Origin of the sequence: Saccharothrix sp. CCNWYY140 (genome assembly GCF_037401995.1) — a bacterium.
In the GTDB taxonomy this organism is placed as follows: domain Bacteria; phylum Actinomycetota; class Actinomycetes; order Mycobacteriales; family Pseudonocardiaceae; genus Actinosynnema.
The window spans coordinates 1-57671 of sequence record NZ_JBBEGC010000023.1; the positions used below are offsets into that span (position 1 = coordinate 1).

At 70.6% G+C, this 57671-nt stretch carries 51 protein-coding genes (1 of these 51 running past the window's edge); 28 read left to right on the top strand and 23 right to left on the bottom strand.

Translation table 11 applies throughout. The features are described 5' to 3' along the window. Nucleotides 1–120 precede the first annotated feature (120 nt). Nucleotides 121–1137, bottom strand: a complete 1017-nt coding sequence (locus WBN91_RS13900; RefSeq protein WP_337725606.1) for a medium chain dehydrogenase/reductase family protein — start codon at nucleotides 1135–1137, stop codon at nucleotides 121–123. 86 nt (nucleotides 1138–1223) lie between these two features. After that, nucleotides 1224–1736 carry a DoxX family protein gene (locus tag WBN91_RS13905; RefSeq protein WP_337725605.1) on the bottom strand — a complete coding sequence of 171 codons (513 nt, stop codon included), beginning with the start codon at nucleotides 1734–1736 and terminating at the stop codon, nucleotides 1224–1226. A gap of 78 nt (nucleotides 1737–1814) precedes the next feature. Between WBN91_RS13905 and WBN91_RS13910 the strand changes: the two genes are divergently transcribed. Beyond that, nucleotides 1815–2417: a TetR/AcrR family transcriptional regulator gene (locus WBN91_RS13910; RefSeq protein WP_443217720.1), complete on the top strand. Its 603-nt coding sequence runs from the start codon at nucleotides 1815–1817 to the stop codon at nucleotides 2415–2417. An 18-nt stretch (nucleotides 2418–2435) separates the two neighbouring features. On the opposite strand, the gene WBN91_RS13915 is transcribed toward WBN91_RS13910, so the two are convergent. Then, nucleotides 2436–4814, bottom strand: a complete 2379-nt coding sequence (locus WBN91_RS13915) for an excinuclease ABC subunit UvrA (protein ID WP_337725603.1) — start codon at nucleotides 4812–4814, stop codon at nucleotides 2436–2438. 88 nt (nucleotides 4815–4902) lie between these two features. Beyond that, nucleotides 4903–5928 carry an LLM class flavin-dependent oxidoreductase gene (locus WBN91_RS13920; RefSeq protein ID WP_337725609.1) on the bottom strand — a complete coding sequence of 342 codons (1026 nt, stop codon included), beginning with the start codon at nucleotides 5926–5928 and terminating at the stop codon, nucleotides 4903–4905. A gap of 119 nt (nucleotides 5929–6047) precedes the next feature. On the opposite strand from WBN91_RS13920, the gene WBN91_RS13925 reads away from it, so the two are divergent. Then, the gene (locus tag WBN91_RS13925; protein WP_337725602.1) at nucleotides 6048–6464 is read left to right on the top strand and encodes a DUF3995 domain-containing protein; all 417 of its coding nucleotides are present in this window, start codon (nucleotides 6048–6050) and stop codon (nucleotides 6462–6464) included. A gap of 331 nt (nucleotides 6465–6795) precedes the next feature. Beyond that, nucleotides 6796–7293, top strand: a complete 498-nt coding sequence (locus WBN91_RS13930; protein ID WP_337725601.1) for a GNAT family N-acetyltransferase — start codon at nucleotides 6796–6798, stop codon at nucleotides 7291–7293. On the opposite strand, the gene WBN91_RS13935 is transcribed toward WBN91_RS13930, so the two are convergent. Together WBN91_RS13935 and WBN91_RS13940 are read right to left on the bottom strand one after the other, a co-directional pair. After that, on the bottom strand, nucleotides 7239–8093 hold the full coding sequence (locus WBN91_RS13935) for a class I SAM-dependent methyltransferase (protein WP_337725600.1): 855 nt from the start codon (nucleotides 8091–8093) through the stop codon (nucleotides 7239–7241). The two genes, WBN91_RS13930 and WBN91_RS13935, sit on opposite strands and share 55 nt — an antisense overlap. A gap of 24 nt (nucleotides 8094–8117) precedes the next feature. After that, nucleotides 8118–11165, bottom strand: coding sequence for a discoidin domain-containing protein (locus WBN91_RS13940; RefSeq protein WP_337725598.1), 3048 nt, complete (start codon nucleotides 11163–11165; stop codon nucleotides 8118–8120). 386 nt (nucleotides 11166–11551) lie between these two features. Between WBN91_RS13940 and WBN91_RS13945 the strand changes: the two genes are divergently transcribed. Beyond that, the gene (locus WBN91_RS13945; RefSeq protein WP_337725597.1) at nucleotides 11552–14803 is read left to right on the top strand and encodes a DUF4082 domain-containing protein; all 3252 of its coding nucleotides are present in this window, start codon (nucleotides 11552–11554) and stop codon (nucleotides 14801–14803) included. Here WBN91_RS13945 and WBN91_RS13950 read toward each other — a convergent pair. Continuing rightward, nucleotides 14790–16100, bottom strand: a complete 1311-nt coding sequence (locus WBN91_RS13950; protein WP_337725596.1) for an MFS transporter — start codon at nucleotides 16098–16100, stop codon at nucleotides 14790–14792. The genes WBN91_RS13945 and WBN91_RS13950 overlap by 14 nt on opposite strands. A gap of 190 nt (nucleotides 16101–16290) precedes the next feature. Here WBN91_RS13950 and WBN91_RS13955 point away from each other — a divergent pair, with 190 nt between their 5' ends. Next, nucleotides 16291–17835: a hypothetical protein gene (locus tag WBN91_RS13955; protein WP_337725595.1), complete on the top strand. Its 1545-nt coding sequence runs from the start codon at nucleotides 16291–16293 to the stop codon at nucleotides 17833–17835. Between the two features lie 13 nt (nucleotides 17836–17848). Here WBN91_RS13955 and WBN91_RS13960 read toward each other — a convergent pair whose 3' ends face one another. Continuing rightward, nucleotides 17849–18295 (bottom strand): DinB family protein, encoded by a 447-nt coding sequence (locus tag WBN91_RS13960; RefSeq protein WP_337725594.1) that lies wholly within the window; start codon nucleotides 18293–18295, stop codon nucleotides 17849–17851. 685 nt (nucleotides 18296–18980) lie between these two features. On the opposite strand from WBN91_RS13960, the gene WBN91_RS13965 reads away from it, so the two are divergent. Beyond that, entirely contained in the window at nucleotides 18981–19178 is a 198-nt protein-coding gene (locus tag WBN91_RS13965; RefSeq protein WP_337725593.1) for a hypothetical protein, read from the top strand. Between the two features lie 428 nt (nucleotides 19179–19606). On the opposite strand, the gene WBN91_RS13970 is transcribed toward WBN91_RS13965, so the two are convergent. Genes WBN91_RS13970 through WBN91_RS13985 form a run of 4 tightly spaced genes read right to left on the bottom strand, consistent with a single transcriptional unit; the run spans nucleotide 19607 to nucleotide 24896 of the window. After that, nucleotides 19607–21280 carry an ABC transporter ATP-binding protein gene (locus tag WBN91_RS13970; RefSeq protein ID WP_337725592.1) on the bottom strand — a complete coding sequence of 558 codons (1674 nt, stop codon included), beginning with the start codon at nucleotides 21278–21280 and terminating at the stop codon, nucleotides 19607–19609. After that, nucleotides 21277–22947 (bottom strand): ABC transporter substrate-binding protein, encoded by a 1671-nt coding sequence (locus tag WBN91_RS13975; protein WP_337725591.1) that lies wholly within the window; start codon nucleotides 22945–22947, stop codon nucleotides 21277–21279. Before WBN91_RS13975 ends, WBN91_RS13970 begins: the two co-directional genes overlap by 4 nt. Nucleotides 22948–22974: 27 nt before the next feature. Next, nucleotides 22975–23970 (bottom strand): ABC transporter permease, encoded by a 996-nt coding sequence (locus WBN91_RS13980; RefSeq protein ID WP_337725590.1) that lies wholly within the window; start codon nucleotides 23968–23970, stop codon nucleotides 22975–22977. Beyond that, entirely contained in the window at nucleotides 23970–24896 is a 927-nt protein-coding gene (locus tag WBN91_RS13985; RefSeq protein ID WP_337725589.1) for an ABC transporter permease, read from the bottom strand. The genes WBN91_RS13980 and WBN91_RS13985 overlap by 1 nt, the downstream gene beginning before the upstream one ends. 320 nt (nucleotides 24897–25216) lie before the next feature. Between WBN91_RS13985 and WBN91_RS13990 the strand changes: the two genes are divergently transcribed. Then, the gene (locus WBN91_RS13990; RefSeq protein ID WP_337725608.1) at nucleotides 25217–25597 is read left to right on the top strand and encodes a PGPGW domain-containing protein; all 381 of its coding nucleotides are present in this window, start codon (nucleotides 25217–25219) and stop codon (nucleotides 25595–25597) included. Here the strand turns inward: WBN91_RS13990 and WBN91_RS13995 are convergent. Further along, nucleotides 25575–26546 (bottom strand): magnesium transporter CorA family protein, encoded by a 972-nt coding sequence (locus tag WBN91_RS13995; RefSeq protein WP_337725588.1) that lies wholly within the window; start codon nucleotides 26544–26546, stop codon nucleotides 25575–25577. The two genes, WBN91_RS13990 and WBN91_RS13995, sit on opposite strands and share 23 nt — an antisense overlap. Nucleotides 26547–26664: 118 nt before the next feature. Between WBN91_RS13995 and WBN91_RS14000 the strand changes: the two genes are divergently transcribed. Both WBN91_RS14000 and WBN91_RS14005 read left to right on the top strand, forming a co-directional pair. Beyond that, nucleotides 26665–27348: a GNAT family N-acetyltransferase gene (locus WBN91_RS14000; protein ID WP_337725587.1), complete on the top strand. Its 684-nt coding sequence runs from the start codon at nucleotides 26665–26667 to the stop codon at nucleotides 27346–27348. A gap of 204 nt (nucleotides 27349–27552) precedes the next feature. Further along, nucleotides 27553–30087, top strand: coding sequence for a phosphocholine-specific phospholipase C (locus tag WBN91_RS14005; RefSeq protein ID WP_337725586.1), 2535 nt, complete (start codon nucleotides 27553–27555; stop codon nucleotides 30085–30087). 96 nt (nucleotides 30088–30183) lie between these two features. Here the strand turns inward: WBN91_RS14005 and WBN91_RS14010 are convergent, their stop codons facing one another. Continuing rightward, complete coding sequence (locus WBN91_RS14010) at nucleotides 30184–30735, bottom strand: carboxymuconolactone decarboxylase family protein (RefSeq protein ID WP_337725585.1); 552 nt, start codon at nucleotides 30733–30735, stop codon at nucleotides 30184–30186. 9 nt (nucleotides 30736–30744) lie between these two features. Further along, complete coding sequence (locus tag WBN91_RS14015; RefSeq protein WP_337725584.1) at nucleotides 30745–31692, bottom strand: DMT family transporter; 948 nt, start codon at nucleotides 31690–31692, stop codon at nucleotides 30745–30747. A gap of 39 nt (nucleotides 31693–31731) precedes the next feature. Between WBN91_RS14015 and WBN91_RS14020 the strand changes: the two genes are divergently transcribed. From WBN91_RS14020 to truA, 14 genes are all read left to right on the top strand, one after another. Next, nucleotides 31732–32277 (top strand): MarR family winged helix-turn-helix transcriptional regulator, encoded by a 546-nt coding sequence (locus tag WBN91_RS14020; RefSeq protein WP_337725583.1) that lies wholly within the window; start codon nucleotides 31732–31734, stop codon nucleotides 32275–32277. Between the two features lie 675 nt (nucleotides 32278–32952). After that, a complete protein-coding gene (locus WBN91_RS14025) occupies nucleotides 32953–33576 on the top strand; it encodes a LysE family translocator (protein ID WP_337728400.1) in 624 nt (207 codons plus the stop codon). Nucleotides 33577–33846: 270 nt separating this feature from the next. Continuing rightward, entirely contained in the window at nucleotides 33847–35157 is a 1311-nt protein-coding gene (secY, locus tag WBN91_RS14030) for a preprotein translocase subunit SecY (RefSeq protein ID WP_337728401.1), read from the top strand. After that, complete coding sequence (locus WBN91_RS14035) at nucleotides 35157–35717, top strand: adenylate kinase (RefSeq protein ID WP_337728402.1); 561 nt, start codon at nucleotides 35157–35159, stop codon at nucleotides 35715–35717. The genes secY and WBN91_RS14035 overlap by 1 nt, the downstream gene beginning before the upstream one ends. A 47-nt stretch (nucleotides 35718–35764) precedes the next feature. Beyond that, nucleotides 35765–36535, top strand: coding sequence for a type I methionyl aminopeptidase (gene map / locus WBN91_RS14040; RefSeq protein WP_337728403.1), 771 nt, complete (start codon nucleotides 35765–35767; stop codon nucleotides 36533–36535). 134 nt (nucleotides 36536–36669) lie between these two features. Beyond that, nucleotides 36670–37113 carry a DUF1707 SHOCT-like domain-containing protein gene (locus tag WBN91_RS14045; RefSeq protein WP_337728404.1) on the top strand — a complete coding sequence of 148 codons (444 nt, stop codon included), beginning with the start codon at nucleotides 36670–36672 and terminating at the stop codon, nucleotides 37111–37113. Between the two features lie 199 nt (nucleotides 37114–37312). After that, nucleotides 37313–37534: a translation initiation factor IF-1 gene (gene infA / locus WBN91_RS14050; protein ID WP_005166804.1), complete on the top strand. Its 222-nt coding sequence runs from the start codon at nucleotides 37313–37315 to the stop codon at nucleotides 37532–37534. A gap of 61 nt (nucleotides 37535–37595) precedes the next feature. Beyond that, entirely contained in the window at nucleotides 37596–37709 is a 114-nt protein-coding gene (gene rpmJ, locus WBN91_RS14055; RefSeq protein ID WP_010148647.1) for a 50S ribosomal protein L36, read from the top strand. 214 nt (nucleotides 37710–37923) lie between these two features. Continuing rightward, the gene (gene rpsM / locus WBN91_RS14060) at nucleotides 37924–38304 is read left to right on the top strand and encodes a 30S ribosomal protein S13 (protein ID WP_121224935.1); all 381 of its coding nucleotides are present in this window, start codon (nucleotides 37924–37926) and stop codon (nucleotides 38302–38304) included. A gap of 33 nt (nucleotides 38305–38337) precedes the next feature. Continuing rightward, entirely contained in the window at nucleotides 38338–38745 is a 408-nt protein-coding gene (rpsK, locus tag WBN91_RS14065) for a 30S ribosomal protein S11 (RefSeq protein WP_015105236.1), read from the top strand. A gap of 23 nt (nucleotides 38746–38768) precedes the next feature. Next, a complete protein-coding gene (gene rpsD / locus WBN91_RS14070) occupies nucleotides 38769–39374 on the top strand; it encodes a 30S ribosomal protein S4 (protein ID WP_337728405.1) in 606 nt (201 codons plus the stop codon). 148 nt (nucleotides 39375–39522) lie between these two features. Next, complete coding sequence (locus WBN91_RS14075) at nucleotides 39523–40578, top strand: DNA-directed RNA polymerase subunit alpha (RefSeq protein ID WP_337728406.1); 1056 nt, start codon at nucleotides 39523–39525, stop codon at nucleotides 40576–40578. 58 nt (nucleotides 40579–40636) lie between these two features. Next, nucleotides 40637–41212: a 50S ribosomal protein L17 gene (gene rplQ / locus WBN91_RS14080; RefSeq protein WP_337728407.1), complete on the top strand. Its 576-nt coding sequence runs from the start codon at nucleotides 40637–40639 to the stop codon at nucleotides 41210–41212. 56 nt (nucleotides 41213–41268) lie between these two features. Then, nucleotides 41269–42060: a tRNA pseudouridine(38-40) synthase TruA gene (truA, locus tag WBN91_RS14085; RefSeq protein WP_337728408.1), complete on the top strand. Its 792-nt coding sequence runs from the start codon at nucleotides 41269–41271 to the stop codon at nucleotides 42058–42060. On the opposite strand, the gene WBN91_RS14090 is transcribed toward truA, so the two are convergent. Both WBN91_RS14090 and WBN91_RS14095 read right to left on the bottom strand, forming a co-directional pair. Beyond that, nucleotides 42026–42964 (bottom strand): lysylphosphatidylglycerol synthase transmembrane domain-containing protein, encoded by a 939-nt coding sequence (locus WBN91_RS14090; protein ID WP_337728409.1) that lies wholly within the window; start codon nucleotides 42962–42964, stop codon nucleotides 42026–42028. The two genes, truA and WBN91_RS14090, sit on opposite strands and share 35 nt — an antisense overlap. Then, nucleotides 42961–43698: a PIG-L deacetylase family protein gene (locus WBN91_RS14095; RefSeq protein ID WP_337728410.1), complete on the bottom strand. Its 738-nt coding sequence runs from the start codon at nucleotides 43696–43698 to the stop codon at nucleotides 42961–42963. Before WBN91_RS14095 ends, WBN91_RS14090 begins: the two co-directional genes overlap by 4 nt. Nucleotides 43699–43733: 35 nt before the next feature. Here WBN91_RS14095 and WBN91_RS14100 point away from each other — a divergent pair, with 35 nt between their 5' ends. Next, nucleotides 43734–44840: a glycosyltransferase family 4 protein gene (locus tag WBN91_RS14100; protein ID WP_337728411.1), complete on the top strand. Its 1107-nt coding sequence runs from the start codon at nucleotides 43734–43736 to the stop codon at nucleotides 44838–44840. A gap of 9 nt (nucleotides 44841–44849) precedes the next feature. Here WBN91_RS14100 and WBN91_RS14105 read toward each other — a convergent pair whose 3' ends face one another. From WBN91_RS14105 to eccE, 4 genes are all read right to left on the bottom strand, one after another. Continuing rightward, entirely contained in the window at nucleotides 44850–45404 is a 555-nt protein-coding gene (locus WBN91_RS14105; protein ID WP_337728412.1) for a Uma2 family endonuclease, read from the bottom strand. Between the two features lie 162 nt (nucleotides 45405–45566). After that, complete coding sequence (locus tag WBN91_RS14110; protein WP_337728413.1) at nucleotides 45567–47129, bottom strand: S8 family peptidase; 1563 nt, start codon at nucleotides 47127–47129, stop codon at nucleotides 45567–45569. Nucleotides 47130–47380: 251 nt separating this feature from the next. After that, a complete protein-coding gene (locus WBN91_RS14115) occupies nucleotides 47381–48109 on the bottom strand; it encodes a hypothetical protein (RefSeq protein WP_337728414.1) in 729 nt (242 codons plus the stop codon). Next, nucleotides 48106–49485, bottom strand: a complete 1380-nt coding sequence (eccE, locus tag WBN91_RS14120) for a type VII secretion protein EccE (RefSeq protein ID WP_337728415.1) — start codon at nucleotides 49483–49485, stop codon at nucleotides 48106–48108. The genes WBN91_RS14115 and eccE overlap by 4 nt, the downstream gene beginning before the upstream one ends. Before the next feature lie 130 nt (nucleotides 49486–49615). Between eccE and eccB the strand changes: the two genes are divergently transcribed. From eccB to WBN91_RS14135, 3 genes are all read left to right on the top strand, one after another. Beyond that, complete coding sequence (gene eccB / locus WBN91_RS14125) at nucleotides 49616–51250, top strand: type VII secretion protein EccB (RefSeq protein WP_337728416.1); 1635 nt, start codon at nucleotides 49616–49618, stop codon at nucleotides 51248–51250. A gap of 193 nt (nucleotides 51251–51443) precedes the next feature. Then, nucleotides 51444–51803: a hypothetical protein gene (locus WBN91_RS14130; RefSeq protein WP_337727348.1), complete on the top strand. Its 360-nt coding sequence runs from the start codon at nucleotides 51444–51446 to the stop codon at nucleotides 51801–51803. Next, nucleotides 51803–52891, top strand: a complete 1089-nt coding sequence (locus tag WBN91_RS14135) for a WXG100 family type VII secretion target (protein WP_337727350.1) — start codon at nucleotides 51803–51805, stop codon at nucleotides 52889–52891. Before WBN91_RS14130 ends, WBN91_RS14135 begins: the two co-directional genes overlap by 1 nt. A gap of 105 nt (nucleotides 52892–52996) precedes the next feature. On the opposite strand, the gene mycP is transcribed toward WBN91_RS14135, so the two are convergent. Next, nucleotides 52997–54430, bottom strand: a complete 1434-nt coding sequence (gene mycP / locus WBN91_RS14140; RefSeq protein WP_337727347.1) for a type VII secretion-associated serine protease mycosin — start codon at nucleotides 54428–54430, stop codon at nucleotides 52997–52999. Between the two features lie 3 nt (nucleotides 54431–54433). Next, nucleotides 54434–55828 (bottom strand): type VII secretion integral membrane protein EccD, encoded by a 1395-nt coding sequence (eccD, locus tag WBN91_RS14145; RefSeq protein ID WP_337727346.1) that lies wholly within the window; start codon nucleotides 55826–55828, stop codon nucleotides 54434–54436. A gap of 253 nt (nucleotides 55829–56081) precedes the next feature. Between eccD and eccCa the strand changes: the two genes are divergently transcribed. Next, nucleotides 56082–57671, top strand: the 5' end (the start) of a protein-coding gene (gene eccCa, locus WBN91_RS14150) for a type VII secretion protein EccCa (RefSeq protein ID WP_337727345.1). Its footprint extends 2415 nt past the window's final position; 1590 of the gene's 4005 nt are visible here — the first part of the coding sequence; its start codon is at nucleotides 56082–56084; the stop codon falls past the right edge of the window.

A 57671-nucleotide genomic window follows, 5' to 3' on the forward strand; every position in this document is an offset into this window, starting at 1 on the left:
GCCCTTCGGGCAGGCCATACGGTGGGGGAACCGAGGCCCTCCACTTGTAGGTGACACCTACCGCGCGCTCCGCGCGCAAAGAATCGCGCTGCGCGCGCGAAGGGCGCGCTTCGCGCGCCGTTAAGGGACCAGCACAACCTTGCCGGTGACCGTGCCCGACTCGGCGAGTGTGACCGCACGGGCGACCTCCACCAGCGGGACACGTGCTGCGACCTGTGCCCTGAGCTTCCCCTTCGCCAGCAGGTCGAACACCTGGCCAAGGTCGCGGCGCAGGGCAGCGCGGAATGCCGCCGGCCGGCGCTTACCCGCCCAGATGTTGAAGAACGTGGCCCGGTGGCCGTTGGGTAGGGCGTTCCACAGCATCAAACGAGCGAACAGCTTGAGCACCGGCAGCCGCGACGAGCCGGGTTCGTCCCGCGTCGACGCCGTGCCATAAGCCACGAGCGTGCCGCGCGGGGCCAGCAGCCGGTAAGAGTCGACGATGCCCGGACCACCGACATGGTCGAACACAGCGTCCACACCGCCCGGTGCCAGCTCCCGGACGCGGCCGGCAAGGTCGGTGTCCCGGTAGTCGATCGGAATCGCCCCCAAGGCTCGAACGGTGTCGTGGTGGCGGGGTGAAGCGGTGCCGATCACCTCCGCCCCGGCCAAACGTGCGAGCTGGACGAGGGTCGAGCCGACGCCGCCGTTGGCTCCGTGCACCAGGACCGTCTGTCCCTTTCGGACTCGGGCGATGGTGTGCAGCATCCGCCAAGCCGTGATCCCGTTGACCACGAACGCCTCAGCCTCCGCCGGATCGACCCCATCAGGAACAGGAACCAGGTCGGCCGCGTCGAGCAGCACGTGGTCCGCCCAGCCGCCGGTCTTGGTCAGTGCGGCGAACCGTCCTCCGGCCAGGGCCTCCGCACCCGGGCCGGTCGCGACGACGGTGCCGACCAGGTCGTAGCCGGGCACGAAGGGGAACGGGGGCTGGTCGTAGTACTTCCCCCGGCGCATCTGCTGTTCGGCGAACGACACACCGCTCGCCTCGACCCGGACCACGACCTGCCCGGCGGCGGGGGAGGGCAGGTCGCGGTGGCGCAGTTCGAGTCCGTCCGGGTCGACGGTGCCGGGCAGGACGACTTCGAATGCACGCATCGGGTCTCCTAGTGTGTGGTCGGTCAGTCACTCTCCTTGGCGCTGTGGCTCCAGGGAAACCAAGCAGCGCCGGGATCTATGACTGATTAAACACTCATACTTTGCGCCGGGTCAAGGGAGCCGGCCGCCACCTGCTGGTTTGCCGGGGCACGCCGGGTGCGGAGGTGGTGCACCAGCACGGTCACCGTGGCCGCGAGGAAGACCAGCTGCATGAGGGTTCGCGGCACCAGTGCGTCACCGAAAGCGGGGGAGATGCCCTTGATGGCGGCATAGACATTCGCCGGGAACATCCCGACCAGCATCGCCGTCAACCCCGCCGCCGCCCACGGCGCGGTCCGGTGCCACAGCACCCCCGCCGCCCCCGCGAGCTCCAGCAACCCCGTCACGGTGATCACCAACTCGGGAGCGGGAACGACCGGCGGCACCATCGCGATCAACTCCTCCCTCATCCCGATGAAGTGCGCCATCCCGGTCGCGGTGAACATCGCCGCGACACCGCCCTGCACGGCGAACGGCCAGGCGGGCACGCGGCCGACTCCCATCGCCCGCAGACCGGCCAGGACGAGGGTGACGAGGACGAGGATCACGAGCGGGGCCATGACGGAACTCCTTCGGGCAGCACTTCGGCATCACGAACTTGACACTGACAAGATGCCTGAGGTTACGCAATCTTGTCAATGTCTAGATCCGCTAGGCTGCCCGACGTGACCAGCGCCCGCCCGTACCACCACGGCGACCTGCGCCGAGCCGTCCTCGACGCCGCCGTCGACGTGATCACCGAGCACGGACCCGGCGGCGTCGGTCTGCGCGACCTCGCGCGGCGGGTGGGGGTGTCGCACGCAGGCCCGGTGCACCACTTCAAGGACAAAGCGGGCCTGTTGACGGCGCTGGCGGCCGAGGGCTTCGAGATGCTGGCCGACCGGCTGGAGGAGACCAAGGCCGCCGGCGGGGACTTCGTCGAGGTCGGCACGGCCTACGTGCGGTTCGCGGTCGAGCACCGGGCGCACTTCGAGGTGATGTTCCGGCCCGACCTCTACCACGCCCACGACCCAGCGGTGGAGGCTGCGCGTACGCGGGCGGGGGCCGTGCTGGCCGACGGGGTCGCTGACCAGCCGGACCCGGAGTTGGCCTCGGCTGCGGCCTGGTCGATCACGCACGGCTTCGCGACCCTGTGGAACACCGGGGTGCTGGAACGCCCCGGCCACGACCCGATCGAGCTGGCTCGGGCCGTGGCCGGGTTCCTGTTCAGGGACCAGGGGACGGGTCAGACCCCCGCCTAGCCGGCGAAGGCCGGACGGTCAGGCCCCCACGTAATCCGCCAGGTGCCGACCGGTCAGCGTCGAACGGGCGGCGACCAGGTCGGCGGGAGTGCCCTCGAAGACGACCTTGCCGCCGTCGTGGCCCGCGCCCGGCCCGAGGTCGATGATCCAGTCCGCGTGCGCCATGACCGCCTGGTGGTGCTCGATGACGATGACCGACTTGCCCGCGTCCACCAGCCGGTCCACCAGCGCCAGCAACTGCTCGACGTCCGCCAGGTGCAAGCCGGTGGTCGGCTCGTCCAGCACGTAGACCCCGCCCTTGTCGGCCATGTGCGTGGCCAGCTTGAGCCGTTGCCGCTCACCGCCGGACAGCGTGGTCAGCGGCTGGCCCAGGGACAGGTACCCGAGGCCGACGTCCGCCAGCCGCCGCAGGACCGCGTGCGCGGCGGGGGTGTGCGCGTCGGAACCGGGACCGAAGAACTCGTCCGCCTCGGTCACCGACATCGCCAGCACCTCGCTGATGTCGCGCCCGCCGAGGTGGTACTTCAGCACCGACGCCTGGAACCGCTTGCCCTCGCACTCCTCGCACGTCACCGCCACCCCGGCCATGATCCCCAGGTCGGTGTAGGTCACGCCCGCGCCGTTGCAGGTCGGGCACGCGCCCTCGGAGTTGGCGCTGAACAGGGCCGGCTTCACGCCGTTGGCCTTGGCGAAGGCCTTGCGGATCGGCTCCAGCAGACCGGTGTAGGTGGCGGGGTTGCTGCGCCGTGAGCCGCGGATCGCGGTCTGGTCCACCGACACCACACCCTCGGCCGGCATGGACCCGTGCACCAGCGAGCTCTTGCCCGACCCCGCCACGCCGGTCACCACGACCAGCACGCCGAGCGGGATGTCCACGTCGACGTCCTGGAGGTTGTGCCGCGTGGCGCCGCGGATCTCCAGCACGCCGCTGGGCTCGCGCACCTCCGCCTTGAGCTTCGCCCGGTCGTCCAGGTGGCGGCCGGTGACGGTGCCGCTGGACCGCAGGCCCTGAACCGTGCCCTCGAAGCACACCGTGCCGCCGCCCGTGCCCGCGCCCGGCCCGAGGTCGACGACGTGGTCGGCGATCGCGATGGCGTCCGGCTTGTGCTCCACGACCAGCACGGTGTTGCCCTTGTCCCGCAACCGCAGCAGCAGGTCGTTCATGCGCTTGATGTCGTGCGGGTGCAGGCCGATGGTGGGCTCGTCGAACACGTAGGTGACGTCGGTCAGCGACGACCCGAGGTGCCGGATCATCTTCACGCGCTGCGCCTCGCCGCCCGACAGCGTGCCGGACGGACGGTCCAGCGACAGGTACCCCAGTCCGATCTCGACGAACGAGTCCAGCGTGTGCCGCAACGCGGTCAGCAGCGGCGCGACCGAAGGCTCCTTCAGCCCGCTGACCCACTCGGCGAGGTCGGTGATCTGCATGGCGCACGCCTGCGCGATGTTGATGCCCTTGACCTTGGACTTGCGCGCCTCGGCGCTCAGCCGCGTGCCCTCGCAGTCGGGACAGGTGGCGAAGGTGATCGCCCGGTCCACGAACGCGCGGATGTGCGGCTGCATCGCCTCCTTGTCCTTGGACAGCATGGACTTCTGGATCTTGGGGATCAGGCCCTCGTAGGTCAGGTTGATCCCGTCGACCTTGATCTTCGTGGGCTCCTTGTACAGCAGGTCGTGCAGTTCGCGCTTGTTGTACTTGCGGATCGGCTTGTCCGGGTCGAAGAAGCCGCACCCGCGGAAGATCCGGCCGAACCAGCCGTCCATGCTGTAGCCGGGGATGGTCAGCGCGCCGTCGTTGAGCGACTTGGCGTCGTCGTAGAGGGCGGTGAGGTCGAAGTCGGTGACCGAGCCGACGCCTTCGCAGCGCGGGCACATGCCGCCCAGCCGCTCGAACGTCGCCTTCTCCGCCTTGGTCTTGCCGCCGCGCTCGACGGTGATGGCGCCGCTGGCCCTCACCGAGGGGACGTTGAACGAGAACGCGCCCGGCCCACCGATGTGCGGCTTGCCCAGGCGGCTGAACAGGATGCGCAGCATCGCGTTGGCGTCGGTGGCGGTGCCCACGGTGGACCGCGGGTCCGCGCCGAGCCGCTGCTGGTCGACGATGATCGCGGTGGTCAGGCCGTCGAGCACGTCCACGTCGGGCCGAGCCAGCGTCGGCATGAAGCCCTGCACGAACGTGCTGTAGGTCTCGTTGATCAGCCGCTGCGACTCGGCCGCGATCGTGTCGAACACCAGGGAGGACTTGCCCGAGCCGGACACGCCGGTGAACACGGTCAGCCGCCGTTTGGGGATCTCCAGGCTGACGTCCTTGAGGTTGTTCACGCGTGCTCCGTGCACGCGGATCATCTCGTGGGTGTCGGCCGGGTGCGGTGTCACCGGCGTCTTGGACTTGCTCATGGTCTCCCCATCTGCTCGTGCGCGCGTCGAGCTCGCGGACGCAAGGCTATATATGCGCAGATGGCGACGCTTCTCGAATCCTGACCGGTCAGCCCAGCTCCGCCCGCACCAGCGGCAGCACCTCGGTGCCCAGCAGCTCGATGGACTCCATGACCAGCTTGTGCGGCACGCCCGACCAGTCCATCTGCATCGCGTACCGGTCCGCGCCGACCAGCCGGCCGACGGAGATCATCCGCTCGGCGATCTCCTGCGGGCTGCCCGCGAAGATGGACTGGGCGCCGGCGGTCCAGGCGTCGTACTCGGCGCGGGACGGGATGGTCCAGCCGCGGGCGCGGGCGCCGTACTTCATGGTCTCCAGCCAGTACGGGTAGAAGGAGTCCTTGGCGTCCTGGGAGCGGCGCGAGATCAACCCGATCGCGCTCATGGTCACTTCCAGCTCGGTGTGCCCGCCGGCGTCGCCCGCGCGCCGGTACAGGTCCACCAGCGGCGCGAACCGCTCCGGCTCGCCGCCGATGATCGCGTAGACCACGGGCAGACCGAGCAGGCCCGCGCGGATCGACGACTCGGGGTTGCCGCCGGTGCCGACCGAGATGCGGAGCTTGTCGCCGTAGGGGCGGGGGAAGACGTGGGCGTTGTTCAGCGGCGCGCGGAAGCGGCCGGACCAGGTGATCGGGTTCTCCCGGTCCAGGTGCAGCAGCAGGGCCAGCTTCTCCTCGTACAGCTCGTCGTAGTCCTCCAGGCTGGCGCCGAACAGCGGGAAGGACTCGGTGAACGACCCGCGCCCGGCGAGCAGCTCGGCGCGGCCCCGGCTGAGCTGGTCCAGGGTGGTGAACTGCTGGTAGACCCGCACCGGGTCCTCGGTGCTCAGCACGGTGACGGCGCTGCTGAGCGTGATGTTCGTGGTCACGCTCGCGGCGGCGGCGAGGACCGTGCCGGGGTTGGAGATCGCGTACTGCTCCAGGTGGTGCTCGCCCAGGCCGTAGAAGCCCAGTCCCAGCTCGTCGGCGAGCTTGATCCGCTCCAGCTGCTGAGCCAGGGCGTCGGCGACGGACACCTGCTCGCCGGTGGTCGGGTCCGGGTGGCGGTCGGCGAAGCTGTAGACCCCGAGCTGCATGCTGTTTGACACGGGATCACTCTATCACCGGATAGTTGAGAGTTCAGCTAAGACGGTTCTCAGAAACCGTACGCTAGCGTATGGACCGGCCGCCGTACGGTGGCGTATGGAGGTGTCTGATGACGGTATTGGCGCTGGTCACAGCGGTGGTGCTGGGTGCGGTCGGGGTGCTGCACGTGGTGTGGATGTTCTCGCCGTGGCCGCTGCGGACCCGCGAGGAGTTCGCCCGGCGGGTGGTGGACGTGCCGGTGGAGCGGCTGCCGTCCCCGCCGCTGACCGCCGCCGTGGCGGTCGCGCTCGGCCTGGCCGCGTACCTCGTGGTGGGTCGGGCCGGGGTGGTGGGGGTGCCGGGTCCGGAGTGGGTGCCGGTCGTCGGGTCGGCCGGTGTCGCGGCGGTGATGCTGCTGCGCGGCGCGGGCGGGCTGGCCGTGTCGACGCGCAAGGACACCGAGTTCGCCCGGCTCGACGTTCGGGTGTACTCGCCGCTGTGCCTGGCCTTGGCCGCGGCCACCGCGCTGGTCGCGTTCGGCGGTTAGGGAATCTTCGCACTCATAGCGAATGCGCAGCGCGTCCTTCGCGCGCGGAGCGCGCGGTAGGTGTCACCTACAAGTGGAGGGCCATACGGTGGGGGAACCGACGCCCTTCACCCCCCATCGGTGGTCTCCCTGCTAGCTTTTGATCTTGAGAGCGCGCCAGCGCGTTCGGCTTGAGAGCGAAGCGTCGCGTTTAAAGATCTAGAAGAGCTTGAAAAGAGCCCCCCGGCGGACTGCCCACTCGGCACGGCAGGTCAAGGGCCTGCTTCGTCTGGGCAGCTTCGTCTGGTCGGGACCGAGGTGCGTCTTGGGCTCGTGCGGTTAAGGTCGGCCCGTGGTGGAGATCAGGCCCGCGACGGCCGCCGACGTGCCCGAGGTGGCCCGCATCTGGCACTCCGGGTGGGCGGACGGGCACCTCGGTCACGTGCCGGAGGAGCTGGTCCGCGCGCGCACGCCGGAGTCGTTCGCCGAGCGCGCCGCGGACCTGGTCGACCGCACCGCCGTGGCGGTCGTGGGCGGGCGGGTGGCCGGGTTCGTGATGGTCGAGGGGGACGAGGTCGAGCAGGTCTACGTGTCCGCCGACCACCGGGGCGGCGGCGTGGCCGGCGTGCTGCTGGCCGAGGCGGAGCGCAGGGTCGCCGCCGACCACGACACCGCGTGGCTGGCCGTGGTCGCCGGCAACACCCGCGCCCGCCGGTTCTACGAGCGGCACGGCTGGACCGACGGGGGTCCGTTCGTCCACCAGGCACCGGGCGGCATCCCCGTGCCCGCCCACCGCTACGTCAAGCGGCTGCCCGAGGCGGTCAGCAGGAACGCAGGCGACGACCAGTAGTCGAACAGCGGCTCCAGCCGGACGTCGGTGAACCCGGCCCGTCCCAGCTGCGCCGCCCACGACGTGGCCGGTTGCTCCCAGGTCGACCGCTTCGCGCCCGGCAGCAACTGCCCGGTCAACACCGGCATCAGGAACCCCTGCGCCACCAGGTCCCGGTCCTCGCCGTACTCGGCCAACCCGCGCTCGTACGTCTCCGCCAGGAACTTCAGCCGCTCTTCGCCGTCCAGGTCGGGCACGTCGAACTCCACCAGCGCCAGCTTCCCGACCCGGGACGCCAACGCGGCCAGCACCACGTCCCGCTCCTCGTGCGGCAGCGCGTGCAGCGCGAAGGTCGACTGGACCAGGTCCACCTCCCCGGTGTCGGCGAGGAACTCCTCCACCCGGACGTTCCGGGCGTCCACCACCAGCTCTTCGACGCCCCGAAGCCGCTCCACCGCCCCCGCCAACAACGCGGCCGAGGGCTCCACCAACGTCACCTTCCGGGGCCGGTGCCGAGCCTTCTCCAGCGACGGCACCAAGGCCCGCCCGTCCCCGCACCCGATGTCCACCACCCAGCGGGGCTTGTCGGCGTCGTACAGGCCCGCCAACGCTCGTGCGACCGCTCGGTAGAGCCCCACGTTCCCGCCGCCGTCGATGAAGGCGGTGAACGCGGCGGGCTGGTCGTAGACGCTGCCGTCGGCGTCACTGGCGAGGTAGGCCGCCAACGCGCGGCCCACTTCCCCGTCACTCGCGGCAGCGGCCTCGGCCGCCCGCTCACGCTCACCTTCGGTCAACGCCCGCAACGCATCGATGATCGTCACAGGACCCAGCTTGACACGCCCTTGTCACCAGCCGGTCAGCCCGGCCCCATACGGGTAGAGGGGGTTGCCGTACGTGGTCGGGACCGGCCGCCCCGCGTCGATGTGGGCGCGGATCTCCGCCCGCTGCGCCGCCGTGGCGCCCAGGTCGTACGGCAGGTCCCAGTGCTCGACCGTGTCCGCCGGCACGTCCGTCCCACCGGGCCGCAGCACGTCGGACACCGCCCGCGGCAACTGCCACGGCAGCTTCCCGCGCGGTGCATAGTCACCGAACAGCAACCCGGCGGTCGCCGGCCCCATCTCCTCGCCACCCCGGTAGGTCACGACCACGGCACTGGCCAGGTCCTGCCACTCCGTGATCACGTACGGCCGTGGCATCACGAGCACGACGACCACCGGGATCCCCTGCTGCTGGAACCCCCGGATCAACGCCACCTGGTCGGCCGGCAGGTAGGGCTGTTCCTTCGGCCAGTTCGTCGCGTGCGTGTAGGACGCCTCGCCGACCGCCACCACCGCGAGCTTCGGCGACGGCCCGGAGTCCTGGTACACGTTCACCCCGGCCCGCGCCGCCCGCGCCCGGATCGCGTCCAACACGGTCAGCGACCCGTACTCCTGGTGGAAGTAGCTGGTCCAGATGCAGCAAGCGGCCGTGTCGGCGGCGCGCGGCCCGGCGACCACGATGTTGTCCCCGGCGTTGAGCCGCACCGGCAGCACGCCGTTGTTCTTCAGCACCGTCAACGACTCGCGTGACGCCTGGTTCGCCAACGCCGCGTACTCCGGCTTGTGGAACCGGTACGGCCCGTTCACCGGGTCCCCGTAGGGGTTCTCGAAGATCCCGAGCTTGAACTTCAGCCGCAGCACCCGCCGCACCGCGTCGTCGATCCGCGCGGCCGGCACGGCGGCGGTGAACTGCGCCAACGAGAACCCGGTCGCGCCCGGGTCCGCGCCGCCCATCACGTCCGACCCGGCGTTGGCCGCTCCGATCCACGACCCCGACGGCAGCCAGTCGGTGGTGATCAGCCCGGTGTAGCCGAGGTTCTGCCGCAGGTAGGCCAGGATCTTCGCGCTGTCGCCGGCGCCCGGACCGCCCGGGTCCAGCAGCGAACTGCCCGCGTAGCCCGGCATGATGTTGACCGCGCCGGCCTCCATCGCCGCCCGGAACGGCAGCAGGTGGTACTTGATCGTCACCTCGTCGAACACGATCAGCGCCTCACCGCCCGCGCCCTCGCCCGGCCAGTGCTTCACCGTGGCCAGCACGGACGCCGGGTTCAGCTCCGGCCCGCCCTGCAACCCGGCCACCAGCGCCCGCACCTGGGCGGCGGCCACGTCGGCGTTCTCGCCGTTGCCCTCCTGGATGCGCGGGTAGATCACCTTCGTGCCGACCTCGGCCAACGGCCCGAGCACCCCGCGCGTCCCGACCTCCAGCTGTTCGCGGCGCTGCATGTCGCCCAGCCGGTAGTCCAGCGGGTAGTTCTTGGCCGCCGCCAACGCGCTCTGCAACGGGTAGGTGGTCTTGTAGCCCGCGATCGTGTCGCCGGCGGACACGAACGGGATGCCCAGCCGGGTCCCGGACGACGCCAGCAGCGCGGCGTGCAGGTCCTGCGCCTCGGCGGGGCCGAAGTGCCAGCCCGCCCTGGCGAACGCCTGCGCGTTGTAGAACATCTGGAAGGCCTTCTCTTCGGCCGTCATGCGCCCGAGGAGGTCTTCCACCCGTGCCTCGACCGGCCGTCGCCAGTCCTCGTACGGCTCGATGGTGCCGTTCTTGTTCAGGTCACGGCTGCCGTTGACGATCCTGGTGCCGTCGTTGACCGTCGACAGGGTCGGCAGGTAGAGGCTGAACGTGCGGATCGTGGAGGCTTGCGTGGCGCCTGATGCGTCCACGGCGACCACGAACCACTTGTAGGTCCACCGGTCGGCTATGTCCCATGTGGGTGTGTAAGTGGTGCCCGTGGGTTCGGCGACCTTGGTGTAGAGGTCGAGCAGGTTGCCGGACGCCGTGAAGTCGTAGTCGGTGCGGCTGAGGTTGAGCCACAGCTGGTACCTGGTCGCGCCGGGCACCGCCGCCCACGAGAACGCCGGGCGTCGGCTGGAGGTGACCATCGCGTTGTCGGCGGGGGCGTTGAGCGCGAACCGGCCGGTGTTCGCCGGGGCCTTCGTCGGCGGGGACAGCAGCGGGGGAGTGGTGGCCGACGTGTCGACCGTGCCGAAGACTTGCAGTTCCCACAACGAGACCCCGTAACCGGTGGCCCGCGTGACGGCGAACAGGCGCAGGTAGCGGCCGGTGCCCTGGACGGTCAGGCGTTCGGTGCCGCCCTTGGCCGTGGTGGTGCTGTAGGCGGTGGACCAGGTGGTGCCGTCGGTGGACAGCTCGATCCGGTACGCCGACGCGTAGGCGCCTTCCCAGACCAGCAGCACCTCGCGGACCGTCGCCACACCGCCGAAGTCGACGCGCAGCCACTGGTTGTCGGCGAACTGGCTGGACCAGCGGGTGGTGGTGCGGCCGTCCAGCGCGGCGGCGGGGGCGTTGCCGCCCTCCCACGACGAGGCCGTGACCTGCTGGTACTGCGAGATCGGGGTGCCGGTGGCCGGGGCGGAGGTGCCGTAGACGCGGAACTCCCACAGCGAGTAGCCCCAGCCGGTGGCGCGGGTGGTGCCTACCAGGCGCACGTACCGGCCGGTGCCTGAGACGGCCAGGTCTTGTGTGCCGCCTGTGCCGTTGGTGGTGGTGTGCACGGTCGTCCACGTGGTGGCGTCGGGCGAGGTCTCGATACGGAACGCACTGGCGTAGGCGTTCTCCCACTGGAGGGTGACGCGGCTGAGCACGGCGGGCGTGCCGAGGTCGACCTGGAGCCACTGCGGGTCGCTGAACGCGCTGGACCACCGCGTGCCCGGGTCGCCGTCCGTGGCGGCCGAGGCGGGGGTGCCGGCGTTCTCCACGGAGGACGCGGAGGTGGGTTTTCCTTGGGACAGCAGTGCTTCCGCCTGACCTTGCGCGCCCGTGGCGGTGAGCAGGGTGGAGAGCAGCAGGGCGGCGAGGAGGGCGGTCAGGAGTGTTCTCGGGCGCGCGGCCGGCATGGCGACTCCAGGGTGGCAGGGTGGGAGAGCGCTCTCTCACCCAGCGAACCGCCGCCCGCCGGCCACCGTCAAGGTCGTGGGGAACCGGTTTCCGAGCGTCCGTCGCACTGTTCCGGACCAGGTGCCCGGATACCGCAATTTCGGAGTTTTCCGCGTTCTGCGGCGTTCCGCGGCGACCAGCGCGGATCCCGGCCGCACCTCACCCGCACGGCGTCGCGAGGGGCCGGACGGGTGAGGGTGCGTTGGGGCGTGTGGGTGCGGGCGGATGGCGCAACCCCTTGTCCGGCAATGGGTTTCGCGTTGTAGGCCGGTAACGGTGCCTTGGTGGGGGCCGATGGGCGGCGTGGAGTGCCGGGGAGTCTCCGGCCCGGTGGAAGGCGGGAATCATGGCGTTGTCCGGTGCGGCCAGACGCGGGACCGCGTGGCTGCCGGTGCTGCTCGTGCTCGCCGCCCTGCTCACGCCGTGGAGCCCGCCGGCTGTCGCCCAGCCGGGCGCGTTCTCGGTCGAGTTCACCGATGTCCCGGGCGCGGTGGTCGGGACGCGGTACTCCTTCGGCGGGACCGCCGCCGACGCCGTCAGCGTCGAGGTCTCCACGGACGGCGGTGCGCGCTGGCTGTCGGCGGCGTTGGAGGCGGGCGCGTGGCGGCACGCGTTCACCCCGACCGCGTCCGGCCCGGCCGAGCTGCGCGTCCGCGCCTACGACCAGGGCGGAGCCGTCGCCACGGCCTCGGCGACCGTCGACGTGGCACCCCGGGTCTGCCCGTGCGGCCTGTGGACGGACGAGGACCGGCCCCGCGTCGAGGACCTGTCCGACGGCGCGGCCCTGGAGCTCGGGGTGCGGTGGCGCGCGGCGTCCGATGGCTACGTGCGCGGCGTGCGCTTCTACAAGGGACCGGGCAACACCGGCACCCACACCGGCAGCTTGTGGACGGCGTCCGGTGAGCTGCTGGCGACCGGCACATTCCGCGACGAGACCGCGGCGGGCTGGCAGACCCTGCTGTTCGCGCAGCCGGTCGCGGTCGCGGGCAACACCACCCACGTCGTGTCCTACCTGTCGCCCACCGGCCACTTCTCCGCCGACACCGGCTACTTCACCGACTCCGCGCGCCACCTGGAGCCGCTGACCGGCCTGCGCAGCGGCGTGGAGGGCGTGAACGGCGTGTTCCGGTCCGGGAAGGGTTTCCCCAGCCAGGGCTCGCAGAACGCCAACTACTGGGTGGACGTCCTGTGGGCGCCCGAACCCGGCGCCGACACCCGCGCGCCCGAGCCGGCGGCGACCGACCCGTCCGCCGGCACCGGCAGCGTCCCGCTCACCGGCGCGATCACCGCGACCTACGACGAGGTGGTCGACCCGGCGTCGGCGACCCTGGCGGTGACCGGCCCGAACGGCGACGTCCCCGGCACCACGTCCGTCACCGGCACGATCGTGCGCTTCACCCCGACAAGCGCTTTGAGCCCTGCGACCACCTACACGGCCACCGCGCGTGCCCGTGACGCGTCCGGCAACCAGTCCTCTCCGCACAACTGGGTGTTCACGACAGGTTCGCCGCGTGCGAGTGCCTGCCCCTGCTCGGTCTGGGACGACTTCGCCCGGCCCGCCGAAGCTGCGGCCTTGGACACCGCCCCGGTGGAGTTGGGCACCAAGGTCCGGTTCGCCGGTCGCGGCGAGGTGCTGGGCGTCCGCTTCTACAAGGGGCCGGGGAACACCGGTACCCACACCGGCTCGCTGTGGTCGTCGGACGGCCTGCTGCTGGCGTCTGGCACCTTCACGGACGAGACGACAACCGGTTGGCAGACCTTGACTTTCCTGCACCCGGTGAGCGTGCAGGCGAACACCACCTACGTCGTGTCGTACTTCGCGCCGCGCGGCCGGTACTCGGTCAGCCCGGACTTCTTCGCCGCCGAGGCGGGCTACGGCCCGGTCCGTGCTTTGTCGAGCGGGACCGATGGCCCCAACGGCGTCTACCGCTACGGCGGCGGTTTCCCGGCCGAGACCTACAACCGTGCGAACTACTGGGTGGACGTGATCTACCGCAACGGTCTCAACGGTGACACCACCGCGCCGACCCTGGAGTCCCGCACGCCCGTCGCCGAGGCTGTTCCCCTCTCCGGGGCGGTGTCCCTGACCTACTCCGAACTCATGGACCCGGCGTCACCGCGGGTGTGGCTCACCGATCCCGCGGGCGCGACCCTCCACGGCACGACCCGCTTGTCCGACGACCAGAAAACCGTTACCTGGCAACCCACTGCGCCTCTGGCTCCGGGTACCCGCTACACCGTCACCGCCATCGCCGCCGACCTGAATGGCAACGCGTCCTCGCCTGCGACCTGGCCGCTCACTACCGACCAGACTCCGGCGTGCCCGTGTTCGTTGTTCAGTGGTGCCACCGTGCCGACGACGACTTCGGCTGCGGACAGCGGTTCTTATGAGCTGGGCGTGCGCTTCAAGGTCGCCTACAACGGCCATGTGACCGGTGTGCGCTTCTACAAGGGCGCGGGTAACACCGGCACGCACACGGGCACCTTGTGGACCACTACCGGCGCCCCGCTCGCCACCGGCACCTTCACCAACGAGACCGCCACGGGTTGGCAGACGTTGCTCTTCGACACCCCGGTCCCAGTCCGAGCCGGCAACACTTACGTGGCCTCTTACACCGCTCCCAACGGCCACTACGCGGTGAACCACAACTACTTCCAGTCCCTGGACGTGACTTCACCGCCCCTTACCGCACCTCGGAACGCTTGGGACACCCCGAACGGCGTGTATGCGGCAGGCGGCGGCTTCCCCACCACGGTCCACCAGGGCAACAACTACTGGGTCGACGTGACCTACACGTTCAGCGGCGACCAGATCCCGCCGGTGGGTCAGGGCCACACCCCGCTCCCGGACGCCCAGGAAGTGGACCTGAACACCCCTCTGACCGCGACCTACGACGAGCCGATCGACCTGACCGCCACGACGTTTGTCGTCCAGGACTCCGGCGGCGCTCCCATCACCGGCACCCTGACCCGCACTCCGGACGGCCACACCGCCACCTGGACTCCCGCCGCTCCGCTATCGCCCAACACCAGGCACACCGTCCGCGTCCGGGCGACTGACGAGACCGGCAGCCCCGCGCCGGAGTTGGCGTGGGCCTTCTCCACAACCACAACGCAGACGTGCCCGTGCACGCTGTTCAGCGCAGCGGCGACGCCGGCGCAGTTGTGGAACCCCTACACCCAGATCCACAACGTGGGCGTGCAGTTCACCCCGACCACCGACGGCACCATCACCGCGATCCGCTTCTACAAGGGCTCGATCGACGACGGTCCTCACACGGCCTCCTTGTGGACGGCCGGTGGTGAGTTGGTGGCCGCGGAGACCGTCGATTCGACCGCCGGGCCGGGCTGGCAGACCGTGACCCTGGCGACCCCCGTGCCGGTGACGGCCGGGACGACCTACGTCGCCGGCCGAACCGTCCCCAGCGGCCATCCGCCGATCACGGAGTCCTACTTCACCGGCAACCCGTTGACCAGGACCCCGTTGACCACTCCCGCCGGCACGTCCAACGGCCTGCTCGGCGGGTCGGACATGCCGACCCAGGTCTCGACGACCGGCGTGAACTACTGGGTGGACGTCGTCTTCACGACCCCCTGACCGCACGCCCCTCCGACCCGCGCTCGCCCGACCCGCGCTCGCCCGACCCGCGCTCGCCCGACCCGCGCTCGCCCGACCCGCGGGCCTCTGACCCGCGACCGCCCGACCGGCGTCCGCGTTCGACCAGGACGGAGGCTCCCGCCACGGCCAGTCCGGCCAAGCTCAACACCACGCCGACCCAAGCGGTGGACGTGTAGCCCCATCCCCACGCGATCGCCAGGCCGCCCAGCCACGCGCCCGCGCCGTTGGCGACGTTCAACGCCGAGTGGTTGGACGACGACGCCAGCGAGGGCGCATCGGGCGACGCGTCCATCAACCGCACCTGCAACGCCGACGCCAGCACCTGCGACACGAAGCCGAGGAGCAGCACCGTCCCGAAGGCCGCCACCGGCCAGTGCGCGGTCAGACCGAACAGGGCGAGCACCGCCGTCACCGCCACCAGCGAGCCGAACACCGAACCGGTCACCGACCGGTCCACAAAACGGCCACCGAGCGTCGCGCCCAGCGTCATACCCAGGCCGAACGCGGCGAGCATCCACGGCACGGCCGCCTCGGGCAGGCCTGCGACCTCCGTGGTGACGGGGGAGATGTAGGAGTAGACGGCGAACATGCCGCCGAACCCGACCATGCCCGTGACCAGCGCAAACCACACCTGAGGACGGCGGAACGCCCGAAGTTCCGCTCGGATGGTCGCATCATGTGACTTGGGCATGTGCGGAAGCCACATGATCAGAGTCACGGCAGTGATGGCGGCGATCACCGCCACCGCCGCGTACGCGGCACGCCACCCGATCTGCTGGCCGGCGGCCGTGGCCAGGGGGACGCCGACCAGGTTCGCCACGGTCAGACCGACCATCACTCGGGCGACGGCGGTGCCACGTCGCTCCGGCGGCACGAGGGCGGCGGCCACCACGGCGGCGATTCCGAAGTAGGCGCCGTGCGGCAGTCCGGCCAGGAACCGGGCCGCCATGAGCGCCGTGGTCGACGGTGCGACCGCCGACAGGCCGTTGCCCACGGCCAGCGCGATGGTGAGTCCGATGAGCAGGCCCTTGCGCGGCAGGCGTGCGGCCAGGCCGGCGATCAGCGGTGCGCCGACGACCACGCCGAGCGCGTACAGGCTGATGGCGTGGCCCGCGGTGGGGATGGAGATGTCGAAGGTCTGCGCCATCTGCGGCAGCAGGCCCATCGTGGCGAACTCGGTGGTGCCGATGCCGAACCCGCCGAGCGCCAGAGCGCCCATCGCGGCGGTGACGCCCTTGGGCGGGGCGGGGGTGGACGGCGTGGCCGTGACCGTCATGCGGATGCGCTCCTGTCAGCTGTCCGCGTCCACGCTGACCGCGACCGAATGGTTAGCTAATGAAACTATCTTAACGGCCGGCCGGGGAGGTCTCGACGTGCATTCACTCACAACGACGTGGCCCGGAATCCGCGCAACGACGTGGCCGGGAATCCACGCCTGGAGCGGGACGGACCAATAGGGTTTGCGCGTGCCCATCGCATTCGACACGACAGGCTTCCGGCAGCACGACCCGAGCACCTGGTTCCACCCGGCGACCGGTGACCAGGTGAGCCTGACGTACTTCGACCTGGTGCCCGACCTGCCCGCGCCGCTGGAGGACGTGGCGAAGCTACGGCACGACCTGGCCGTGACCACCGGCGAGGTCGGCTGCCTGATCGAGGCGCACGTCGTGCCGCTGGGCGGGGTGCCCGCGGTGTTCCAGGTAGTGAAGGTGCCGCTGCCGAACCAGCCGACCGGGCAGGCGTTCATCGCGTCGCTGACCGTGCCGCGGGCGACGTGCAGCGCGGTGCTGAAGTTGCAGGCGGCCGAGCGGGGCATGACCGGCGCGCGCGAGGCGGTGCTGATGGCCCGCCTCGGGTTCGACCGCTGGGTCCAGCCACACCCCTACGCCCCCCAGGTGCAGGGCAGACTGCCGTTCCACGCCGGCGACGACCCGAGGTGGGACCCGGAGTTCCCCGACCACCCGCTGACCCGGGTCCGGGCATGGGCACACCACATCATCCGCACGGCCCAGTTGGACCCGCGCTTCGCCGCCCTCCCGCCTTTCCAACCCACCCCACCCCCAACTCCACCCGCTCCCTCAGCCGCCCCCGCCCCTCCCGCTCCCCCTGCGACACCTCCCGGGTCGGGGTCGCCGACCGTGCTCATGTCGGCGTCCGAAGCCCCCACGACCCGCGCCTCCGAAGGCCCCACCAGGGTGATCAGCAGCCGCCCCGCCGAGTCACCGACCGTGCACATCAAGGACGCTCCGGCCGGTTTCGCGCCTTCCGGCCCCGACGCGCCCCCGGCGACACCCGTGCCGACCGCGGACCAGGGCGTGACGACGGTGTTCTCCAAGCCGACCCCGGCGGTCGGGGCGACGATCACGACGGTCGTGCCCGGCATCCCGATGGCCGGTTACCTGCCGCTGTGGATCGACGGGGAGTGCACGTTCTGGCGGATGACCGACCCGGGCGAGGTGCTGGGTCGACTGGCGCACGGTGTCCTCGCGCGGACCCCGTTGGCGGACAACCGGTTCCGTGATGTGGTGGGGTTGGACCGGGAGTCCGGGACGCTCACGCTGTTCTCCCGGTTCCGCGCTGACGACGGCGGGGACGCGGCGGAGATCGCGCAGCTGGAGCCCGTGGGTGGGCAGGAGGCGCACGAGGCGTTGACGGCGGAGACGTTGACCGAGGCGTTCCGGTGGGTCGGGCGGGTCAACGCGGCGGCGGCGGAGCGCGGCGAGTACGTGGCCGTCGAGCGCGCGGTGAACACGGATGTACTGAGCGAGCCTTACGTGTTGATGGTGGTGCAGGAGTTCGAGGGTCAGCGGATCTCGGTGGTGCAGACGGCCCCGGTGCCGGGGTCGGAGGTGCCGGTGTGGCAGGGCAACCCGTCGATGACCTCGCCCGCGTCCCCGGAGACGATCGAGGCCGGCGGCCTGCTGGCGCTGTACGCGATGGACCACTGGGGCGTCCACCCGCTGCACCTGGCCCTGACCTTCGGCCCAACCCCACGTTTGGTCCGCGACTAACCCACCGGCTCCCTCACAACCCCACCGCACCGTCGATCCGCTCACGCAGCAGATCGGCATGCCCGTTGTGCCGCGCGTACTCCTCGATCATGTGCACCAACACCCACCGCAACGACACCGTGCCCCGCCAGTCGTCGTGCCCAAGAACATCCAACCCAGCCGCCCCCTTCACAAACTCCTCGGCAAACGCAACCTCCTCCCGCCAGGCCTCCCAAGCCTCCTCGACCACCCCAGGCCGAGCCCCGTCGAAGTCCCCATCAGGCTCCTCCGCAGTGCTGAACCGCAAAGCAACCCCGTACCCCGCAAGCACCCGCCGAAACCACCGCCGCTCCACATCAGCCAGATGCCGAACCAACCCAAGCAACGACAACCCCGACGGCTCGACGGCCCGCAACGCCAACTCCACCTCCCCAAGCCCACCGCACTTCAGCACCAACGTGGCCCGCTGATCAGCAAGCATCGCCACAAGCAACGCCCGCTCATCCCCAGCAGTAGGCCCACCCCCACGCCCATCACCCCCCACCCCAACAAACATCTCCACCCGCCGCCGCCCATAACTCCCACTCCCACCACTCATAAGCCGATAATCGCACCACCCCGCCCCACCACCCGCACCACCAACCCAACCCACACCAACCACCAAACCGCCCCCACACCCCCTCCGCGCAACCGCCCCTCCTCCCACCCGGCAACGCCCCCTCCGCGCTGACGCCCCTCACACGCAAACGCCCCCCAGCGCCCCTCCTCAACCACACACGACGCGCAACGACTCACATCGACGCGCGCCACCGGCCAACGGCTCGCGGCAGCACGGCAGCACCGGGGGCACTGTCGACGGGGCGGGATCGGCGGCGCGGGCACTGGCGGCGCGGTGGGACCGGGGGGCGCGGGTCTTGGCGATGCGGCGGGATCGGCAGCGCGGGCACCGGCGGCGCGGCGGGGCCGGGGGCGCGGGTCTTGGCGACGCGGCGGGATCGGCGGCGCGGGCACCGGTGGCGTGGTGGGACCGAGGGCACCGGCTCTGGCGATGCGGCGGCACCAGGCGCGCGGGCATTGGCGATGCGCTGAGGTCGGCGGCGCGGGCGTTGGAGGCCGGGTGCGCGGGTGCGGGTGGCGCGGCGGCACCGGGGACGCGGTCACTGGCGATGCGGAGGGCATTGGCGGCGCGGTGGGGCTGGGGGCGCGGGCATTGGCGATGGAGCGGGCATTGGCGGCGGGGCCGGGTGCGCGGGTGCCGGTGGCGCGGCGGCACCGGGAGCACCGCCGAAGCCGCCCGCACGTTCGCCGACAACCGCGCCACCTCCGCGCTCAACGCCCGCACCCCGTCGTCGGTCAACTCGTAGTAGAGCCGCACCGCGCGGGCACTGGCGATGCGGCGGGGCCGGGGGCGCCGGCATTGGCGATGCGGCGGCACCGGGCGCGCAGGCACCGGCCAGGCGGCGGCACCGGCGACGCGGGTACCAGCAAGCCGGCGGCATCGGCGACACGATGGCTGGCGGCGGGCTCGGTGCGCGGGGGCGGTGGTGGGGCCTCTTGTGCGGGCGGTGGTTGGGCGGGGCGGAGTGGGGTGGTTGGGGAGTGGTGGGTGGAGGGCTGGGAGGGGCGGGGTGGTGGGGGTGGAGCGGGGGGTGCCGGCCGGCCGCACCTTCCTCATTTACCGGGACGCGCGAGTTGGGGAAAAGGGGCTTGGAATGACGTCACTCGAACGGGTGATCTTCACGGGGGGCGGCTGTAGGTGGGGTGACCTGCGGGTTTCTTCATGACGACACATTTACCACGGTGAGCTGTGGGGTGCGGGCGGGGTTGGGGTGGGTGTGGATGGTTGGAGGGTTAGGGCTTGCCAGGCTGCGTGGCGGGCTCGTTGGGTGGCTGGGTCGGCGACGGGGGCTGCTGCCAGTAGGCGTTGGGTGTATGGGTGGTGGGGGTGGGAGAGGACTGTTTGGGCGTTGCCTTGTTCTACTACCTGGCCGTCCTTTAGGACCGCCACGCGGTCTGCCAAGCGCTGGACCACGGCCAGGTCGTGGCTGATGAACAAGCATGCGAAGTGCAGTTCCTCCTGCAAAGCGCGCAACAAATCGAGGATCCGGGCCTGTACGGACACGTCCAGGGCGCTGGTCGGCTCGTCGGCGATCAACAGCGCCGGGTTCAGGGCCAGAGCCCGTGCAATCCCCACGCGTTGCCGCTGGCCGCCGGACAGCTCGTGCGGATAGCGGTCGCGAGTGGCAGCAGGCAGGTGGACCAAGTCCAGCAGTTCCGCGACTCGTGCGGGGACGTTGACCTGCTGGGGGTGCAAGAGGAACGGCTCGGCGATGGTGCGGCCCACAGTGGACCGGGGGTTGAGGGACGATGTCGGGTCCTGGAAGACGACGCCTACCCGTCCCTGCGCGGCCCGTCTCGCGCGGCGGGACAGGCGGGTCAGGTCTTGGCCTGCCACGGTTACGGTGCCGGAGGTCGGAGCCCGCAAGCCGGTGATAACCGATGCGATGGTGCTCTTGCCCGAACCGGACTCGCCGACCAAGCCCAGCACCTCACCCGAATCCACGCGCAGGCTCACGCCGTCCACCGCCCGCACCCCGGGCAACCCGAAACGGCCCCCGTACACGACGGTCAAGTTGTCCAAGACCAAGGCCGCATCCGACGACGTGCGCGGGACGGCAGGGGTCAGGGTCGGATCGAGGGAAACGACGGCCGACAGCAGCTCCCGGGTGTAAGGGTGCTGCGGCGACGCGAAGAGCGGCTCGACGGGACCCTGCTCGACGACCTCGCCGTCCTTCATCACCGCGACCCGATCGGCCAGGGAAGCCACCACGCCCATGTCGTGCGTGATGAGCAGGATGGCGACGTCCAACCTGTCCCGCAGGTCGCGCAGCAAGTCGATGATTTCGGCCTGCACGGTGACGTCCAACGCCGTAGTCGGCTCGTCGGCGACCAGCAGCGCCGGCTCGCACGCCACGGCCATAGCGATCACCACGCGCTGCAACTGCCCGCCGGACAGCTCGTGCGGATAAGAGCGCAGCCGCCGCTCAGGATCGGACAACCCCACCAAACCCAACAACTCCACCGCACGCGCCCGAGCCCGGGAACGGCTCCACGGACGGTGGGCGCGGATGGCCTCCACCAACTGGTCGCCGATGGTGAACACGGGGTTCAGAGCGCTCATCGGCTCCTGGAACACCACGCCCACCCGGCCACCCCGCACGGCACGCAGCTCGGCGGCACTCATCCGGTACAGGTCCTGGCCGTCCAGCACGGCGCTGCCGGAGATGACCGCGTTGTCCGGCAGCAGCCGCAGCAACGACATCGCGGTCACGGTCTTGCCCGAACCGGACTCGCCCACGACCGCCAGCACCTCCCCGGCGGCCAGGGACAGTGTGACATCCCTGACCACCGGGCGGCCGGCGAACTCGACCGTCACGTCGTGCAGCGCCAGCAGGGGTTCGCTCACTTCGACAGACCGACCTGGAGGTAGTTCGGGTAGGCCGGGAAGTCCGCGATGAACAGGTTGGCCACCTTGGACCCGCGCAGGAACGAGTTGCGCGTGTAGATCAACGGCACCACGGGCGAGTCCTGGAGGATCTTCTTGTCCAGCGCCGCCCACTTCTTCCCCGCCTCGGCCGGGTCGACGGTGGCCTGCGCCTCGCCGATCAGCGCGTCCACCTCGGCGTTGCGGTAGCGGGACAGGTTGTACCCGCCGCCGCCGATCTCCGAGGACTGGAACAGCGGCTGGATGTTGGCGTTGGCGCTGGGGAAGTCGGGCTGCCAGGACGCCAGGGTCAGGTCGAACTTCGCCGCCGCCGCACCGCTGGTCTCCTCGGTGTAGGCGTCGCCGTCGAGGGTGCGGATCGTGGTCTGGATGCCGGCTCGCGCCAGGCCCGCCTGGATGGCCTGCGCCTTGTCGGGGCCGTTGTTGGACTTGGACACCACGAAGTCCAAACCGGACAGTCCGGTCGGGAAACCGGCTTCCGCCAACAGCTTCTTCGCCTTCTCCGGGTCGCCGGAGGGCTGTGCCGGGTACAGGTCGAACTTCTCGCGACCGGCGATGCCCTCGGTGATCAGCGTCGTGGCGACGTCACCGGCGAGCGCGGGCGTGCCCGCCGAGGCGATCTGGAAGGCCGCCTTGTCCACCGCGTACTGGAACGCCTCGCGCACCTTCGGGTTGTTCAGCGGTGCCTTCTCGGTGTTCAGCGCCAGGTAAGCCAGGGCACCGGACTTCGACGTGACGACCCGCTCCTTCGCGGAGGTGTTGTTGGCCAGCTGCGCCAACTGCGCCGCCGACACGAACGACGAGCCGAACGCGGCCTTGTCGTCGCCGGCGTCCGCGACCAGGCGCTGGGAGATGACCGAGGCGTCCTGGCCGAGCTGCCACACGATCTCGTCCGGCAGCGCCGCGCGCACCTGGTCCTTGGCCTGGTCCCAGTTCGGGTTGCGGGTCAGCCTGGCCTTGACGCCCTTCTGGTACTCGGCCAGCTGGTAGGGACCGGACGCCACCGGGTGCTCGGCGTAGTCGGCCTCGGCGCCCTTGCCCTTGGGCACCGGCGCGAACGCGGGCGTGCTGACCACCCACGGCCAGTCGCCGTACGGGCGGACCAGCGTGAACTTGATCGTGCGCGGGTCGGGGGTCTCGATGCCCTTCAGCTCCGCGCCCTCGAACGGGCCGCGGTAGGTGTCGCCGCCCTCGATGAGCTGCTTGTGGTAGCCCAGACCGCCGGAGAACGCGGGCGCGAACGACCGCTGCACGCCCCACTTCACGTCCTCGGACGTGATCGGCGTGCCGTCGCTGAACTTCAGGCCCTCCTGGAGGGTGAACGTCCACGTCTTGCCGCCGTCGGTGGTCTTGCCGGTGTCGGCCAGGTCGGGCACGACCTTGGCCTGCTCGCCCGGCTTGTTGTGCCACGCGGTGAGCCTGCGGTGCACCAGGCCCAACGACGTGATGGCCAGGCTCGAACTCTTGGCCGGGTCGTAGTTCACCGTCTGCCCGTCGGACAGGATGCGCAGCGTGCCACCGCGGGCGGCGGCGGTGTCGGCGTTCGTCTGCGGCTTGTCGTTGGCGCCGCACGCGGACAGGGCCAGCGCGCTGGTCAGTACCGCGACGGCCAAGCGGCGTCTGGTCATTGTCGGTTCTCTCCCAGTGGTTTTTCGTCAGGACAGGCGGGCTCGGGGGTCGAGCACGCCGTAGCAGAGGTCCACCACGACGTTGGCCGTGACGATGAGGAAGGCGGCGAACAGCGTGCAGCCCAGCAGCAGCGGCAGGTCGCGCAGGCCGACCGCGTCGATCAGCAGCGCGCCCAGGCCGGGCAGGCCGAACACGCGTTCGGTGATCACCGCGCCGCCCAGCAGGCTGCCCAGGTCCACGCCGAAGACGGTGACGACCGGCAGCAACACGTTGCGCAGCGCGTGTTTCCCGACGACCTTGCGCTCGGTCAGGCCCTTGGACCGCGCGGTGCGGATGTAGTCCTCGTTCAACGTGTCGAGCATCTGGGCGCGGGTGAGGCGCGTGTAGACGGCGGCGTGCGAGAACGCCAGCACCGACCACGGCAGGACCAGCCGCCACGCCCAGTCGACCGGGCTGGTGGTGAAGTCGACGTACCCGCCGACCGGCACCACGTCCAGCGTGAAGCCGAACAGCAGGATGCCCAGCAGTCCCACCAGGTAGACCGGCGCGGACACCCCCGCAACCGACGCGGCCAGCGCCGCCCGGTCCCAGCCCGTGCCGCGCCGCACCGCCGCCAGGACGCCCGCGCCGACCCCGGTCACCAGCCACAGCACGGCCGCGCCGAGCGCGAGGGAGAACGTCACCGGCAGTCGTTCGCCGATGAGCGTGATGACGTCGGTGTTCTGCTGGAACGAGTAGCCGAAGCACGGTGCTTCGCAGGTGATCGCGGTCGGTCCAGTGCCGAACGTGCGGCCGGTGACGACGCCACCGGCGAAGTCGAGGAACTGCCGGTACCACGGGTCGCCGAAGCCCATGAACTCCCGTGCCAGCGCCAGGTTCTGCTCGGTGCACGGCCGGCCGCACGCCTGGAGCGCGGGGTCGGCGGGCACCAGGTAGAACACGGCGTAGGTGCTCAGCGCCACCAGGAACAGCACGACCACGGCCCCGGCCAGGCGCAGGCCGACGAACTTCGCGGTGCGCATCAGGACCGCACCGCCGTCCGCGGGTCGAGCGCGTCGCGCAGCCCGTCGCCCAGGACGTTGAACGCCCACGTGGCCAGGAACAGCGCGGCGCCGGGGAAGACCAGGAACATCGGGTCCGAGCCCACCCAGTCGATGGCGAGGCTGATGGTGCGGCCCCAGCTCGGCGTGGGCGGCGGGATGCCCAGGCCCAGGAACGACAGCGCCGCCTCCAGCCCGATCTTGCCCGGGACGGACAGCGTCGCCACCACGATGATCGGCCCCCACAGGTTGGGCAGCAGCTCGTGGCGGAACACGTGCACCGGTCCCGCGCCCAGCGAGCGGGCGGCGGACACGAACCCCCTGGCGCGCAACGTCAACGTCTGCGAGCGGACGATCCGCGCGATCGACGGCCAGCCGAAGAACCCGATCACCGCGATCAGCAGCAGCGGCCTGGGCACCCCGGGCGGCACCACGGCGGCCAGCGCGATCATGAACACCAGGTAGGGGAACCCGAGCAGCACGTCCGCGGTCCACGTGACCACGCGGTCCAGCACGCCGCCGAGGTACCCGGCCGCCGCGCCCAGCACCACGCCGACCAGCACCGACACCGCCGTCGCGGCCAGTCCGATCAGGAAGGACGTGCGCGCACCGTGCGCGACGATGGCGAACAGGTCGCGGCCGGTGAGCGGTTCGACGCCGAACCAGTGGTCCGCGCTCACCCCGCCCAGCACGCCCGCGGGCCCGCCGGTGTCCTTGTCCAGGGCCTCGGTGCGGTAGGTGTAGGGGTCCTGGCCCTCGATCGCGGTCCACAGGTCGGCGCCGACGGCCAGCAGCGCCAGCAGCCCGATCGTCACCGCGCCCGCGAGCGCCCACCGGTCGTGCCGCAGCACCGACCGGATGGTCGACCACAGCGACCGCGATGTGTTGGGGGAGAAGGAAACGGACACGAACACCTGACCTCGGGAGGGGCGGAACGTCGATCACCCTAGGAGGTGGGGAATTGGCTCGGACCCGCTCCCAAACGGTGGGAATGTGACCGAACACAGTCTTGCTCGATCCGGTTTTCCGTAGTGCGTGCTCGGTTCCCCGAACACCTCACGGACCGCCCACCTCGGGTTCCGCCGGCCGCCCACTACGCCGTCCCGCACCTGCCGGGGCGGCGCGGTGGGCCGGCCGTCGCTTCGGCTCCTCGCGCGGACCGGCGTCCGGTACAGGACAATTCTCCCCACGAGGAGGTGGTCGGGTGGGCACCGTCAAGCGGGTGACGATGACGGTCGTCGGCGCGGTGGTCCTGGTGATCGGGATCGCGCTGCTCGTCCTGCCCGGACCCGGGCTGCTGCTGGTGCTGGCGGGTCTGCTGATCCTGGCCGCCGAGTTCCCCGCGCTGGAGCGTTACGTCGACCCCGTGCGCGACCGGGCCATGAAGACCGCCGAGGAGAGCGTGTCCTCGCCGCTGCGCATCGCGGCCACGGTGCTGGGCGGCGCGGTGCTGGTCGGGATCGGCGTGTTCTGGGGGCTCAACGAGGACCTGCCGCTGGGCGGGTGGAGCACCGGGTCCAGCCTGATCCTGTCCGGGGTGATCATCTGGGGGTTGGTGGTGTGGAGCTACCTGCGGGTCAAGCGGTCTAGAGCCAGTCGCGACGCTTGAACAGCGCGTAGAGCCCGCCGGACAGCACCACGATGGCCGCTGTCGACACCCAGAACCCCCACGGCTGCTCCGACCCCGGGTAGGGCACGTTCTGGCCGTAGAACCCGGTGATGGCCGTGGGCACCGCGATGATCGCCGCCCACCCGGTCACCTTCTTCATGATCAGGTTCAGCCGGTTGCCCTGGATGTTCAGCTGCGTCTCGCGGATGGTCGCCACCATCTCCCGCAGCGACTCCGTCCACTCCGTCGCGCGCATGACGTGGTCGTAGACGTCCTGGTAGTAGGGGTACATCGTCTCGTCCACGACGGACCGGTCCCGCCGCATCAACGCGTTGACCACCTCCCGCATCGGCAGCACCACCCGGCGCAGCGTCACCAGGGACTTGCGCAGGTCCAGCGCCCGCCGCTGCACCGCCCGGTGGTCGGGGTGGTCGGCGAACACGTCGTCCTCCAACGCCTCGATCTGCTCGTCCAACGCCTGCACGGCCTCGAAGTGGCTGTCCACCACGGCGTCCAGCAGCCCGTGCGCGAGGAACCCGACCCCGCTCTTGGCCAGGTGCGCCGAACCGTCCCAGCGGCGGGTCAGGGTGGCGACGTCGAAGCTGTCGTCGGGGCGCACGGTGACCAGCGCGCGGTCGGTGAGGAACGCGGCCAGCTCCGTCGTGGCCAGCCGCCCGGTCCGCTGGTCCAGTCGCACGGCGTAGGCGGACAGGAAGCAGTGCGTGTCGTACTCGTGCAGCTTGGGGCGTTCGTGGGGGTGCAGGGCGTCCTCGACGGCCAGTTCGTGCAGGCCCAGCTCGTCGGCGAGGGCGGCCAGCTCCTCCGGCGAGGGGCCGCACAGGTCCAGCCACACGACCGCGTCGGGCTCCTTCAGGTACCCGGCGGCGTCGCGGAGCGGGAAGCCCTCGGCCTCCAGGACCCCGTGGCGGTAGAGACGGCTGCCGGCCATGATCGCAGCGTAACCGCCCCGACCGCGCAAGGCCGTTCATGATGTGGAAGCGGTGGACAGCCCGAGGTCCACGAGCCGATGATTCGCCCGTTTGCGAACTACTCGGAGGGGGCTGGGGATGTCGTCACCGCTGGACCACGCCGCGTGGGAGTCGCTCAACGGCGCCCACGCCCGCTTCGCCGAACGCCACGGCCGGGTGCTGCGCTACCAGCCCGACGTGGCGCCCTTCCTGGCCTTCCCGCCCGACGCCGACGAGCGGGTCTGGCGCGACGTCGCCGACCTGGCCGGGCCGGGCGAGGTCGTGGCGATCGGCCCGCTGGACCCGCCGCCGGGCTGGGAGATCACCTTCCAGGGCGAGGGCGTGCAGCTGGTGGACGACGGCGTGCGCACCGAGGACGACCCCGAGGCCGTGCGGCTGACGGCGGCGGACGTGCCGGAGATGCTGGACCTGGTCGAGCGCACGAAGCCCGGTCCGTTCCGGCCGCGCACCATCGAACTGGGCACCTACCTGGGCATCCGCCACGAGGGCCGGCTCGTCGCGATGGCCGGCGAACGCCTCCGCCCGCCCGGTTACACCGAGATCAGCGCGGTCTGCACCGATGCGGGGTTCCGCGGTCGGGGGCTGGCCACGCGGCTGGTGCGGGCGGTGGCGCACGGCATCCGGGAGCGCGGCGAGACGCCGATCATGCACGCCGCCGGGGACAACGCCAACGCGATCCGGGTCTACCTGTCGATGGGGTTCCGGCTGCGCCGGCGGACGCGGTTCCTGGCGGTGCGGGTGCCGCTGGCGGAGGTCGCTTGAGCGGTGTGTGGGCGTTGGTGGAGGGTCTCGCTTGAGCGGTGTGGGGCGTTGGTGGAGGCCGTCTGATCTGTGGAAATGTGGAAGTGTGACCGGTAATGGCCACCTCCGTGTTCACTATTGCTCGCTAATCGTCACTTCTGCTTAACTTCGCGCATCCAGCATCGCCCCGCGCCGCCACCCTGCGCCTTGGACGAGGAGATGTGCATGAAGCGTCGTGACCTGCTCAAAGCGGCGGCTGCCGGCTCCGGGCTCGCCCTGTTGCCCGACAGCCTCCGCCGCGCCCTCGCCCTCGAAGCGCCGACCGGTGGCCTGGAGACGATCGGCCACGTCGTCGTCTTCATGCAGGAGAACCGGTCCCTGGACCACTACTTCGGCACCCTGCGCGGCGTGCGCGGGTTCAACGACCCGACCGCCATCCGGCTGCCCAACGGCAACCCGGTCTTCCGCCAGCCCAACGGCTCCGGGCACGTGCTGCCCTACCGCGTGGACGACGAGTTCATGTCCGGCACCCCGCACGGCTGGTCGGACGGCCACGCCGCGTGGAACAACGGCCGCCACGACCAGTGGATCCCCCAGAAGGGGGTGCGGACCATGACCTACCTGGACCGCGCCGCGCTGCCGTTCTACCACGCCCTCGCCGACGCCTTCACCATCTGCGACAACTACCACTGCTCCGAGGCCGGACCGACCAACCCCAACCGCTTCTACCTGTTCTCCGGCACCATCGGCTACGAGCCGGGCAGCACCACCAAGCGCGCCATCGGCAACGACAGCTGGCAGAACCCCGGCCACACCGGCTACACGTGGACCAGCTACGCCGAGCGGCTCCAGGCGGCGGGCAAGTCGTGGCGGGTCTACCAGGAGTGGGACAACTACGGCGACAACTCGCTGGACTACTTCGCGTCCTTCCTCGCGGTGGGGCGCAAGGCGCTGGCCAAGACCAAGGACTCATCGGGCAACCCGTACACCAAGCTGGAGTACTTCTACTACGCCGTGTCCTCGGCCTCGACCACCCGGCAGAACGAGCTGCTGGCCCAGCTGGACCAGGGCCTGGCGACCCTGACCGCCGCCGAGCGGTCCCTGTACGACCGGGGCCTGGCGCGGCAGCGGCCGGGGCGGCTCGCGGCGACGTTCAAGGCGGACGTGGACGCGGGCCGGCTGCCCGCGGTGTCGTGGGTGGTTGCGCCGGAGTCGCAGAGCGAGCACCCCGACTGGGGGCCCAACACCGGCGCGGACCTGGTCAAGCAGGTGCTGGACGCGCTGGCGTCCAAGCCCGAGGTGTGGAACAAGACCGTGTTCCTGCTCAACTACGACGAGAACGACGGCTTCTTCGACCACATCCCGCAGCCCGCGCCGCCGGTGTCCACTTCGGACGGTCTGTCCACGGTGGGCGTGTCCGACGAGATCTACCTGTCCGCGCCGATCGGCCTGGGGCAGCGGGTGCCGATGCTGGTGGTCTCGCCGTGGAGCCGGGGCGGCAAGGTGTGCTCGGAGGTGTTCGACCACACGTCGGTCCTGCGGCTGCTGGAGAAGTGGACGGGGGTGGCCGAGCCGAACATCTCGCCGTGGCGGCGGGCGGTGTGCGGCGACCTGACCTCGGCCCTGGACACCACCACGGCCACCGCGCCCTACCCGCCGCTGCCCACCCCGGTGCCCACCGACGGCCCGCGCCCGACCTCGCCGACCCCGCCGGCCGTGCAGACCATGCCGGTGCAGGAACCCGGGGTGAAGCCCGCCCGGCCGTTGCCGTACCGGCTGAAGGTGTCCGGGCGGGTGACGGCGGAGAAGTTCTGGATCGACTTCGCCAACACTGGCACTGCGGGCGCGCATTTTTATGTCTACGCCAACGCTTATCGGACGGATGGTCCGTGGCGGTACACCGTCGAGGCGGGCAAGACGCTGTCCGACTACTGGCAGGCTGGTACGCCGACCGGTGCGTACGACCTGAATGTGGTGGGGCCCAATGGGTTCCTGCGTCGGTTCGCCGGGAACCGGGTTGTCGCGACCACCTCCGGCAACGCCAATCCCGAGGTGGTGTTGCGTGAGGACGGTGGTCAGGTGTGGCTGGTTGTGACCAACTCTGGTGGTAAGGCGTGCACGTTGACCGTGACGTCGGGTAACCGGGGTGGTGGGCCGTGGAGCTACACCTTGGATCCTGGGGTCACCAAGGAGGACTGGTTCTCCGTGGGTGGTGGCATGAACGGGTGGTACGACCTGGTTGTGGCTGGGCCGGATGGGTTTGTTCGGCGGTTCGCGGGGCATGTGGAGACTGGCGTCGAGAGCACGACGGATCCGGTGATGGGGTCCAGTCCGTTGCCTCGGACGGTGAAGTACGTGGATAGTCAGGAGACTTCGGGGGAGAACGGTGCCGGGGTCAATGCCGTGGATGGCAAGGCGGGTACGTACTGGCACACCAAGTGGTCTGGTGGGTCTGATGCGTTGCCGCATGAGATCCAGCTGGACCTGGGTGGGGTGCGGACGGTTACTGGGGTGACCTATCTGCCGCGGCAGGACGGTGGGGTGAATGGGCGGATCGGGCGGTACGAGGTGTATGTGAGTGGGGATGGTGTGGCTTGGGGGAGTGCGGTGGCGGTGGGGACGTTCGCCGATGATGCTGTGGCCAAGACTGTGCGGTTGTGGCCTGTGCAGGCGCGGTATGTGCGGTTGCGCGCGTTGACTGAGGCTGGTGGGCGTGGGCCGTGGACTTCGGCGGCTGAGGTGGTTCCGCTGGGCTGGTGACCACTTCGCCGGCCGTGGCGGGGGTTGGCCACGGCCGGCGGGGGTCAGCCGCGGGGGTCAGCCGCGGGGGTCAGCCTCGGGGGTCAGCCTCGGGGGTCAGCCGCGGGGGACCGAGTAGCCGTGTTCGACGATGTGGTGGGCGGAGGCCTCGTAGGCCGCCGGGTCCTCGGGTGCGAGGGTGCCCAGGCCGTCGACGTAACGGTTGTACATGCAGAACGCCGCCGCGATGAGGACGGTGTCGTGGATCTCCACGTCCGTCGCGCCCTCGGCCCGGGCGGCCTCGATCAGGGCCGGCGTGACCTCACGGCCGGACTTCTGGACCGCGCCGGCGATCTGGAGCAGTGCGCGCAGCTTGGGTGAGATGGCGGCGGTGGCCAGGTCGGTGCGGACCTGGGTCACGACCGTCATGCCCTCCTCCAGCTGCGCTGCGGCGAAGGCCGCGTGCGAGTTGTGGCAGAAGGTGCATTCGTTGAGGCCCGACACGTGAGCCGCGATCAGCTCACGTTCCCCTCTGGACAGGGTGCTTGGGCCGCGTAGGAGCACGTCGGCCAGTTGGTTGAGCGGTGCGGCGGTTTCCGGGCGGAAGTGCAGGGGGCCGGTGATGCCGGGTAACAGGGTTTCGTCGACGCCCAGGTCGATGTGTGCCATGTGCATACGCTAGTCGGTCTTTGTGGGGTGTAGCGGGTGCTCCTGGTGTTGATTGGTGAGTTGCCTTAGGCGGGCTGTGAGTTGCCTGAGGCGGGTTGTGGGCCAGGCGAGGCGGATGGTGGGTTGGCCTAGCAGTACTCCGGTGAGGACGAGGGCCAGGCCGAGGAGTTGGTGGGTGGTCAGGGTTTCGCCGGCGACGGCTGTGCCTAGCAGGACGCCGGTGACCGGGTTGAGCAGTCCGATCAGGCCTACCGCGCCGGCGTCGAGGTGGCGGAGGCCGGTGAACCATGCGGCGAACGCGACCGCGGTGGCTATGACGGCTACGTAGGTGAACGCGGCGGTGTTGGTCGGGGTGATCGGTGGGGGAGCGCCTTCGATCGTGAGGGCGGCGATGACGAGGACGAGGCCGCCGGCGATCAGTTGCCAGGAGGTGACGGAGAGCGTGTTGGTGGTGGTGGCCCACTTCTTGGTGAGGATGTGGCCGGAGGCGGACATCAGCATCGCGGCGGTGGCGGCGGCGAGTCCGAGTGGGTCGAAGGAGTTGATGCCGGCGGCGAACATCGTTACGACACCGCCGATCCCGACCACCGCGCCGGCGATGGCGAGGACGTGCGGGCGTTCGGTGAGGACCAGCCAGGCGACGGCCATCATCGCGGCCGGGGACAGTGCCATGACGGTGGAGGCGAGGCTCGTCGGCAGGAGTTGGGCGGAGACGTAGACGAGGGCGAAGAACGCGCCCATGTTGAGGGTGCCGAGCACGAGGGAGCGCCACCACCAGTCGCGTCGGGGGAGTTCGCGTCGGAGGGCGAGCAGGAGCAATCCGGCTGGTAGGGCGCGGAGGGCTGAGCCCCAGAGTGGGTGGTCGGCGGGGAGGAAGTGGTGGGTGACGTAGTAGGTCGAGCCCCAGGCGATCGGGGCGGTGGCGGTGATCAGGGTCCACCGCGAGGTAGCTTCCACGGAAGGTAATATAGCTTCCGTGGAAGGTATGGTGGTGCGGTGATCGATCAGGCCGGAGTGAGTGGGGTGGGTGGGGACAGTGGGGTGGGTGGGTTGACCACCGACCGTGTGGCGCGGATTCAGGCGGAGTGGGCGCGGGAACGGCCTGATGTCGATGTTTCGCCGCAGGCTGTGATCGGGCGGTTGCACCGGCTGGCTGCTGTGCTGACCGAGCAGTTGGCGGTGGTGTATCGGAGGCATGGGCTGGGGGAGGGCGAGTTCGACGTGTTGGCGGCTTTGCGTCGGGCTGGTGCGCCTTATGAGCGTGCGCCGGGGGAGTTGGCGCAGCACACGATGGTGACGACTGGGGCGATCACCAAGCGGATTGATCGGTTGGAGCGGGATGGGTTGGTTGCTCGGCGAGTGGAGGGGGGTGATGGGCGGCGGCGGGTTGTGGCGTTGACTGAGGCGGGGTTGCGGGTGATTGATCGGGCCTTTGCTGAGCACATGGCCAATGAGCGGCGGTTGTTGGATCTGGTTGATGCTGGGGATGCTGTGGTGTTGGAGCGGATTCTGGGTGAGTGGCTGCGCCACTTCGAGAGCTGATCTTTGGACGCGCTGCGCGCTCTCAAGATGAACGCGCTTCGCGCTCTCAAGCGCCTGCCGGCGGGCGAACCACCGATGGGGGGTGAAGGGCGTCGGTTCCCCCACCGCATGACCCGGCAAAGCCAACCACAGATTTCCCCAGGTGCCGCTAAAATTTTTGCTCGTTCCTCACAAAAATTTCGGCTGCACCTGGGGAAATCTGTGGTAGCCCTTCGGGCGGGCCATACGGTGGGGGAACCGAGGCCCTCCACTTGTAGGTAACACCTACCGCGCGCTCCGCGCGCGAACAGCGCGCTGCGCGCGCAGGCCGCCGCTGCGCGGCGATCACAAGCGCGACTCGATCCCAGGGTCGGAAGTGCCGAGCGCACCCGGAAGAGCGGCGAGTGTGCCGCACTCCTGCCTTGGCGGGCCTTGCCGGACGCTGATGTGCTGTGGCGGGCCTGGCGGCGCTGTGGCGGGCCTGGTGGGGCCGCCGGACTGGTGGGGCTGCCGGACCTGGGAGGGTCGGCAGGGGTGGCAGGGCTGGCAGCGCGAGGCTGGCAAGGCTCGGCAGGCCTGCCGCGTTTGCCGCGTTTGTGCGCGTTCGGCCGCCCGGACTGCCGCCAAGCAGGACCCGGTGAGACGGTGTTCGCGTTGGGCGGAAAAACCGGTGGTGCCTCGGGTTAGCGTGACCGCATGTGGCTTGTGGTCTTCTTCGGAGCGGCCGTGCTCGTGGCGTTGACGCCGGGAGCCAACAACCTGCTCGGCATGCACCACGCCGTCCACCACGGCCCCGTCAAAGCAGCAACAGCGCTGGTCGGACGGCTGCTCGCGTTCAGCCTCATGATCATCGCCGTGATCGCCGGACTCGGCCCCGTCCTCGCCGCCTCCACGACCGCGCTCACCATCATCAAGTGGCTGGGCGTCGCCTATCTGGTCTACCTCGCCGCGCGCATCTTCTTCACACCATCACAGGCCACCTCAGGCCCCGGAAGTGCACCCGAAAGTGCGCCCAGGAAGAGCAATCCGCTGCGCAAGGAGTTCCTGGTCGCGATCTCCAACCCCAAGGCGCTGCTGATCTTCACCGCCTTCGTGCCGCAGTTCGTCGACCCCGCCCGCGGACCAGTGCAGGCGCAGCTCGCCGTTCTGGGCGCGGTCTACCTCGCGGCGGAAGTGCTGGCAGGGACGGGTTACGTCACCGTCGGGGCGATCATCCGCAAGGCCGACCTGTCGGCCCGCGCCCAGCGCCGGCTGGACCAGGGGACCGGCACGCTCCTGCTCGGCATGGCCGGAGTCCTGGCCGGCAGCGCCACGCGCTGAAGCCCCAGCGTCCACCGGGTGGGACAGGTCACAACTTGATCCATTCGGCGGCTTGCGAACGACCGGCGTCCATCCGGTACGAAGTGTGAAGGACAGCTGGCTACGGCTACCCGCTTCGCGGCTGTTAAAGTCGCGGGCTGAACCCGGATGTCCTCCGGGTCGGTCGCGGCTACCCGTCGCGTCCGCCACCACCGCAAGACTGTGCCGGCAACACAGCCGGTACCGCAGGATGCCGACCCAGGCGGGGCGGCAACGCTGATGGAGGTTCGCGTGCTCGGCGCATTCCGCTCGGCTCTCGCGACGCCGGACCTACGCAAGAAGATCCTCTTCACACTGGGGATCGTCGTGGTGTACCGGTTGGGCGCGACCATGCCCGCGCCGGGCGTCTCCTTCAAGAACGTGAAACTCTGCGTCGAGCAGGTCGACCAGCAGGGGATCTACTCGCTGATCAACCTGTTCAGCGGCGGCGCGCTGCTGAACCTGTCGATCTTCGCGCTGGGCATCATGCCCTACATCACCGCGAGCATCATCATCCAGCTGCTGACCGTGGTCATCCCGCGGTTCGAGCAGCTGAAGAAGGAAGGGCAGGCGGGTCAGGGCAAGCTGACCCAGTACACCCGCTACCTGACCATCGCCCTCGCGGTGCTCCAGTCGACCGGCATCATCGCGCTCGCCGTGCGCGGCCAGCTGTTCCAGGGCTGCGAGTACGACGTCATCCCCGACCAGAGCGTCTGGAACCTCGTCGTCATCGTGGTCGCCATGACCGCGGGCACCAGCGTGATCATGTGGCTCGGCGAGATCATCACGGAGAAGGGCATCGGCAACGGCATGTCGTTGCTGATCTTCACCGGCATCGCGGCCCGCATCCCGGTCGAGGGCAAGATCATCCTCGACCGCGGCGGCCTGACCTTCTTCCTGGTCTGCGTCGCGGCCCTGCTGATCATCGCCAGCGTCATCTACGTGGAGCAGGCGCAGCGCCGCATCCCGGTCCAGTACGCGAAGCGCATGATCGGTCGCCGCATGTACGGCGGCACCTCGACCTACCTGCCGCTGAAGGTCAACCAGGCGGGTGTCATCCCGGTCATCTTCGCCTCGTCGCTGCTGTACCTGCCGGACCTGATCTCGCGGCTGACCGCCTCGACCGACGGGTCCGCGCCGGGCTGGTGGGAGACGTTCGTCCAGACCCACCTGGTGAGCCAGTCCAGCCCGGTGCACATCGCGCTGTACTTCCTCCTGATCGTCTTCTTCACCTACTTCTACGTCGGCATCACGTTCAACCCGGACGAGCGTGCGGACGAGATGAAGAAGTTCGGTGGGTTCATCCCGGGTATCCGCCCCGGGCGCCCCACCGCCGAGTACCTCCGCTTCGTCCTGGGGCGGATCACGCTGCCCGGCTCGCTGTACCTGGGCATCGTCGCCATCCTGCCGAACCTGTTCCTCGACCTGACCGGTCAGGGCCAGAACCAGAACTTCCCGTTCGGCGGCACGGCGGTGCTGATCATGGTCGGCGTCGGCCTCGACACGGTGAAGCAGATCGAGAGCCAGCTGATGCAGCGCAACTACGAAGGGTTCCTCCGCTAGTGCGACTCGTTCTCGTCGGCCCGCCCGGAGCGGGCAAGGGCACTCAGGCCGAACTGCTCAAGACCAAGCTCGGCGTGCCGCACATCTCCACCGGGGACCTCTTCCGCGCGCACATCAGCCAGCAGACCGACCTCGGCAAGGAGGTCCAGGAGTACCTGGACTCCGGCGAGCTCGTGCCCGACGCGGTGACCAACGAGATGGTGCGGGAGCGCCTGTCGCAGGAGGACGCCAAGGACGGCTTCCTGCTCGACGGGTTCCCCCGCAACGTCGCCCAGGCGGCCGTGCTCGGCGAGATCCTCGCCGCGGACGGGCACCGGCTGGACGCCGTGCTGGAGTTCCGGATCGACGAGGACGTCGTGGTGGAGCGCCTGCTCGCCCGCGGTCGGGCGGACGACAAGGAAGAGGTCATCCGCCACCGCCAGCAGGTCTACCGCAACGAGACCGCGCCGCTGCTCGACCACTACGCCGCCATCGTCGTCACCATCGACGCCGTGGGCGACGTCGAGGAGATCAGCGAGCGGGCGCTCGCCGCGCTGCGCGCCGCGCGCGGCGACCGGTGACCGGTGGCCTGCTCGATGCGCTGCGCAGGATCGTCCCGGGTGACCGCATGATCGAGATCAAGAGCCGCGGCCAGCTGGAGGCCATGCGGGCCGCCGGCCTGGTCGTGGCGCGCACCCTGGCGCTGCTCACCGAGCACGCCAAGGTCGGCGTGAGCACGGCCGAGCTGGACGAGCTGGCGGAGCAGACCATCCGCGACGCCGGCGCGATCCCCAGCTTCAAGGGCTACCACGGGTTCCCGGCGAGCATCTGCTCGTCGGTGAACGACCAGGTGGTCCACGGCATCCCCAGCAAGACGCAGGTCCTGGCCGAGGGCGACCTCGTCTCCATCGACTGCGGCGCCATCCTCGACGGCTGGCACGGCGACTCGGCCGTGACCGTGCCGGTCGGCACGGTGACCGAGGCGGAGCTGAAGCTGTCCGAGGCGACCCGCGCGTCGATGCTCGCGGGCATCGAGGCCGCCGTCCCGGGCGGTCGGCTGAGCGACATCTCCTTCGCGATCGAGTCGGCCACGCTGCTGGCCGGCGAGCGGGACGGCATCGAGTACGGCATCGTCGAGGGCTACGGCGGCCACGGCATCGGCACGCGGATGCACATGGACCCGTTCCTGCCGAACTACGGCAAGCCGGGCAAGGGTCCGCGGCTCAAGGTCGGCATGGCCATCGCGATCGAGCCGATGCTGACCCTGGGCAGCGAGCGGACCGCGGAGCTGGACGACGGCTGGACCGTGGTCACCACGGACGGCTCGCGCGCCGCGCACTGGGAGCACTCGGTGGCCATCACCGACGACGGCCCCTGGGTGCTGACCGCGCTGGACTGAGCCGAGGGGCCGGCCTCCGGCCCCCGGTTCCATGATCCCACGGACCACCGACAATCCGGGCTGAGGCGCACCCGACCCGGATACGGGGGTTAGCCCCCTTTCTGCCCGGGTCGGCGCCCGCCACGATGGGACCCGTGAGCCACCCCGTGCGGCCCGAGGACATGCGGGCGTCCGATGCCGAGCGTGAAGTCGTCCAGCAGCTGCTCCACCGGGCCCAAGCCGAGGGCAGCCTGGACCTGACCGAGTTCGACCAGCGGGTCCTCGCGGTCTGGCAGGCCAAGACCCGCGGTGAGCTGGCCGCCCTGACCGCCGACCTGCCCCAGGTCCACCCGGCGCCCCCGGTGCCGCACCCGGTGGCCCCGATGAAGCCCAAGAAGGGCGGCGGGCGGACCGCCCTGCGGGTGCTCACCACCATCTGGGCCAGTGTCAGCGCCCTCAACTTCGCCCTCTGGCTGCTGGTGAGCATCCTGGGTGACGAGGGCATCGCGCACCCCTGGTTCCTGTGGGTGGCGCTGCCCTGGGGATCGGTCCTCGGCGTCGTCTGGCTGCTGGTCGGGCGCGAGCCGAAGCGGCCCTAGCACACCCGGCGCACCCCCGATTTGGGCATACCCGCGAACGCGCGTACTATGGACGGGTGGCGCACACGTAGCGCCGGTTCCGCCATGCCTGTGACGCACCTTACCGCTGGCTGGCAGGTTCGCAAGGGCCTGAAGGAGTCGGGGTTCCGCGTGCCCGCACCCAAGTGGAAGCTAACCACCGTCACGAAACGCGGAGGACATGGGCAAGAAGGACGGGGCCATTGAGGTCGAGGGCCGCGTAGTCGAACCGCTCCCCAACGCGATGTTCCGCGTCGAGTTGGAGAACGGGCACAAGGTCCTGGCACACATCAGCGGCAAGATGCGTCAGCACTACATCCGCATCCTCCCTGAGGACCGGGTTGTCGTGGAGCTCTCGCCCTACGACCTGTCCCGCGGGCGCATCGTCTACCGCTACAAGTAGTGACCTCCACGGTGACACCGGGCGACCGGTGCACCGGGGCTACCAGCAGGAGAGCTCAGGCGTGAAGGTCCAGCCGAGCGTCAAGAAGATCTGCGACAAGTGCAAGGTGATCCGCCGCCACGGTCGGGTCATGGTGATCTGCGAGAACCTGCGCCACAAGCAGCGCCAGGGCTGAGCAGAGCCGTCGTCGCAGCGTCCTCACCGACGCAGACAACAGCAAGCCTCCCCGCACCTGCTCCTCGACCAAGCACCACCGAGGAGCACACCCCCGGACTCCAGGCCGGGGCCGGGACACCGACCGCGAGAGCGGTCGGAACTGACAACAGCGAGTCAGTCCCGGGAGCGGACGGGGAGCAGACCTGGAGAGACACGACAGGAGCAACTGCCGCATGGCACGACTCGCTGGCGTCGACCTCCCCCGCGAGAAGCGGATGGAGATCGCGCTCACCTACATCTTCGGCATCGGTCGCACGCGCTCCAAGGAGCTGCTGACCGCCACTGAGATCTCCCCGGACCTGCGGGTCAAGGACCTCAGCGACGACGACCTCGCCAAGTTGCGGGACTACATCGAGAACAACTTCAAGGTCGAGGGTGACCTCCGCCGCGAGGTTCAGGCCGACATCCGCCGCAAGATGGAAATCGGCTGCTACGAGGGGCTGCGCCACCGTCGCAACCTGCCCGTCCGCGGGCAGCGCACCAAGACGAACGCGCGTACTCGTAAGGGTCCGAAGAAGACCGTTGCGGGCAAGAAGAAGGCCGGCAAGAAGTAAGACCTCGCGAACCAAGTAGGAGATCACCCAGATATGCCACCCAAGTCCCGCACGGGCGCCGGGGTCAAGAAGGTCCGGCGCAAGGAAAAGAAGAACGTCTCGCACGGCCAGGCGCACATCAAGAGCACGTTCAACAACACCATCGTGTCCATCACGGACCCGCTGGGCAACGTGATCAGCTGGGCGTCCGCCGGCCACGTGGGCTTCAAGGGCTCGCGGAAGTCGACGCCGTTCGCGGCGCAGATGGCCGCCGAGAACGCCGCCCGCAAGGCCGCCGAGCACGGCATGCGCAAGGTGGACGTGTTCGTGAAGGGTCCCGGCTCCGGCCGCGAGACCGCGATCCGTTCCCTCCAGGCCGCCGGTCTCGAGGTCGGCACCATCCAGGACGTGACCCCGCAGCCCCACAACGGCTGCCGCCCGCCCAAGCGGCGCCGGGTCTGAGGCACGGGGAGGAGTAAGCACACATGGCTCGCTACACCGGACCGGCCACCCGCATCTCGCGCCGGCTCAAGGTCGACCTCGTCGGCGGGGACCAGGCGTTCGAGCGCCGTCCCTACCCGCCCGGCCAGCACGGCCGCGGTCGCATCAAGGAGTCGGAGTACCTGCTCCAGCTCCAGGAGAAGCAGAAGGCCCGCTACACGTACGGCGTGCTGGAGAAGCAGTTCCGCCGCTACTACGAGGAAGCGGTCCGCCGCACCGGCAAGACCGGTGAGAACCTGCTCCAGATCCTGGAGTCCCGTCTGGACAACGTGGTGTACCGCGCGGGCCTCGCGCGCACCCGTCGCCAGGCTCGCCAGCTGGTCAGCCACGGTCACTTCATCGTGAACGGCCAGAAGGTCAACATCCCGAGCTTCCGGGTGTCGAAGTTCGACATCATCGACGTGAAGCCGAAGTCGCTCCCGCTGCTGCCCTTCGAGGCGGCTCGCGCGTCCTTCGGTGACCGCCCGATCCCGGCTTGGCTCCAGGTCGTGCCGTCCAACCTGCGCATCCTGGTCCACCAGCTGCCGGAGCGGGCGCAGATCGACACGCCGGTGACCGAACAGCTCATCGTCGAGCTTTACTCGAAGTGATCCTCTCGGAGGGCGGTCCCTCACCGGTCCGCCCTCCGATCGGGTCCCGCGACGGCACGGAATGGTGTGCCGAACGCGTTTGCCGGTCTCCGCGACTGGCGTTCCCGGCGTCATATGGCGGGCGTCGGGTTGAGAAAGGAAGAACCCAGTGCTGATTTCCCAGCGCCCCTCGCTCAGCGAGGAAGCGGTCAACGAGACCCGCTCCCGGTTCGTCATCGAGCCGCTGGAGCCGGGCTTCGGCTACACCCTCGGCAACAGCATCCGCCGCACCCTGCTGTCCTCCATCCCCGGCGCCGCCGTGACCAGCATCCGCATCGACGGCGTGCTGCACGAGTTCACGACCGTGCCCGGTGTGAAGGAGGACGTCACCGACATCATCCTCAACCTCAAGGAGCTGGTCGTCAGCTCCGAGGAGGACGAGCCGGTGACCATGTACCTGCGCAAGCAGGGGCCGGGCGCGGTGACCGCCGGTGACATCGTGCCCCCGGCCGGTGTGACCGTGCACAACCCCGACCTGCACATCGCCACCCTGAACGGCAAGGGCAAGCTGGAGATCGAGCTCGTCGTCGAGCGCGGTCGCGGCTACGTCCCCGCCGTCCAGAACAAGCAGGCCGGTGCCGAGATCGGCCGCATCCCGGTCGACTCGATCTACTCGCCCGTCATGAAGGTGACCTACAAGGTCGAGGCCACCCGTGTCGAGCAGCGGACCGACTTCGACAAGCTGATCCTCGACGTCGAGACCAAGCCCTCCATCACGCCGCGCGACGCCGTCGCGTCGGCGGGCAAGACCCTGGTGGAGCTGTTCGGTCTGGCGCGTGAGCTGAACGTCGACGCCGAGGGCATCGAGATCGGACCGTCTCCCGCGGAGGCGGACACCATCGCGGCGTTCGCGATGCCGATCGAGGACCTGGACCTCACCGTCCGGTCCTACAACTGCCTCAAGCGCGAGGGCATCCACACGGTGGGCGAGCTGGTCTCGCGCAGCGAGGCGGACCTGCTGGACATCCGCAACTTCGGTGCGAAGTCGATCGACGAGGTCAAGATGAAGCTCGTCGGCCTCGGCCTCGCGCTGAAGGACAGCCCGCCCGGGTTCGACCCGTCGGCCGCCGCGTCCGACTACCCCGCCGAGGGTTGGGGTGCCGCGGACTCGTCCGTGGACAACCACGACGACGGCCACGACTACGCGGAGACCGAGCAGCTCTGAGGCCGCTTAGCGGCCGGGCCGGAGCAGAGGATCAGAAAGAAATCCGAGGAGCAATTCGATGCCCACCCCCACCAAGGGACCCCGTCTCGGGGGCTCGCCGGCCCACGAGCGGCTCATGCTGGCCAACCTGGCCACGTCGCTGTTCACCCACGGTCGGATCACGACCACGGAGGCCAAGGCGAAGCGGCTGCGCCCGTACGCCGAGAAGCTGATCACCAAGGCCAAGGTCGGCGACCTGCACAACCGTCGCGAGATCCTCAAGGTCATCCGCGACAAGGACGTCGTCCACAAGCTGTTCGCGGAGATCGGCCCGCAGTTCGCCGACCGCGCGGGCGGCTACACCCGCATCACCAAGACGCTGCCGCGCAAGGGTGACAACGCCCCGATGGCCGTGATCGAGCTGGTGCCGGAGAAGACGGTCACCTCCGAGGCCGAGCGGGCCCGGAAGACCAAGTTCGCCAAGGACGAGGCCAAGAAGGCCGAGACCCCGGCGACCGAGGTCGAGGAGACCGAGGCCGTCGCCGACCAGGACGCCGACGCGCCCGAGTCGGCCACCAAGGACGCCGCGGAGGAGCCCGCCGAGGGCGCCGACGAGGCCGCTCCGAAGGCTGAGGACAAGAAGGACGAGTCCTGACGGACCCGACCGCCGACGAGCCCGTCGTCCCCTCGCGGGGCGACGGGCTCGTTCGTGTGCGCCTGGACCTGGGCTACGACGGCACGGAGTTCTCGGGGTGGGCGCGCCAGCCGGGTCGGCGGACGGTGTGCGGGGTGCTGGAGGACACGATGTCCACCGTGCTGCGGGAGGACGTGAGCCTCACCGTGGCGGGGCGGACCGACGCCGGCGTGCACGCGACCGGCCAGGTGGCGCACGCCGACCTGCCCGCGGCGGTGGACGTCGACGGGCTGCCGCGGCGGCTGGCGCGGGCGTTGCCGTCCGACGTGCGGGTGTTCTCCGCGCGGGTGGTGCCGGCGGAGTTCGACGCCCGCTTCTCGGCGTTGCGGCGGCACTACGAGTACCGGGTCACGGACGCGCCGTTCGGCGCTTCGCCGCTGCGGCGGCTGGACACGCTGGCCTGGCCGCGTGCGCTGGACGTGGACGCCCTGAACGCCGCTTCCGAGCTGCTGCTGGGTGAGCGGGACTTCTGCGCGTTCTGCAAGCGCCGGGAGGGCGCGACCACGATCCGCGAGTTGCAGCGGCTGGCGTGGGAGCGGGACGGGGACGTGCTGACGGCGTTCGTCTCGGCGGACGCGTTCTGCCACTCGATGGTCCGCAGCCTGGTGGGGGCGCTGCTGGCCGTCGGCGAGGGGCGCAAGCCGGTCTCCTGGCCCGCGTCACTACTGTCCTTGACCGCTCGATCGAGTGAAGTCACGGTCGCGCCGGCGCACGGCTTGTCACTCGTTCGGGTGGACTATCCGGACGATTCCGAGCTGGCCGCGCGGGCGCTGGTCACGCGGAACGTGCGCGTCGCACCGACCAGTTGAGCCACGCCACGCCGCCCATCGGGATCTCGGCGAGGAACGTGAAGACCGCGAACAGGAGCACGCCCGCGACGGCCGGTCCGGCGGGCGTGCCCAGCGCGACGAGCAGCGCGATCGTGCCGTTCTCGCTGACCCCGAACCCGCCGGGCGTGACCACGGCCAGGGTGAGCAGGCGGCTCACCGCGAAGGCCGCGACCAGCGCGCCCAGTGACAGCTCGACGCCGGTGACCGCGAGGCAGCACCACAGCAGCAGGGCCTGGAGGGCCAGGTAGACCACCATGCCGGTGGTCATCTTCGCCCAGTTCCTGCGGATGACGTGCGCGTTCTGCCGGCGCAGCCGCACCACGAACCGGCGGGCGCGGCCCCTGAGCACGCCGCTGAGCCAGCGCAGCCGGGCCAGGGCGGCGACCGCGACCACCAGGACCGCCGCCGTGGTCAGCGTGGCGGCCAGGACCGTCCGCCCCAGCACGGCCGCACCCTGGATGGCCAGCGCGACCAGCGGCAGGGCGACCCGGCCGAGGGTGTTCCACAGGCCGCTGACGATGGTGGACGTGGTGATCGCGCGGGCCGTGTGGCCCCAGCTCGACGCCATGACGGCGGTGACCGCGACCCCCGCCGCGCCGCCGAACGGGAGCAGGTTGCTGACCGCGCTGCCCGCCGCGTTGAGGCTGAACGCCTGGGTGTTGCGCAGGCCGGGCAGCGAGCCGGTCAGGACGTAGGTGTAGGCCCACAGGCCCGCCAGCCACAGCACGGTCAGGCCCAGGAGGGCGGCGGTGCTCACGGCGGCCAGGTGGCCGGTGATGGTGGCCCAGTCGACCCCGCCGATCGCCGGGACGAGGGCGACCACCAGCCACACCGCGAGGGCCAGGGACGCGAGCGAGGCGAGCAGGTTGAGGTGCACCCTCACCGAGCGCGCAAACGTTTGCGCTCGATGTACCACTCCGTGCCCATGACCAGCCGGAACAGCGGCGGCGGCAGGCTCAGCAGGGCGCTCACCGTGCGGGTCTGGTCGCCCCCGGTGGTCTGCGTGGCGTGCGCCGCCAACGCCGCCCGCTTGCACCCCGCGTACCGGCGGACGTCCACCGCGTGGGTGATCTCCGCGCGGGGCGTGTAGGCGGTCCGGAACGGGGTCAGGTCGAACCGCCGCGCGACCCGGGCCAGCCGGAGGGCGCGCAGCAACAGGGTCCGGTCGACCGTCGCCTCCCACACCCTCAGTGTGCCCGCCAGTTCGGCGGCCAGCGCGCCGACGCGGTGGACCTGCACGTGGTCGGGGTGCCCGTAGCCGCCGACCGGGTCGTAGGTGGTGAGCAGGTCGGCGCGCTCCTCGTGCAGGATCTCGGCCAGCCGCCCGGCGGCCTCCGGCACGTCCACCTGCGCGAACCCCTCCGCGCCGTCCAAGCCCGAGTCCGCGTAGCCGAGGAACTCGACGCGGGCGCACCCGAGCAGCCGCGCCGACCGGTGCGCCTCCCTGGTGCGGACGGCCCCCAGGTCGTCGGTGCGCGCGGCCAGCCCCCGCTCACCGGCCGTCGCCACGACCAGCACCACCCGGTGCCCCTCGGCGGCCAGGCGCGCCATCGTGCCCCCCGTCAGGAGGGCTTCGTCGTCCGGGTGGGCGTGGAAGAACACGCAGGTTCGGCTCACAAGGTGTAAGAGTGTCAGTTGCTCCGATCAGCGGCTTGACGGGAGTCCCTGTGTCGATCATCCACGTCAGCGACTGCTTCCTGCCCCGCCTGGGCGGCATCGAGGTCCAGGTGGCCGGTCTCGCCGACGCCCAGCGCCGCGCGGGCGCCGACGTCCACGTGATCACCGCGACCCGCCACGCCACCCGGCCGCCGGGCTGCACGGTCCACCCGGTCGCGATGCCGTTCGGCCCGCCGATCCACCTGCGCGCCGGCCACCACCTGGACCGGTTGCTGGCCTCCTCGGACGCGGACGTCGTGTACGCGCACGTCGGCGCCATCTCGCCGTTCGCGTGGTCGGGCATCCGGTCGGCGCTGAAGCTCGGCCTGCCCACGGTCGCCGTCGTGCACAGCATGTGGGACCCGTCCGTGCGCTGGTGTTACCGGGCGCTGGACCGGATCGACGGCTGGTCCCGCTCGCCCCTCGTGCTGGCAGCCGTGTCCTCGGCGGCGGCGGCCCTGGTGGGTGCGGCGCTGCCCGTGGACGTCTTCGTGGTGCCCAACGGCGTCACGCCTTCGGCTTGGCGAGGCATCCCCGTGCAACGCTCCGACGACGCCGTGCACGTCGTGTCCGTGGGCCGCTTGGCGTCCCGCAAGCAGCCGCTGCACCTGCTGTCCGTGCTGCGGGAGGTGTCTGCGGCGGTCGGGGGCGGCTTGCGCGCGACCCTCGCCGGCGACGGCCCTCAGATGGGCGCGGCACGCCGGTACGTGCGGCGGCACGGGATGGACTGGGTGAGCCTGCCGGGGCGGCTGGACCGGGCGGCGGTGTCGCGGCTGTTGGCGTCGGCCGACGTGTTCGTGAACCCGACCGTGTCGGAGGCCTTCGGCCTGGCCACCCTGGAGGCCCGGACGGCGGGCGTGCCCGTGGTCGCGCGCCCCGGGACGGGCGTGGCCGACTTCGTGCGCGACGGCGTGGAGGGCCTGCTCTCGGACGACCTGACCTCAGCCCTGGTCCGCCTGGCCGCGGACCGGACCCTGCGCCACCACATCGCCACCCACAACCGCTCCACCGACCCGCCCTGCACGTGGCCACGGGTGCTGGAGGCACTGGAGGCGTGCCGCGAACGCGCCGTGTGCGGCGGGGGCGTGCGGCGGGGTGCTTAGGGGAGGTGCTCAGCGGATGAGGTCGGCGAGGTCGAGGGCGATCGGGACGGGGGCGGCGGTGATGGTGTGCGGGCCTTCGGTTTCGAGGATGTTCTCGGCCTTGTACAGCCCGTTCTCCAGCCGGTGCGCGATGAGGCGCAGTGGCTTGGGCTGGTCGACGGTCCAGAAGAACGGCACACCGGCCAGCGCGTAACTCGCTTCTTTGGCCTCCCGCTCGGCAGGTGTGTCGCTCGACGCCCACACCTCCGCCGCCACCCACACCGCCTCGGCCGGGAACGTGTCGTCGAAGGGCTTGCGGTTCAGGATCACCACGTCGGGGATCAGCGCGGTGCGCGTCGCCGTCGAGATCCGCACCCCGACGCCGTGGACGACGGACAGGTCGGTGCGCCCCGAGGTGCGGATCGCCTCGTCGATGCGCATGGCGAGGTTGCCGGTGACGAACTGGTGGCCACCATCGGGTGGCGGGGTGCGGAGCAGGTGGCCGTTGAGCAGTTCGATGCTTGACCCGTCCGGAGCGGGATCCAGCTCCAGCCAGTCCTCGATCGTGAGCGGACCTGTGATCACAAGACCAGCATGCGCGGCCCAGCCAAACGGGTGATCACGCGATCGCCGCGTCGCCCTGGCCGATGCCCGGCGTCTCCACGACCACCACAGCACGCAGCAGAACGGCCCCCGCCGGCGGAAGGTGGCGGGGGCCGTTCGTTGTGCTGCCTGGAACCGGCCGACCTACAGGTCGAGGGTCCAGGTGTCGATGTAGCCCGTGTCCTGCGAGTACGCGTCGCGGACGCGGAGCTGCCAGTTGCCGTTGGCCGTCTCGGTGGACAGGTTCACCGTGTAGGTGGCGTCCACGTTGTCCGTGCCGTCCGAGCCGCTGGTGACCTTGAGCTGCTTGACCGCGCCGCTCGGCGTGATCAGGTCGATCGCCAGGTCGCCCCGGTAGGTGTGCTTGATGTGCACCTCGACCGTGGCCGCGGAGCCGGCCGCGCCGGCGCAGTCGGTGATCGCGATGGTGCTGGTGGCGGTGCCCAGGTCGGGCACGTTCACGTCCGTCGCGTTGGTCTTCGGGGCGCAGCCGGTGGGCGGCGGGGTGGTGCTGCCGACCAGGCGGAGGAGCTTGTTCGGGGAGCCGGTGCCCGCGTTGGTGACGGCGCCGCTGGTCGCGCCGTTCACCAGGGCGTCGCGGACCTGCTGCGGCGTCGCGGCGGGGTTGGCGCTCAGGTACACGGCCGCCGCGCCGACGACGTGCGGGGTCGCCATCGAGGTGCCGCTGATGGTGTTGGTGGCCGCGTCACCGGTGTGCCAGGCCGACGTGATGGACGAGCCCGGCGCGAAGATGTCCAGGCAGGTGCCGATGTTCGAGAACGACGACCGCGCGTCGGTGTTGGTCGACGACCCGACCGTGATGCCCTCCGCCGTGCGGGCCGGGGAGGTGTTGCACGCGTTCGCGCCGCTGTCGTTGCCCGCCGCGAGGCCGTAGGTCACGCCCGCCGCGATGGAGTTGCGCACCGCCTGGTCGACGGTGGCGTCCGCGCCGCCGCCCAGCGACATGTTCGCCACGGCCGGCTTGGCCGCGTTCTGGGTCACCCAGTCGATGCCCGCGATGACGCCCGCGTACGTGCCGGAGCCGGAGCAGTTCAGCACCCGCACGCCGACCAGCTTGGCCTTCTTGGCCACGCCGTACTTGGTGCCGCCGACGGTGCCCGCGACGTGGGTGCCGTGACCGTTGCAGTCGGTGGCGTCGTTGTCGTTGTCGACGGTGTCGCGGCCGGACACCGCGCGCCCGGCGAAGTCGCTGTGCGAGAACCGGATGCCCGTGTCGATGATGTAGGCGGTGACGCCCTCACCCTCGTTCGGGTACGTGTAGGAGTTGTTCAGGGGCAGGGCGGCCTGGTCGATGCGGTCCAGGCCCCACGAGGGGGTCGGCGTCTGCGTGCCGGAGATCTTCACCTCGGCGTCCTGCTTGACGTACTCGACGCTCGGGTCCGCCGCGAGCCGCCGGGCCTGCGCCTCGGTCATGGTGGCGGCGAAGCCGCGCAGGGCGGCGCTGTAGGTGTGCTTCACGTTGGCCTGGTACTTGCCGCTCAACGTGCCGACGCTGCTCGTGCTCACGTCCTTGAGCACCACGATGTAGCTGTCCTTGACCGCGCCCGGGGCGTCGAGGCCGAGGATCTCGCCCTCGGCGGCGCCGGCGGTGAACGTCGTCAGCGCGGCGGTGACGGCGAACGCGGTGCCGGTGGCGAGCCCGACGCCGGTCACCCGCCTCGTCCAGGACGCGCGAGAGTCTCGCATCGCAGGGGTCTCCTCTTTCGCAGGGTGTGCGCCCGGCCGGTGCGCCGAAGCGCAGCCGGTCGGACACGGTGAGTCAGTTCCTAGTTCGCCCCGCGGTGGGAAAGCAAGAATTCGTCGCGAATACGAGCCTGATGGCCTCTCCACAGTATTGACCGTGGTTGTGAATGAAATGCTGCGGAGAGTGACTGGACCGAACAACAAAAATGTGCCCCGGACCGTGTGGTCCGGGGCACGGGAATGCAGGTCAGGCGTCAGTCGCCGCGCCGGACCGCACCCAGGATCTGCTGCTCACCGGGCGTGGTGACCAGCCGCAACGGCCGCCACAGGTTCTGCCCGAGCGCGATCACCTGGTCGTCCTTCAACGTGGTCAGCTGGTGCGCCATCTGCGGCGGCAGCCGCCAGATCTGCGCCGCCAACTGCGCCTGGCCGACCGGCAGCCGCTGGAGCAGCACGAGGTCCGCGGAATTCGCCGTTCCCGACGCCTGCGGGTGCAGGTACGGCAGGACGTACATCGTGGTCTGCCACGGCGAGCGCGGCGGGAACAGTTCCTGCGGCACGTGCCCGCCGTCGTGCACGACCAGCAGCGGCGCGTCCTCCGACGGCCGCGGCAGTTCCACCGGCGAGAGCCTGCGCAGCTGCACGGTCGGCGCGGGACGCCCGTCCGGGCCGGTGCCCGCCGCCCGCACCACCGGCTGCCACGCCTGCGGCCGGCCGGTCGCCACGGTGATCCACGCGCCGGTCGCCATCGCCCGCAGCGCGATCTGGCGCGCGAGGTACAGGCCGCCGACCACGACCATGCGGGTCGGGGCGGACCGCAGCACCGAGATGGTCAGCGGCTCGCCCTTCAGGCCCGAGCCCAGCACCATGCCGCCGCGGTCGCCCGACGGGCTGACCACGTCCAGCAGTTGCGGCGCGACCAGGAACTCCGGCGCGACACCGCGGCCGGCGCCCCGGTTGTCCAGCAGGCGGCTGTTGCTCACGCGACACCTCCGAGCGGCAATGTGGCGGCCAGGCCCGCGACCTGGAGCCCGTTCAACGGGGTCAGCGTGATGTCCAGCTTGTCCGCCAACGCCTTGAGCCGGTCGTCGGCGCGGTCCAGTTCGGACGGTGTGCGCGCGGACACCCGCACCAAGCCGCGCAGACCGACCTGGCCCTGCTCGCTGCTCGGCGAGATCGTCATGGACAGCGTCGAGGACAGCGCCCGGACGCCGGTCAGCGCGTTCAGGTTGTTGCGCATGCCCTTCGCGGGCCAGCCGGTGATCGCGTAGGACGCGTGGCCGACGCCGCCCGCGGTGACGCCGCCCCACTTCTCCCGCAGCGACACCGCGTTGTTCGTGCCCGCCACCGAGGTCAGCTCGGCGGCCGAGATGCCGGCGCGGATCAGCTCGTCGGGGTCCAGCGGCCGGATCGCCACGCCCGCGGACTCCAGCGCGTTGCGGACGCGGGACAGCGCGCCGATCAGCGCCCGGTGCGCGCCCACGACGCCGCCGCCGCGCTCCCGGATCGCCGCCTGGCAGCGCTTCGGGTCCAGCCGCACCGCGATCCACGTGGTGCGCCGGGCCGCGGCGGGCAGCGGGCCGAGGACCTCCATGTAGGAGTTGAGCGCCGGCGAGTTCGCGGGCAGCGCCGCGGAACCGGGGTAGCAGTGCCAGATCACCGAGATCGCGTCGAGCACCACGCCGCGGTCCTCCAGGCACGGCGCGAGCGCGCCCAGCGGCAGCGCCGGCGCGGTGCCCACGGCGTTGATCAGGCCGGGCGCCGGGTCGACCAGCAGCACCGCCGTCCACGCGCCCTGGTGCCACGCCAGGCCCAGCGGCCGGCGCTCGTGGTCGGTGCCCTTGGCCACCACCAAGTCCGGCACGGCCAGCCGCAGCAGCGCCACGCGCGGGTCGTCCGAGCCGATCACGGAGGCCTCTTCCTCCGACGGCGGCTTCATCTCCACCGGGCCGGCGCGCTTGGCGCTGCGGCTGTGCGAGCGGAGGTTGTAGCGCACGACCAGGCCGATCCACTGGGTCAGCCAGCGGCCACGGGACCGGGCGAACGCCAGGACCAGCGCGACGAGGACGATGCCGCCCGCCGTGTAGAGCAGGGCGGGCGCGACCTCGTCACCGGTGGCGCCGATGGCGATGAGGATCAGGCCGACGGCGACGCCGACTTCGAGGACAACCAGGTTGGCGACCGGCAGTGCGCCGAGGCTGGCCCCGGTCGCGCGCCGACGTGCCCGGAGCAGGGCGGCGCGCACGCCGCCGCCCTGAGCCTGCGGAGGACCGCCGGGGCCACCAGGGCCGCCGGGGCCGCCCTGCGGGCGGGCCGTGGCAGGGTTCGGTTGACCCGGATGTGGGGTGGTCACGGACATCCGATCTGGTTCTCTTTCCCGTCGGCGTTCGGCGGGTGGACCGACCGGGTCTGACCAACCCGCACACGCGCCACCCGCCGTCCGGCTATCGTGCAGACCGTACCGCGACTGGGAGAGCAGCGAGCCGAGAATGGCATCAACACCCACCACCAAGTCACAGGTCCAGGCCTACCGCTTCGTGCTGCGCAGGATGCAGTCCGCCCTGGTGCGCAGAGACGCGGTGATGCTGCACGACCCGATGCGCACGCACTCGCGTGCCACCGCTGTGGGTGTGATCCTCGGCGTCATCGGCTTGATCGGTTTCCTGGTGTTCGGCTTCTTCTCGCCGGACCCCAAGCTCGACGACGAGACGCAGATCGCGATCTCCAAGGAGACCGGCCAGGTCTACGTCGTCCGGCAGGGCAACCCCAGGCAGCTGATCCCGATGACCAACCTGGCCTCCGCGCGGCTGCTGGTGCTCAACCAGTCGAACCCGGACAAGGCGCAGCAGGTCGGCGGCGGTGACGCCCAGGCGGGCCAGGTGAACGCGGCGCCGCAGGTCGCGGGCGGCGAGCCGAAGCTGGTCAGCGAGAAGACCCTGGCCAAGCTGCCCAAGGGCCGGCTCACCGGTATCCCGGACGGCCCGGACGTGCTGCCCACCAAGCCCGAGGAGCGGATCGGCGCGGAGTGGTCGGTGTGCGACACGCTCGACCTCGACGACACGCTGAACAACCCGACCGCCAAGGGCCGGTTCGAGACCACGGTGCTGGCCGGCATGAGCGGCGGGCAGCTGCTGGAGGGCAACAAGGCGCTGCTGGTCAAGGCGGGCACCGACGACAAGCAGGCCTACCTGATCTACAAGGCCCCGGTGAACTCGAAGATCACCTCGACGTCGACCGTGCGGGCCAAGGTGGACCTGACCAAGAGCGAGGTCCAGATCGCGCTCAAGCTCACCGGCAAGACCGCGCGCGCGATCAGCTCCGGCCTGCTCAACGCGATCCCCGAGGCCAAGCCGCTGGAAGCGCCGAAGATCACCGGCAAGGGCGAGCCGGTGACCTACCTGGAGGGCGTGCCGGGCCTGAAGGTCGGCAACGTGATCGAGGTCAAGCGCACCGGTGGCGACTCGGTCTTCTACGTGGCCCTCAAGGACGGCTTGCAGGAGATCAGCCGGGCCGCCGGCGACATGATCCGCGCGAACCAGTCCCAGCCGGAGCCGAAGCTGGTCGACATCGCGAAGATCGACACCAAGGAGCCGTCGGAGAAGCTGGACTTCCTCGACTACCCGACCGAGGTGCCCGAGGTGCTGGAGCCCAACCAGAACAACCGGGTGGTGTGCCTGGGCTGGCGGGCGGAGAACGTCAACGCGGACAACCGGTCCCAGCACACGCAGGTGACCATCGCGCCGTCGCTGCCGGTGTCCTCCGACGTGGTCGCGGTGAACATCAACCAGGTCGGCGCGACCGGCGAGGTCGTGAGCAAGTTCATGATGGCCCCGGGCAAGTCGGCGGTGGTCCGCTCGTCGACGTCCACCCAGGACTTCAAGAGCGGCCCGATCCACCTGATCACCGGCCGCGGCGTGAAGTACGGCATCCCGGACACCGTGGTCTCCGGCGCACTCGGCCTGGGCGACCAGTTCGTTCCTGGTCCAGAGTCGATCTTGAGGTTGCTCCCGAACGGCCCGCAGTTGAACCGCAACGACGCCATCCGCAGCTGGGACTCCATCCCGGTGCCGAAGGACCTCGGACTGTTGCCAGAGGAAGCGGCGAAGAAGGCTTCTGGAGGCTGACTGTGTTGAATTGCGCCGCCTCCGGCGTCGCGGGCGAGGCCGCCTGGGAGTCGGCTCATCGCGCCGCGTTTCCCACCGATCGGAAGAGCTGATCGGCGGGAAACGCGGCGCGACAAGCCGACGCGGCCTCGCCGTTCGGCGGAACCCGGGGGCGTCCGGGACCGTCACACCTGACGCTTAAGGAGGTGTCCGGGTGTACGAGTCACGACGCCCCCCGGCTTCGGGATCGGGCAGGGTCAGCGTCGACGCGCGGTGGGTGGAGTTGTACGCGCAGCGCGTCGAGGAGGCGGCCGACGAGCTGTCCAAGGCGCGTGAGCAGCTCAGAGCCGCGCCGGTGCGCCCGCACAGCTTCGGCGAGCTGGGCAGGACGCTGCGCACCTCCGAGGCCTACGCCCGCGCGGCCGGGATGCTCAACCAGCAGCTCGACCGGGCGTGCGAGGTGCTGGCGTCCGCGTCCAAGAACCTGCACGCCGTGGCCGAGCACTACGGCGGCCAGGAGGACGAGGCCGTCGCCCTGATCAAGAAGGCCGAGCGCCGCCTGGAGGGCTCGTGATGCGCAAGGACGGCCGTCAGCTGGTCGCCGAGGTGGGCGCGGAGCTGGACTACCTGTCGGGCATCAGCCGCCGGCTCGGGCTCCAGGACCTGGTCGCGGACTACTTCGAGCCCGTCGTCGGGTCGTGGAACGACCTGCACGAGGAGGCCGAGCGCTGGCGCAAGGCCGGACTGGTCGCCGAGTACGTGACCCGCGACCTGACCAAGCCGCTGGGCAAGCTGGACTCCGCCTGGCAGGGCCGGGACGCCGAGTCGTTCGTGGCGCACATGCAGACCGTGGGACTGGCCGGGCACGACATGTCCGACGCCATGCACGCGATGGGCGACGCGCTGGACCAGACCGCCGAGGGCATCCGGGGCATCGTCGAGGACATGGCCCGCGTGTACGCGGAGGCCGCCGACACGGTGTCCGGCGCGGCGGCCCTGCCGCTGGACGGCGACCGCCGGGTGGTCGAGGTGCTCGACGAGCTGCGGGACCCGGCGAAGGAGCTCTACGAGTCGGTCCGGGACATCCTGGAGGCCTTCCTGCGGCTGTGCGACGGCGTGTCCGGGGAGTCGGACTTCGCCGACGTGAAGATGGAGCACAAGTACCCCGAGAAGGACTGGACGTTCACCGAGCCGAAGAAGCCGGCTTCCGCGACCCCACCGCCCGGCACGCCCGAGCCGCTCAAGACCGCCGGTGTCGGCGGCGCCGCTGTGGGCGGCGGCGGTGGTGTGGGTGGTGGCGGTGTCGGCGGCGGTGGTGGTGTGCCCGGTGGCGGCGGAGTTCCCGGCGGTGGTGGTGTGCCGGGTGGGTCGCCGGCGGAACGCCTGGGCTCCGGGGGCTACACGACCGTCCAGGAACCGAGGCCGGCCGAGGGCGGCACCGCTCCGGCTGCGGCTGCGGCGTCCGGCGGTGGGCGCGGACCGGCGGCCGGTGGCGCCGGCATGGGCATGATGGGCGGCGGCATGATGGGCGCGATGGGCGGCGGCGGCCAGCAGGGCGGAGACAAGGAGCACAAGTCGAAGTTCCGGATCACCGGCACCACCGAAGAGCTGCTGGGCAAGCCCAAGAAGACCGCGCCCCAGGTGCTCGGCGAGGACGACTGACGGCCGCTCGACCAAAGCTGGACCCGCCCGACCAAAGCTGACACCCGCTCGAGCAAGCGAAAGGGCCGCCCCCGGTTGCCGGGAGCGGCCCTTTCGCGTGATCGCCTAGAGCACTGAGCGTTTGACCGGCACCGCTGCTCGCTTGGCCCGGTTGCGGTTCACCGTGTGCACGATGAACAAGGTCAGCAGGAGCAGGCCCACGCCGCCGCCCGTGCCGGACAGCGCCACGATGAGCGGCGTCGGGTCGGGCGGGTTGAGCGGGTCCAGGTTGGTCATCACCTGCGAGGGCTCGGCGGGCTTGAAGTCCTTGCGCTCCGACGGCAGCTCCGCCGTAAGCGCGGCCACCGGGTTGACCATGCCGGCGCCGACCTTGTTGTCCCGGCCGCCCGGGTTGCCCGGGTGCTGCGCGGTGGCCTTGATGCGCTCCATCACGGCCTTGGCGCTCAGGTTCGGGAAGCGCTGCCGGACCAGGGCCACCACGCCCGCCACGTACGGCGCGGCGAAGCTGGTGCCCTGGATGCGGGTCGGGCCGGAGGGACCCTCGTTGGAGTTGGTCAGGCCCTGGCCCTTCGGGTCGAGCGTGACGATGTCCTCGCCCGGCGCGGCGACGCTGACCCACGGACCCCACACCGAGAACGACGACACGGCGCCCGACGAGCCGATGGACGCCACCGACAGGACGTTGTCGGCGTACCACGGCGGCGAGGCGATGATGTTGACGTTGCTCGGGTCCTCGTTGTCGTTCTGGAGCGCGCAGCCGTCCTTCTGGGTGAAGTTGCCGGCCGCGGTGACGATGACCACGTTCTTCTCGTTGACCGCCCAGTCGATCGCGGCCTGGAGTTCCTTCTCCTGGTCGCTCTGCGGGTGGGGCTGCTCGCACGAGGTCAGCGAGATGTTGATGACGCTCGCGCCCTCGGTCGCCGCCGCGACGATGGCCTTCGCCAGGGTGCCGACCTTGCCCGCCGAGTCGCGGTTCTGGCTCTTGTCGGTCGGGTGCTCGAACTTGAAGTTGCTGCTGGTGTGCCGGTAGGCGAGGATCTCCGCCTCCGGCGCGGCGCCCACGAAACCGGTCGTCTCGTCCCGGCTCGCCGCCGCGACGCCCGCCACCTCGGTGCCGTGGCCGTCGCAGTCGTCGATGCCCTTCTTCTCGGTCTCGACGTAGTCGCCGCCCGGGATGACCCGGCCCTTCAGGCGCGGGTGCTCGTTGACGCCGGTGTCGATGATGGCGATCTTGATGCCCGCGCCGGTGGCGAACCGGTGCGCCTCCTCCAGCCGCAGCTGCATCTGGCCCCACGGCTTGTTCGGGATCGTCTTGTTCCCGGTGTTGGAGACGATGCAGAGGTTCTTCGGCGTGTAGTTGACGTCTTCCGCGGGCTCTTCGAACTTGGGCGTGCGGCTGCGGTCCACGGGCGGCGGCACCGAGTTGGGCCGGTCCGGGGCCGCGGTCGTCGTCGGCTGCTGCGCGTACGCGCCGGGGGTGGTGACCAGGGTCAGCGCCACGGCCACCGCTGCGGCGGACTTCCGTGTCGTGTTCCGCATGGCTCAGGCCGGGATCAGCTGGCGCATGGCGACGTACAGGTCCATGACGGCCAGGGCGAGCGGCAGGACGATCGCGATCAGGATCGCCTCCAGCACGTCCACCGTCCGGCGCAGCACCGGCGAGAACTTCTGGCCGGGGAAGATCACGCCGAGCACCAGGGCCGCCGCGCCCACCAGGACCAGCGTGCCGAACACGAACAGCAGCCGGTTGTCCAGCGAGGACTGCACGAGCCAGCCCAGCAGCACGCCCGCCGCCGCCACCATGCCGCTGACCAGCAGCGCCACCGCCTGCGCGCCGTTGGCGTAGGCCCGGCCGCGCAGCATCAGCACCAGGGCGACGGTGACCGCGAGCATCGGGCCCCAGATGGTGCCGTCACCCGCGGCGATCACCGAGAACAGCGCGGCGGTGCCGCCGCAGCCGACGATCATGCCGGTCAGGTACTCGTGGGCGTTCGCGGTGCGCCGCTCGATCACCGCGTACTCGGGGAAGCCGGTGTCCTCCTTGAGGTCCTCGGCACTGCCCGGCACGGTCGGCAGCGGCAGCTTCGCCAGCTGGATGGTCAGCCGGGGCAGCGCGGACAGGGCCGCCAGCGACACCGCCGCCGTGGCCGCCGCGATACCCACGATCGGGTGGTCGACGAAGATGCCGATGAGGAACGCGAGGCCGCTGAGCGCGCCCGCCGTGGCCGCCGCGATGAACACGGTGATGCCGCGCCCGATCAGCAGGATCGCCGCGGAGGCGAAGATCAGCACCAGCACGCTGGCCAGCAGCAGGTTCGGCCGGCCGATCGCGCCGGGCACGATGTAGAGGCCCGCCACGTACGCCATCGGCAGCCCGCCCGCGGCGGCGATCAGCACGCCCGTGCCGACCGCGTTGTAGGACCGGGAGATCACCGCGCCCGCGGCCAGCGCCACGATCGCCACCACGCCCGCGCAGATCGCGGGCCACAGGCCGTCGCCGCCGGCCAGGGGACCGGACATCAGCACCGCGACGGCGGCGGCGACCAGCGCCAACGCGCCCGCCAGGTGGCCGTACTTGCGCGCGGTGTCCTTCGTCCACGGCCGGAAGCTGTCCGGGTCGGACTCGGCGATCGCGTCCACCACGTCGTCGTACAGCGGCGGCGGCGGGTTCTCGTTGCGCTTGCGCAGCTGGAGCAGCTCGCCGTCCACGACGCCCAGCGAGGCCAGCGTGCGGCTGGGGTCGAGCGGGCTGTCGCCCAGCTTCGCCAGCGCCCACCCGCCGTGCCGCACCCCGCCGTCCGGAGTGGCCTCCTTGGCCATGTCCAGCAGCATCGGCAGCAGGTCGGCCACCGCGACGTCGGCGGGGAGCGCGACGTCGATACGCGTGCGCGGCGCAACCACCGTCACCCGGCTGAACACCGTCGTACCGGTCGCCACCAGGGCCCCCTAAGTCCTCTTGCGTGTCTTCGTCCCGCCCCGACCCTATTGGTCCGCCAGACGGGCCGGCCGGAGGGGCGGGACACAGTATGGCCGGAACGGGCGTCCGGACAGGGCCGTTCCGACGAACACGGGGCCGGCGGATTTTCACGACCCACCTTCGTGGCGGGTTCCGATGCGCAATAGTGTCGGTTGGCAACCGCGGTTGTGACACGCGAGTCGGTTCGAGAGAGTGTGAAGAGGTGCCTGTTAGGTGAGCACGTTGCAGTTCAAGCGCACGGCACGCCTCGCTGCTCCCCGTCCACCGGGCGGTGAGGTCCACCTCGAACCGCCGCCCGAGGTGCCCCGGATCATCCCCGGCAACATCATGATGAAGGCGATGCCGGCCGTCATGATCGTGTCGTCCGTCGGGATGATGGTCCTGATGTTCTCGTACAGCAACAAGAACCCGGCCGCCATGATCATGCCCGGCATGATGATGATCTCGACCATCGGCATGATGGCGGGCGGCATGGGCTCGGGCAAGGGCCAGAAGAAGGCCGAGATGAACGAGGACCGCAAGGACTACCTGCGCTACCTCGGCCAGATGCGCGACCGCGCCCGGGAAGCCGCCAACGAGCAGCGCGCCGAGCGGGAGTGGGTGCACCCCGACCCGCAGATGCTGTGGTCGCTGGCCACCACTCGCCGCATGTGGGAGCGGCGGCAGAACGACCCCGACTTCTGCCACCTGCGCGCCGGCCGCGGCTCGCAGCGCCTGGCCACCCGCCTCGTGCCGCCGCAGACCGGCCCGGTCGAGGAGCTGGAGCCGATCGCCACGCTGGCGCTGCGCCGCTTCGTGCGCGCCCACTCGCTGGTGCCCGACCTGCCCATCTCGATCGCGCTGCGCGGCTTCGCCGCCGTCGGCCTGCTCGGCGAGATCGGCGCCAAGCGCGGCCTCGCCCGCGCCCTGCTCGCCCAGATGGCGACCTTCCACTCCCCGGACGACCTGCTCATCGCGGTCGTCACCACCGGCCGCACCAAGGCCGAGTGGGAGTGGATGAAGTGGCTGCCGCACGTGCAGCACCCGAACATCGTCGACGGCATCGGCCAGATGCGGATGATGGCCTCGTCGCTGACCGAGGTCGAGCAGATGCTCGACGAGCAGCTGCGCGACCGCCAGCGGTTCACCCGCAACGCGCCGCCGCCCGCCGACCAGCCGCACATCGTGATCCTCATCGACGACGGCGACGTCACCCGCGAAGAGCAGATCATCCTGGAAGAGGGCCTGGTCGGCGTCACCCTGCTCGACCTGTCCGAGTCGCTGGGCAACCTGACCGCCCGGCGCGGCCTGCGCCTGGTCATCGAGGACGACAAGCTGGGCGCGCGCAGCGCCAGCGGCGTCGAGTGGTTCGGCTCGCCGGACTGGCTGTCCGTGCCCGAGGCCGAGGCGCTGGCCCGGCGGCTGTCGCCGTACCGGATCGGCGGCGTGGACGCGGGCGGCAGCGACGAGGACCCGCTGTCGATGTCCAACAACCCGCCGCTGATCGAGTTCCTGGGCCTCCAGGGCGACCCGATGACCTTCGACGTGCAGCAGGCGTGGCGGCCCCGGCCGGTCCGCGACCGCTACCGCGTGCCGTTCGGCATCGGCGAGTTCGGCCAGCAGGTGGAGCTGGACATCAAGGAAGCGGCGATGGAGGGCATGGGCCCGCACGGCCTGTGCATCGGCGCGACCGGTTCCGGCAAGTCGGAGTTCCTGCGCACGCTGGTGCTGGGCCTGCTGGCCACGCACTCCTCGACGTCGCTGAACATGATCCTCGTCGACTTCAAGGGTGGTGCGACGTTCCTCGGCCTGGACAAGGCCCCG

Coding starts and splice junctions, on each gene's coding strand:
- WBN91_RS13900 (WP_337725606.1), bottom strand. CDS start 1,137: ATGCGTGCATTCGAAGTCGTCCTGCCCGGCACCGTCGACCCGGACGGA.
- WBN91_RS13905 (WP_337725605.1), bottom strand. CDS start 1,736: ATGGCCCCGCTCGTGATCCTCGTCCTCGTCACCCTCGTCCTGGCCGGT.
- WBN91_RS13910 (WP_443217720.1), top strand. CDS start 1,815: ATGTCTAGATCCGCTAGGCTGCCCGACGTGACCAGCGCCCGCCCGTAC.
- WBN91_RS13915 (WP_337725603.1), bottom strand. CDS start 4,814: ATGAGCAAGTCCAAGACGCCGGTGACACCGCACCCGGCCGACACCCAC.
- WBN91_RS13920 (WP_337725609.1), bottom strand. CDS start 5,928: ATGCAGCTCGGGGTCTACAGCTTCGCCGACCGCCACCCGGACCCGACC.
- WBN91_RS13925 (WP_337725602.1), top strand. CDS start 6,048: ATGACGGTATTGGCGCTGGTCACAGCGGTGGTGCTGGGTGCGGTCGGG.
- WBN91_RS13940 (WP_337725598.1), bottom strand. CDS start 11,165: ATGCCGGCCGCGCGCCCGAGAACACTCCTGACCGCCCTCCTCGCCGCC.
- WBN91_RS13945 (WP_337725597.1), top strand. CDS start 11,552: ATGGCGTTGTCCGGTGCGGCCAGACGCGGGACCGCGTGGCTGCCGGTG.
- WBN91_RS13950 (WP_337725596.1), bottom strand. CDS start 16,100: ATGACGGTCACGGCCACGCCGTCCACCCCCGCCCCGCCCAAGGGCGTC.
- WBN91_RS13960 (WP_337725594.1), bottom strand. CDS start 18,295: ATGCTTGCTGATCAGCGGGCCACGTTGGTGCTGAAGTGCGGTGGGCTT.
- WBN91_RS13965 (WP_337725593.1), top strand. CDS start 18,981: ATGCGGAGGGCATTGGCGGCGCGGTGGGGCTGGGGGCGCGGGCATTGG.
- WBN91_RS13975 (WP_337725591.1), bottom strand. CDS start 22,947: ATGACCAGACGCCGCTTGGCCGTCGCGGTACTGACCAGCGCGCTGGCC.
- WBN91_RS13980 (WP_337725590.1), bottom strand. CDS start 23,970: ATGCGCACCGCGAAGTTCGTCGGCCTGCGCCTGGCCGGGGCCGTGGTC.
- WBN91_RS13990 (WP_337725608.1), top strand. CDS start 25,217: ATGACGGTCGTCGGCGCGGTGGTCCTGGTGATCGGGATCGCGCTGCTC.
- WBN91_RS13995 (WP_337725588.1), bottom strand. CDS start 26,546: ATGGCCGGCAGCCGTCTCTACCGCCACGGGGTCCTGGAGGCCGAGGGC.
- WBN91_RS14000 (WP_337725587.1), top strand. CDS start 26,665: ATGTCGTCACCGCTGGACCACGCCGCGTGGGAGTCGCTCAACGGCGCC.
- WBN91_RS14005 (WP_337725586.1), top strand. CDS start 27,553: ATGAAGCGTCGTGACCTGCTCAAAGCGGCGGCTGCCGGCTCCGGGCTC.
- WBN91_RS14010 (WP_337725585.1), bottom strand. CDS start 30,735: ATGGCACACATCGACCTGGGCGTCGACGAAACCCTGTTACCCGGCATC.
- WBN91_RS14025 (WP_337728400.1), top strand. CDS start 32,953: ATGTGGCTTGTGGTCTTCTTCGGAGCGGCCGTGCTCGTGGCGTTGACG.
- map (WP_337728403.1), top strand. CDS start 35,765: ATGATCGAGATCAAGAGCCGCGGCCAGCTGGAGGCCATGCGGGCCGCC.
- infA (WP_005166804.1), top strand. CDS start 37,313: ATGGGCAAGAAGGACGGGGCCATTGAGGTCGAGGGCCGCGTAGTCGAA.
- rpsM (WP_121224935.1), top strand. CDS start 37,924: ATGGCACGACTCGCTGGCGTCGACCTCCCCCGCGAGAAGCGGATGGAG.
- rpsK (WP_015105236.1), top strand. CDS start 38,338: ATGCCACCCAAGTCCCGCACGGGCGCCGGGGTCAAGAAGGTCCGGCGC.
- rpsD (WP_337728405.1), top strand. CDS start 38,769: ATGGCTCGCTACACCGGACCGGCCACCCGCATCTCGCGCCGGCTCAAG.
- rplQ (WP_337728407.1), top strand. CDS start 40,637: ATGCCCACCCCCACCAAGGGACCCCGTCTCGGGGGCTCGCCGGCCCAC.
- WBN91_RS14110 (WP_337728413.1), bottom strand. CDS start 47,129: ATGCGAGACTCTCGCGCGTCCTGGACGAGGCGGGTGACCGGCGTCGGG.
- eccE (WP_337728415.1), bottom strand. CDS start 49,485: ATGTCCGTGACCACCCCACATCCGGGTCAACCGAACCCTGCCACGGCC.
- eccB (WP_337728416.1), top strand. CDS start 49,616: ATGGCATCAACACCCACCACCAAGTCACAGGTCCAGGCCTACCGCTTC.
- WBN91_RS14135 (WP_337727350.1), top strand. CDS start 51,803: ATGCGCAAGGACGGCCGTCAGCTGGTCGCCGAGGTGGGCGCGGAGCTG.
- mycP (WP_337727347.1), bottom strand. CDS start 54,430: ATGCGGAACACGACACGGAAGTCCGCCGCAGCGGTGGCCGTGGCGCTG.